This is a genomic window from Croceitalea dokdonensis DOKDO 023 (genome assembly GCF_001306415.1).
In the GTDB taxonomy this organism is placed as follows: Bacteria; Bacteroidota; Bacteroidia; order Flavobacteriales; family Flavobacteriaceae; genus Croceitalea; species Croceitalea dokdonensis.
Map to the genome: position 1 here is coordinate 402,748 of NZ_LDJX01000003.1, position 51,783 is coordinate 454,530.

Genomic DNA, 51,783 nt, shown 5'->3' on the forward strand with positions numbered 1-51,783 from the left:
CAAGGATATCCTGGAAAAAATATGGAAGGACTGGGAGGCTTTTGCAGCCTATGCCTTTAATAAGAGCCACTCTACTTGTTACGCATACATAGCCTACCAGACCGCCTACCTAAAAGCGCATTACCCGGCGGAATATATGGCGGCTGTATTGAGCAATAATATGAACGATATTAAACAGGTGACCTTCTTTATGGAGGAATGTAAGCGAATGGGGCTGGAAGTTCTGGGTCCAGACGTTAATGAATCTTACTACAAATTTGCGGTAAACAAAGATGGCGCCGTACGTTTTGGGATGGGCGCGGTAAAAGGCGTTGGGCGTTCTGCCGTGGAAACCATTGTGGAGAACCGTAAAAAAGATGGGCATTTCCATTCCGTTTTTGACCTGGCCAAGCGGGTAGACTTGCGGGCGGCCAACAAAAAGGCCTTTGAAAACCTTGCCGTGGCAGGCGGGTTCGATTCGTTTGGGGGCACGCATCGGGCCCAATACTTTCACCAAGAAGGCGATGGGGTCACATTTTTGGAGAAAGTGATCAAATCTGCCGCCAAATACCAAGAAAACAAAAATTCCTCCCAGATGGATATGTTCGGCGGAATGAGTGAGGCAGAGATACCGGAACCTGTGGTGCCGCCTTGTGAGGAATGGGGTACCATGGAAAAGTTACGCCGGGAAAAAGAAGTGGTGGGCATTTATATTTCCGGACATCCCCTGGACGATTTTAAAACAGAGATCAATGCTTTTTGCAATGCCAGTATTTCCCATCTTAACCATTTGGAAAAGTATGTGAACCGTGAACTTACCCTTGCCGGGGTCATTACGGATGTGCAACATCGTATTTCAAAAAACGGAAAAGGCTGGGCGGCATTTACCATGGAGGACTATACGGAATCCTTTGAATTCAGGATTTTTGGGGAAGAATACCTTAAGTTCCGGCATTTTCTAATGATCAATTCCTTTGTCCACCTTAGAATATATGTCCGTGAGGGTTGGGTAAGCAGGGATACCGGTAAAAAGGGGGAGCCACGCATGCAGTTCAATGGTTTTGCCCAGTTACAGGACGTGATGGAAAATAGTGCCAAAAAACTCACCATTAAATTGGATATTGACCGCTTACAAGAGCAGCGCATACATACCCTAAAAGAAACCTTGGCATCCCACAAGGGCAACCATCCACTTAATTTTGTGATTTATGAGATGGAGGAAGAAATAAAACTTAAGTTAAGCAGCCGAAAGCAAAAAGTACAGATTACCAGTGCATTGTTGCACCAGCTGGAAGAACAAGAGGTCCATTACAAATTAAACTAGTTTCTGCAAAGTATCCCCACCCAGATGCCAAAGAAGTTGCTGGAGAAGGTGGTACGGTTCTGGCATGATGCGCTCTGGGTTACGCTAAGTTTCTAAATTGTAAGGCATTCGCAAAGGGAAGGGTAAGGGCTTTGGAGGCATATACACTATAAGTTTAGGTTGGATAAGGCTATAAATTTGATTGATAACCACATAGCCAAAAGGTATTTTTACCAAGTAAGGAATGGGCAACATATTTGACTAAATTTGCAAACAGATAAAATATACATCATGGCATTAGAAATAACAGACGCAACTTTTGATGAAGTTGTATTAAAAAGTGACAAACCCGTTGTAGTGGATTTTTGGGCCGCTTGGTGCGGACCCTGTAGAATGGTAGGTCCCATTATTGACGAGGTGAGTGCAGAATATGAGGGCAAGGCCGTTGTCGGTAAGGTAGATGTGGACGCCAACCAAGAGTTTGCGGCCAAGTACGGAGTTAGGAACATCCCTACCGTTTTGGTATTCAAAGATGGCGAAATTGTAAGTCGCCAAGTAGGGGTATCCCCTAAAAACGTGTATACGGAAGCCATAGACGCTTTGTTATAAAAAAGCGGTCCGTTAAAGTTTTGGAAAAGACCTGGCAGTACCAGGTCTTTTTGCGTTATATTAGGAGCTGTTATGAACATCCGGGACCAATTAAATTCCTCAAAACTCTTTGCCAATTTGGAGTTGCTCGCCAAACAAGTGGTAGAGGGTTTTATTAGTGGCATCCATAAAAGTCCGTTCCATGGGTTTTCTGCGGAATTTGCGGAACATAAGATTTATAATACGGGCGAAAGCACCAAGCATATAGACTGGAAGCTTTTTGCCAAAACGGACAAATTGTACACCAAGCGCTATGAAGAGGAAACCAATCTGCGCTGCCATATGATATTGGACAACTCGGCCTCCATGTACTACCCAGAGGTGCAAAACCCGCGGTTAGACCATTTGAATAAGGTAAGTTTTGGTGTGCTGGCCATAGCGGCCATTATGCATGCCCTAAAAAAACAAAGAGACGCCGTTGGCCTAAGTATTTACTCGGATGATTATAACTTTTACAGTGGGGAGAAAAGTAGCCAGAGGCACTTTCAGATGTTATTGGACCAATTAAATGGGGTGGTCCGGGATAAAAATCCTTCAAAGGCCAGCAACACCTATGAGCACCTTCACCTGATTGCCGAAAAACTGCATCGCCGGAGCTTGGTCTTTTTATTCTCCGATATGCTACAGCCCCAAGTGGAGCAAGACCAACTTTTTGAAGCGTTACGACATTTGACGTATAACAAGCACGAGATTGTACTTTTTCATCTAACGGATGAGACCCACGAAGTAAATTTTGATTTTGACAACCGTCCCAAACGTTTTGTAGATGTAGAAACCGGCGAGCATATGGATTTGTATGCAGATAGCATACGAGAGGCCTACCAAATAGAGATAGGTGCCTACATGGATCAGTTAAAGTTAAAGTGCGCCCAATATAAAATCAAATACGTGGAGGCCAGGGTACAGGACGATTTTTCTACCGTACTGAACACCTTCTTTGTGGCAAGGCAAAAATTTAGCTGAAATTAAAAAATAGTTTGCTTGAACCAAAAAGCGGTGTATATTTGCAAGCGCTTTGCAAAAAGCATTTGAACAAGATTTGAATTCCGCTGTTGCGGAGGTCTTAAGCAAATTAAGGTAAAATCATTGGTCTGGTAGTTCAGTTGGTTAGAATACCTGCCTGTCACGCAGGGGGTCGCGGGTTCGAGTCCCGTCCAGACCGCAAAAAGCTCTCAAGAAATTGAGGGCTTTTTTATTTTGTTTGATGTCAAAATTTAACATTTGAAACCATATAAAAAAGGAGGAAATCGGTCCCTCTTTTATCCCTCAAAAAATGCACACCAGAATCGATGTAATTCACTGTTAAAGAAAATTTTACAAAGAAATTTTAACATTTGTTTTTCGTACCTTCTGGTGAGCATTTAAAACACTCACCTGTGTACGGCAAATTGAACATCCTTTTTTACCCTAAAAAATTAAAGTCTAATACCGATGGAAAGGCTATGATTTACGCTCGTGTTACCATTAATGGCAAGCGGAGTGAATTCAGTTTAGGTCGTCGTATTGATGAGTAACTTGATGATAAGGGGAAATCCTTCTGTTTCATAATTTAAATACATTGCCGCGATCAATGTAGGATAACCAGCAATATTCCAATGCCAATGCCAATGCAAAATTCAATATGTTGTAGTCATTGACGTAGGTAACTCCTGCTCTGCACTTTTAGCATGTCACGGAATCAAGTACCGGGTTTGCAACAACTTATTCATGTTTTATTGATGTGAAAGATTTGGCTTTTAGCCTACTTTCTTTAATCAATCTAAATATAAATAATTGATTTACAACTATTTAAATTGTTTCTAATTGCAATGGAACCTAATTTTGAACTATTAATCAAAAAAAGAAATTGCCATGTCTATTCGATTAGCTCAAAATTGCGTTAACTGCAACAACTTCAAAAATGACCATACCTGTGCACAGCACAATATAAAGGTCAACGAACGTCACACTTGTGACAGTTTTGATATGAAGAACAATTTGCGAAACAACATGTCATGTGGAACATGCCTTCGTTTCAAAGCCGCAAATTGTCCGCACCCGACCAAAGCATCTCCAGAGATGTCATGCTCTAGTTGGGCCCCAAGGGCAATTGCCTAGATACTTACTAAAAAGTAGTAAGGGAGCACTAGCTCCCTTTTTTTATTTCAAACCTTATTCTTGCTGATTATATTTAGAATTCATCTAAATAGTTTTTTTCGCTAGGTCTTCGATTGTATTTTTGAAGCACCTATGTCAGAAAATGTGGAAAGAATAGTTTTTTTTCGATTGAAGCGGGTCATTCTTACGGCTTTCCTGTTTATGCTTCTTGGTATATCCTTAGAATTGTATCTATTGGGCCATTATGAAGACGCACTGCAACTAATTCCTATTCTTTGTATTGGATTTTCCGTGGGACTTTTATTTGTTCTTATCCTTAAGGGAACAAAATTAGCGGAAGTACTGTTCAAACTGCTACTTGGCTTAACTGCACTTAGTGGGGTTTATGGTACTTTTTTACATCTGAATGCTAACTATGAGTTTGAGCAGGAGATGAGGCCCACAGAGACCACATGGAATCTTTTTATTGAAAGTCTATCTGGAGCTTTACCTGCTCTCGCCCCTTGCAGTATGCTTGTATTGGCATTACTGGGTTATTCATATCTATTATTACTTAAACAAAAAAAATGAGAAAGTTTACCAAATTAGTAGTCGCCTTCACTTTAATGGGTTTCACAGTAGGCGCCTGTAACGAAGCAAAGAAAAATCCCGATGGGGATTCGTCAGAACAAACAGAAATGGATTCTGATTCCAGTAACATGGAAGAAACCAAAGGCATGGAATCAACCACTGTTTTAAATGCCAACCTGGCCACAGAAGAAGATTTGAACGGTATTGGTTTATCATCAGAATTGGTTACAGCTATTTTAGAACAAAGACCATTTCTAGATATGGATGCTTTTAATTCCATTTTGGGTACTAAAACAAATAAATCTGAACTGTACACGAAGATTTTTGTTCCGTTGAACCTAAACACCACTGCAGAGGCCGATTTTAAAATGGTGCCTGGGGTAGGCGACCGTATGGCCCATGAATTTGAAGAATATCGACCCTATGAAAGCATTAAACAATTTCGAAGGGAAATTGGAAAATATGTGGACGAAGCGGAGGTAGCGCGTTATGAAAATTATGTTTTCGTACCTGTGGAACTAAATAGTGCATCCGAGGAAGATATTAAAGCATTGCCTGGCGTGGGAAATCGAATGGCACACGAATTTGAAGAATATCGCCCTTATGCCAATATGGAGCAGTTCAGGAAAGAAATTGGCAAGTATGTCGATGAAAAAGAACTTTCCCGATTGGAACGCTTTGTTTATTTAAAGGAATAGCGCTCTAAAGCTGAAATATTTCTATACCGAAATGTCCCGTTCTCGCGCATGTGCAATGGAATGGGATTTTTCTTGTGTATTCTTTTAGAGCTTTAATTGTAAGGTAGTGTAAAATGTTCTGGGCTCGGCAGGAATGATACCTGGCCCTGGATAACCTGTGGCTCTTCTGGTAAAATAGGAATTATCCAATAGGTTATTAATCCCGGCTTCCACTTTGAGCATTTTCCATGAATATGATAAAGAGAAATCCATAATGTCGTAGGCTGGAATGGTTCCTTCGATTCCACGTTGGTTATCGTTTACATCCTGCGGTGCGTTGGTAGCGTCTGTAAACTGTTCTGATAAAAACGTGTATTGCAAACTGCCCAAAAAATTACCATATCCAAGACTTAGGCCAGTCTTTAAATTAACATCAGGAATAAACTCTACCTGATTACCTTCTACATTGTTCTGGTCGGATTGGGTATATTCTGAATTGGTCAGTGCTAAATTCACAAAGAAATTCAGTTTTGCCTTTTCGAGACTTGGAAAAACTATTTCTTTGATGTTTACATCAGCAAAGGATTCTAGCCCGTAGATAAAGGCAGTTCCGATATTTCCTCGAAAACGCACCACCCTACCAGTTTCTATCTCTTCACCATTTCCATTTGTACGAGTCTCGTTTCTAAGTATTTCACCCAAACGATTGTCGTACAATAGACCAAAAGCACTGAAGTCATAGGTGAATGTATTCTTCAATCTACCCCGTACACCTATATCTGCAGTAAAGCCATCTTCATCTGAAATATTCGGGTCAATTTGAAATGAGGGATTTACCACTCGAATATCGCTAAAGGTCACCGATCGGTAATTCTGTGAGAAATTGCCATATACCTCTAGGGAGGTGGAGGGTTTGAATGAGGCTCCCAATCCTAGCAATAAAAAGTTACGTTCAAAAGCTCGATCATCTGGAATTTCTTCATTCAATAGGGGATTACCGGCCAAATCAAGCACAATGTTTCTGAAACTCCCTTCACTTTCGGTTTTGATGTATTCAAACCGGAATCCGGGTGTTAGAGAAAATGTCTTGGATAAATTAAAAATGTTCTCCCCGAAAAGGGCCAAATTCAGGTTAGGAAAATCAAATTGAGATTGGCGCTCGTAATTTGGAAATTCATCATCAGCGAAAGAAAAATCCGGTCCATTGGCATTACTTCCCGGGCCCTGCCGCTGATCGTTTGAGGTCTGATAATATTTGGTACCCAGTAACAATACTGCATCAGATTCCTTTATCTTGTAGCGATTCAATATTCGTGCTTCTGCTCCCCAGTTATAAAAATTGTCCACCAATAATTCCCTAGGCTCGTTTGGATCGTCTGGCTGTGATACTCGATTCGTTCTAAAACCCAATGCTTTTCTTGAGGCATCAAGAGAAAATAGATTTAAACTAAAATCGGTATTGTTGGAAAACTGATGTTCCAGGCGTAATGAGAACAACTTCCAATCCACATCGAACCAATTGCGCTCACGATTACTAAAATCAGGATTTTCCAGGAATTGCACGTCGGTGAGACCTCCAGGCTGTTTGGCCAAATAATTAAGAAGGGTAGTCTCAAACGCAAGACTGGTTTTGGCGGATAATTGGTATTCGAAGTGGCCGTAATAATTACGGCTATTGAATCTTGAATTTGGTCGAAATCCGTTCCCTTCCTTATAATTGAAATAGGTATAATAACTAAAATTACCAACGGTTCCAGAAAGGCTATTAAAACTGGTCTTTAAATCAAATGATCCTACCGTTTGCCTGGAGACCCATTCAATGGTTTTATTCGGATTTGGTTTCCTGAACTTAAAATTGACCAAGCCCCCAAATTGTGGTCCATATTGTAATGACGCCGCGCCACGAACAACCTGAATTTGGTCCAGGGCCTCTGCCGGTGGGGTATAATAACTTTCTGGGTAACCAAGGGCATCAGCACTAATGTCATAACCATTTTGACGTACATTGAAATTTGCCGTTCTATTAGGGTCCAATCCCCTGCCCCCAATGTTCAATTGGAGGCCTGCATCACCGTAATCAAAAATATTTAGGCCGGCGACTTGATTGTACAATTGCCGGGGATTGTTCGCTGCCAAGTTACCCGGAATATTGCCTACCAAAACGACTTCACTTTTCTTACCCGCATAGATTGCCGTTCCTTCGACGGTTTTTAATTTTTGAAGCGCAAAGACCTTTTCACGTTCTTGGGTAATGACCACCTCCGAAAGCTTATGGGCTGACAAAGGCTCTAATTGAAAACGAAGTTGGGTCGATGAAGAAATATCTATGGTCTGCTCCAAAACGCGATACTCAAAAGCAAAGACCACCACATCATAAGTGCCATCCGGGACATTTTCGAGAATAAATTCCCCGTTTTCATTCGTAACTGCCAAGGTTTGGGTCTGCCTAACGAAGACTTCGGCATCTGATATGGGAGTTCCTGACTCATTTATCACCAGCCCTTGGAAATTCTGCTGACCGTAGAGTGAGGCCGCTACTAACAACAAAAAAATCGAACTAAATACCTTTAATCTCATCTTTAAAAGGAATTATCCACTTTTTGTGGTGAAATGATTCTTTTTCACCAACTAGGTTTACGGTCGGGTCTATATAATCGGTACTACGTCGTCCATTAAGGGTGACTTGGCTTTCCACATATATTTCAATATTTTTATGTCCTTGACTTTCGAAATGTTTCTTTAGGTAATGGGCATATTCCAAGATAAAATCAGGTTGGAAACTCATTTGTTTTTCCTGAAAAGGAGTTAAAAAATCGGAATTATCCACATAAAACCAGGCTCCGGACTGTCCGTCAACTATTTTAAATTGGGCGTATCCAGCTTTTTCCATGAGCATGACCCGCCAAGAAAACCGGTACCCTTCTTCTGTCCAGAACAGTTCACCAGGATAGGTTAAATAACGCCATGGCAGCAGCAATTGAATCACAAAAAAAAGGGTAACCACCACATACACCAGTTTTTTGCGGAATCTAGGTTTCAGATTGAATTGAACACCATTATCAAACAGGGATTTATTTATTTTAAAGATGTTGGCCAAGAATTTCACTATTCGATGGTGTACCCCGCCACTGAAAAAGATAAGGGAAGAGACAATCATGATATAAGGAAACATCCCAATATTGAACAATATCCCAGTCATGATATGAAAAACCACCACAAAGAAAAAGGCGAACCAGCGGGTCGGTTTGAATAACAAGAAAAATGGTATGGTCAAGTCATATAAAGCCCCAAACCAACTGAATGCGTAATGTACCCATTGGTACCCCATCATTTCCCCAATCACCGGAATATGGGCTTTGGAAGGCAACCAAATTTTCAGGGGCAAAGCCTCTAGCAACCAATCTGAGTTCAACTTAGCTAAACCCGCATAGATATAAACCATTGCCAAGAGCAATTTTATCGCATCAACGTTCCATTTTGGAACAAACTGGAACCGTTTCTTGGCATTCCATTTGGCATCTAATGAAAAATAGGCGTTGGCAGGGATAAAAATGAGTAAGAAAGATAGAACGCTTACAAAATAGTAATGGTTAAGGTAGGTGGTCTTATCCATCAATTCAATGTAGGTAAACGAAAGAAAAAATATGATTATGGCCATTCGGTATTTGTAACCAATAGTGACCAAAATAGCGGCCAAACCACATAGTATAAAAAGCAGGTATGTCCAATCACCTATTGGCTTTACCCATTCAAAGCCATAATAGGAAAAATGGAATTTGGGTTCTAAATACAGACTTTCAATCCAACCGTTATACCAGAATCTAATCACACTCCAAACCATCATCAATCCAAACAAAATACGAAAGACCGCCAATGTGGCGGCCTCCGTTTTTTTAGAAAGATATGTTTGGACTATCTGCTTCATTTAGTCGCCATCTGCATCAACAAAATCGATGGCAATACTCATTGCGGAAACCATATCTACCTTGAACATCGCAACCGCTGCCTGAACTTCATCATAAGCAGAAAACATTGCTTCGGCCGGATTATTGGTTTCCAGTTCTGTTCGAAACGGCTCAAGGGCAACTATGGCCGACCTTGCGCTGTTGAGTTGGGTCTGAATATCGTCCCTGAGGTCTTCGCGCCCTAAAGCAACAAGGTAAGAAGCCAAACTTTCCCCAGAATCCTCAGTACCAAAAGCAACACCATTAAAAAAGTTTTCTACGGCAGTCAACCCATCTAAGAACAACTCATTCGAAAGTTGGGGATAATAAAAAGATTCAACCAAATTGGGTGCTTGGGTACGTGAGAAAACACCCAGTGGGATTCCCATTTTACCTGCACGAAGGAATTTTTCATAGTAAAAAATAAAATCATTGACAAAACGGTCAACGGAAGCAGTGGCTGAAGAACCATCGTTTTCGACAAAAGTGGCTCTATATCCATTTTGCCAAGCATTCCTCACGGTAGTTACCCGGGTTTCTATGTCATTGATTACATCTGAAATATAAGTTACATAACCATCACCTGTTGCTGCATTAGTAAAAACTGCAACCATATCGGTATCCGTATCCGCAATGCCATTTAGAAGATAATCAAGAGCAGGGAACCCCCTTGAGTCGCGATTTGAGGACAATTCAAAATTATAAGTCCCAGCAGTAATGTTACTTTCAATTAAGTCTACATCTGTTGGGTAGGTGTTAATAGTTAAGCGTAGACCATTATCCTCGGCTGGACCTATTTCAAACATAGAAATGTTCTGCCAACTTTTGTAAGCAGTTATCCAAGCTGTGCGCAATGCTACCAAGTTGGCTTCGCTTCTGTCATTTTCGAAGGTTCCAAAATCGGATTTCAAGGCCTCCAAATCAGTCAAAAAAGCGTTATAAGAAGGCAAAATGATATTGTCCGCCCAGTTGGCCAACATGGCTCCCCGTGCAAAAGTAGCCGAAGTTCCGTCATCATCGTCGGTCATTCCCACATCATCTGTTGGGGTTTCGGTATCATCGCCATCTGAGGAACAAGCCCAAATAAAAAGGACTGCAAAAATGGGGATTATCCAATAAAATTTTCTTTTCATAGCATAAACTTTAAAAATTGAAATAATATAAACGATAAAGGATGTAAGCCCAATAAGACCTACACCCTTTTATTTTTTAATTGTTTAGAATTCAAAGATAGTAAACATGTGATATGAAAATTTAGTCTACCTCGTCAGCGGTAAAACTAAACTTGGCTGCAATATCAGCAGCTACTGAATTTAAGTCTTCCACGGTTGCACCCCAAAAACCATTAGTTGGGTTATTGTAGATAGTATCTAAATAACCTTCCACTTCTGCTCTAGTGAAATAGAAGCTATTGTTTGTGCCAGGCTCCAATAAGAACTGTAAACTATAAATGAAACCATAAGCTTCTGACAAATCATGCAGCCTTGTTCCTGGACTTGACATCGTATCTTGACCTGCTTTTAAGTAATGGATAGCTCTTACCGCTACTACCATGGCTACTTTTTCCCTGATAATATCAGCTTGAGCATCACGCTCATTATAATCTTTATTTAAGATTGCTGTTCTACCTGCTTTAAAAGCATCGAATATAGCTTGGGCGGTACCGTCAAAGTTGGCCTCAACATTATCAACATATTTGTAAAGGAATTCATCATCACCTGAACTGAAGGTGCTAGGGTCACCTCCATCCAATAAGGCAGCTACAGGGTTGGCTCCATCAGCGGCCAGTCCAAAAAAGTAACCGTACGCCTCGTCCCAATCGTGCTCCAAATCGGTATATGTTTTACCATCGACCAAAGTACCAGCATCATTCGCTGCTTCGAATTGCTCCAGGTTGGCAGGTAAGGTATAGTTGCCCACAATTTGATCAGCAACAAAAGCACCGGTCAAACCTTTAATGAAGGCTTGGTCATATTCCAACCCTCGAGCATTTACATAGCGTGTTGAACTTCCATCAGGCAATTGCCCCGCAACACCCTCGGAAGCCACATTGTTCCAAGCTGGAAATACCTCGTTAACTTGCGCAGAAATAAAACCTTCAAAATCAGCAACCACCGTGGTAGATGCTATTGCAGGAACAAAATTCTTGAAAAAAAAGGAACCTGCTGTTTTATTACGTACTTGTTTATCAGAGGCATTTAAGTCTGCATCGCTGAAATTATCAGTACCTTCTTGGTGATCATAGGCTGCCAAAATATCGGCCTCGGTAGCTGTATTGTCCCTTAGTTTTCCTAAGATTTCCTTTGCCATTTTAAGACGGGTGGTTTGTCCGCTGAAACTAACGGTTGTTTCACCATTCCTCTCAAAGACGTAGGTGTCCGGAATTTCAACTCCGGTAGTACAAGGTGCACATGAAGTACCGCCACAATCAACACCAGTCTCATCGCCATTTTGAATGTTATCCGAACAGGTAGCCACCATATCGGGCATATCATTGTCATCATCTGAGCAAGCAACAAAAAAGCAGCCTATTATTACTGCTGCAATGAAAAGTTTAAGAATTCTCATACCTTTTTAAAATTTTGTTAAAATGAGAGGCAAAAGTAGAGGGAAGATTTCGAAGAAACAAGCATTATTTAAATTAATTCTAAATAAAAATAAGGCTTAACATTCCAAATATTTAGAACTGTTTTAAGAAGGTAATCTTACTTCCATCATAGTTATTCGGAAAAAGAATATTCGTTTGTTTTTTGCATGCTTATAATTTCAAGGACAGAAAACCGTCACTCAAAAAGAACTTTGTCGACAACAGCAATTATCTTTGGCAATCCAGTTATTTTCAACTTACGTTATTCCCGTAACCTATTACATTTATCTTCATATAATATTAGTCTAGTTGATTTAATAGCTTCGATAAAAAGAAACACAAATGTTGTACCCAAACAAAAAAGCCGAGATTTTTATATCTCGGCTTTCCCTTTAAGTACTCGAGGTGGGAATCGAACCCACACTCCCGAAAGAACTGGATTTTGAATCCAGCGCGTCTACCAGTTCCGCCACTCGAGCATTTCCGTTAAACGGATTGCAAAGCTAAAAAAATATTTCATTTCAAAAACTAAAATTCATAGAATTATCCTTTACCAAGCCAGATTAATTTTTAAATTTGCACCTCGCAAAAAATAACCTATCTAAAAGCCTAGGAGAGAATGCCGTACCAAGTTCCAGAACCCAAAATATTTGCCTGTACCCAAAGTACGGCCCTTGGTGAAAAAATAGCCAAGGCATATGGGGCCACCTTGGGCAAAATCCATTTTTCCAGATACAGTGATGGGGAGTTTCAACCTTCGTTTGAAGAATCCATCCGTGGTGCCAGAATCTTTATTATTGGATCCACCAACCCAAGCTCTGAGAATTTAATGGAGATGTTACTAATGTTGGACGCAGCCAAGCGCGCATCCGCAAGGCACATTACCGCGGTAATGCCTTATTTTGGCTGGGCAAGGCAAGATAGGAAGGATAAGCCAAGGGTTCCCATTGCGGCCAAGTTAATTGCCAAGATGTTAGAGACTGCCGGTGCCACTAGAATTATTACCATGGATTTGCATGCAGATCAAATTCAGGGCTTTTTTGAAAAGCCTGTAGATCATCTGTTTGCCTCCACCTTGTTCTTACCTTATTTAAAGGAATTGAACCTAAAGAACCTGTGCATTGCATCGCCAGATATGGGCGGCTCCAAAAGGGCATATGCCTATTCTAGAAGATTAATGTCCGATGTGGTCATCTGTTACAAACAGCGTGCTAAGGCAAATGTGATTTCGCATATGGAACTTATTGGCGAAGTGACCGGAAAGAACGTAGTCTTGGTGGATGATATGGTGGACACCGCCGGAACGCTCACAAAAGCCGCAGATTTGATGATGGAGCGCGGAGCGGAAAGTGTTAGGGCAATCACCACGCACGGATTGCTGTCTGGCAATGCTTATGAAAAAATTGAAAAATCCCAATTGAAGGAATTGATCATAACGGATTCTATTCCCATAGAGGTAAAGAGTGATAAAGTGAAGGTATTGAGCTGTGCCAACCTTTTTGCAGACGTAATGCATAGGGTACACCATAATACCTCCATATCGTCCAAGTTTTTAATGTAACGGCCCAAGGTTTGCAATCAGTTAACAAAAAGGAAAAGGAACGGCCAAAAAAGGAATAATTAATTTTTAATCTATATAATGAAGTCAATTACAATCAAAGGATCTAAAAGAGAAAGCGTGGGCAAGGTAGCTACCAAGGCCTTACGTAATGCTGGAAAGGTTCCTTGCGTACTGTACGGAGGGGATAATGCAATGCACTTTTCAGCTGATGAACTCGCGTTCAAACACTTAGTGTATACTCCCAACGCCTACACTGCGGTAATTGAGTTGGAAAACGGCGATACGTTTGATGCCGTTTTACAGGACATCCAATTTCACCCGGTAACGGATAGAATCCTTCATGTCGATTTTTACCAGTTGTTTGAGGACAAAGCGGTAACCATGAACATTCCCGTAAGATTGGAGGGGAATTCGCCAGGGGTAAGAAATGGTGGGCGTTTGCTCTTTAGAAAACGTAAACTAACGATTAAGGCATTGCCAAAATTGTTGCCGGATTTTATCACCATTGATATTTCAAAACTAAAAATTGGGGGTACCATTACCGTGGAGACCTTGCTAAATGATGATTATACCATCATGCATCCAGAAAGCACTGCAGTTGTTCAGGTAAAAGCCTCTAGAAATGCCGTCCTTGATGACGAGGAAGAAGGTGAAGAAGGAGAAGATGGCGCAGCAGAAGGTGCTGAAGCCCCAGCTTCCGAAGCTGCTGAATAAAGCATGCCCCGTCTAAGGGTGCGGAGCATCCAGAATCTATATGATTCTGGATGCTTTTGTATTTTTGCCAAAATCCATTGTACATGCCCTCTTGGTTTTCTAAGCTTTGGTCTGGCCCAAAAACGATTATAGAAGAAACTGATTCCATGAAAAAATTTCTAGTGGTAGGCTTGGGCAATATTGGCCCCAAATATGAGAATACCAGGCATAACATAGGTTTTAAAATTCTTGACAAGTTGGGCGTGGAAGAGGAGCTTACGTTTACAGATGCCAAGCTGGGTGCCATAACTACCTTTACCTATAAGGGGAAGACCGCCCTTTGCCTAAAACCGGCTACCTTTATGAATCTTAGTGGTAAGGCCGTTAGGTATTGGAAGGAAAAGGAAAATATTCCGTTGCAAAATATTTTGGTGATAACAGATGATATCAATCTCCCTTTTGGGACCATTAGGATAAAGGCAAAAGGGAGTGATGGTGGGCACAACGGATTAAAAGACGTCCAACATATGCTACAGACCACCAAATACCACAGGTTTAGATTTGGGGTTGGTGCGGATTTTGGTCAGGGACGTCAGGTAGATTATGTGCTTGGAGAATGGAACCAAGCGGAAAACAAGGCCCTTCCGGAACGCCTACAACAAGCAACGGCTGCCATAAGGTCATTCATGTTTGCTGGGCCAGCAAACACCATGAATCAATTTAACGGGACTTAAAGCACCTTAAAATCAAATACTCCGGAATCTGAGGTGTTGCCCTTTGCATCTAGGCTGATTATTTTCCAAAAATAAACCGTTCCGGGATTTACGTCTACCATAAATTCTTCCTCGTTTGATGCAAGGGTGGCTACCGTTACCGTAGGCGGATTGGTTTCCCCAAAATACAGCCGATACTCCGTAATATCATCTTCTACGTCTGCCCCCTGCCATCTTAACATGACGGTGTTCTCCGCACTTGCTTGGAGGGTGGTTCCTGACTCTGGGCTTAGTATTCTGGCAGGAAAAGGGGCGTAGGAAGTCTGGGCCCCGGCGTTGTAAAAAAGCCATACATCACTCGTTATAATCTCTTCTGTTTCCTCGTTTTGTGTCCTTACGGACCATGAAAAGGGAGTACCTTTTTCAATTTCCAGTGCTATGGCGGTTTGGGCGGTACTTATTTCCTGCGGAATATTGGTCACGAGGTTTAAGACGTTGAGCGTATAAATGTCCGTGTTGGCCGCAGCTTCCCACTCAAAGGTCACCCTGCTTTTGTTTTGGCCTACCTCCACACCAGTGGTACATTCAGAATTCTCTATCGGAAAAAGGAGATTGGCTTTGGAGGGCCCGGGCGGGGGGCCATCATCTTTGCCGCAGGAAAGCAGCACCAATAGACTCATTAAAAGTGCCAATTTTTTCATTGCTTCAACATTTTTAAGGTTTGGCCTTGGGCGTTGGTACCCAACTTCACAACATAAGTTCCGGAGGTCAAAAAGCTTGCATCCAGCCTTATTTCCCGGTTGGCCACAGGCAACCATTTCCTAAACAATAAGCTGCCGTCCATGGCAAAAATAGCCAGCTGAACCTTATCCTTTTGGGTATTGGTAAAAATGGAAAAACTATCGTTTACAGGATTTGGGTACAATACGGCGGTTTCTGTAACAAAAAAGACTTCTTCATAACTGCCTTGGCATTCCAATGGGGTGGTTACCCGTACTAGCTGGCTCCCCTGTCCTAGGGTTAACGTAATGTTGTTTTTGGTGGTCTGGGTTATCACACCGTTAATTTCAATGGTATAAAAAGAGGCCCCGTTAAGTTCCAGTTCCAATTCGTTGGTCTCCGTTAAAAGGGTGCTAAGCACACTTAGGCTTTCCGGTTCTGTAATATTGACCTCAAAACAACTTTCCCTAAATAAGACCGTGCCGTTCCCACCAGTGATGCATAGGCTATACGCTCCAGCGGCGAGCCTGTTAAAACTGGCCGCCTCGTTAAAGGGCATACTCACGTTGGTGTCCGGGCCTGTAAGGATGGCCGTGTAGTCTATAGAGGTGTCCATGGCACTGATGGTTATTTGGCCATCATCACTGGTTCTGCAACTTTCGCTTTGGATTTCCAAGTTAAAATTGTTAGTGGGAAAAAGGTTGAGGGCGCAGCCCGATGTATCTACCAGACTACCCTTGGGAGTTCCCAGACATAAATCGTCCCCATCATCAAAAACCCCATCTTCGTCCTCATCCGGTCTAAATACGCCCTCCACGCAAAACTCCAGTGAAAAAGACTTTAACTCACCTCCGTCCGATGCCAAGGTGTCTTCAATGCTCAGTATCCATTCCCCAATTATGGATTCCCCGTTGAACGATTCTAAGCTACCCAAGGGTTGTACGGTGCCGCTTATGGCAGGATTACCGCTGCAGGCAAATGGGTCGCCATCAGCATCAAAAACGGCATTTAGATTATTGGCAGAACCACAATTATTGGAAAGTAAGGTAACTACTGTACCAGAGGGGGATGTTAGCCGTATAATAAGGTCTTCCAGAAAGGTATGGTCTATTTCCAGACTAACATTAACGTCCGATAGTCTTAAATCCTCAACAAAGAACAAACTTGTAGAGATGGTACTAGGCACATCTGCCGGAATGCCGATGGATAAGGATCCGCTGCCATCAAATAACTTACAATTGATGTCCGCCGTGCTAAATGCAAAGGCTTCTGTAAATACGCCTGCTCCACAGTCATTTTTGGGCCTAACCCTCCAAAAATACGATGTGGAAGGAAGCAAATTTTCACTGGTAAACCTATTCCCGCTGACGGAGGCCGTGGTAACGATATCCGTAAACGTGTTGTCCGTGGCAATTTCAATATCATAGCCAGATGCGTTGATGTCCGGCACCCATTGAAATGATGGGTTTACCGCTGTGCCCGTGGCACCGTTTTCGGGAAACCGCAGCATCAAAGGGTCAAAACTTGTCCCAAAAATATGCAGGGTTATGGGCAGGGTTACGGTTTGGCCAGCCGCCGATGCCGTGAGGCTTATGGGGTATTCGCCAACCTCTAAAGTACTGGTATTGGTAAAGCTAATATTGATAGCGGTGCCCGATGTATTGGTAGCACTGGGATCAAAGGCTATACCAAGTCCAGCAGGGGCATCGGCAGCAAAAGTCACCGTCTCCGAAAAGGAAGCTAAGGTGTCATAAGTGGCCAAGAGCGCCGCATCATCACCTTGGCATACGGATAGCGAAACGTCTTCCAAAGCAAGGGAAAATGCTTGTTCCCCAATGGTGAAATTGGTGCTGTTCACCGCATAAAAAATAGTGTTATCGGCCTTGACCATGATACGGGCTTGGGCAGTAGCTATATTGGGCAGTTGTACTTTGGCCATCCCTGTATTGGGTACGTTGTCCGCTAATGTTGTCGTAAAGGTCTGGCCACCGTCTACAGAAAGCAGAATGCTTACCGTTGCAGTGTTTATGGGAGGTTGGTCCGTATTGGCAACGTCCCAAAGGATTTCTTCAACGCTTCCCCCGGAAAGGGTCATTGGGCTATTTTGCGATAGCACTACAAAAGGGCCTGCGGTATTGTTGACCCGGACGCGCAAACTGTCCGAGGCCACTTGGCCACCGCCAATGGCATTGTCGCGAACGGTCAGGGCAAAGTTTAAATCGCGTCTTACATTGGAAACCGTTTCCCATGCACTGCTTTCCGGAGGGTTGGTCTGGGTAAGTTCCCCGGCAATCACTCTAGATAGGCTTGGAAAATACCTCAAGGAGTCCGTGGAGGGTGGCAAGGACCTAAAGTTGGCCCCAGCAGGATTTTGGGGTCCAAACGTATTGGTGACCACCACACCATCATCAATTTGCTCCCAAGCATAGGTAAGTACATCGGCAGGGTCCGAGTCTGTGGCGGATCCTGAAAGCACAAATGCCGTTCCCACGGGAATGGTATAATCTAAAGCAGCTGTTATCTCGGGAGGGTTATTGGTCAAGGGTTCCGAAACGCCACAAGAAACGGTGCCTAAGTAGTCGGTAATCTGAACGATGCTGACATGATGAAAATAATCATCACCCACTGGGGCTACGTTGTTGTCCCTGACGATACCCGCATAGCCCATGATGGTGGTGCCACTCGCGGGTTCTACCTGTACCCCGGTTCCCTCTGACTCAAAAGACCAGGTATGGTTAGCACCAAACTGATGCCCCAGCTCATGTGCCACAAAATCCAGGTCAAAACGGTCTCCTTCTGGTTGCAGTGCGGACGCAAACGCACTTCCTTTACGGTTGTCAATACACACGGAGCCTATAAAACCTGCATTGCCATTGTCATTGTCTACATTAAATAAATGTCCCACATCATAATTTTCTTCGCCAATAATGGTGCTTAACGTGTTCTGTACCTGCGAATTCAGATTCCCGGTGTAGGGGTCCGTATCGGCATCGGTGAAAATGATCTGGTCGTTGTTGGGAACCAGTTCCAAGGTCACCGCAACATCGGTTTCAAAAACTTGGTTTATTCTGGTTAAACTGGCATTAATGGCGGCGAGGGCATCTGCCACTGTACCCCCATGGTAAGCCGTATAGCTTCCGCTGGCACTAATGGCAATCCTAAATTTTCTGAGATTTTGGTCGGTGACCAGCAAATTACCCGGAGCTGCTGGTGGTGCCAAGGTTTTTCCTTCTTCGGTGTGGCATTCAAAGCCCTTGCCAGTGGAACGTTCACTTCCTTTGTGCAGGCTGTAAATCGCAGCGCTGCCCTTTTCTTTGTCTATAAAAGCGCGTTTAGCCTGTAGATGGTCTACCAGCATTGCCTGTAAACCTTTATGGGACCAACTAAAGCGTACTGTTTTGGTCTTATTATGGTTCCATCCCACAAAAGATGTGATCTGCGGGTATTTGGCTGCCAACCGTGGATGGAAAACAGAACGCTCCTTAACATAAAATGTTTCAAAACCACCATGGGCCAATGGAAACTGCAAAGTACCTTCCTTTCCCGCTTTGGTTTGGGCCAAGGCTTTGGCAAAAAGGACCTCATTCAGTTCCAAATAAATGGAGCTATCGGATGGGTTGCCAGAGGTTTGCCTAGCACTATTGGATTTAGGCAACCAATACCCCTGTTGAGACCAAGCCGAAAACCCACTAAAAAGTATGGTTATTGATAAAACAAAATGTAATTTAGCTTTCATCGAACGTGGGGCGTCATATGGGCAAAAATAAGCCTTTTTTATTCTTTTAGTAGTTTGAAAACATTCAACGGAATCTCAAAATTTAAGTCGGCCGAGCCAACCATCATTACCATTGGTACCTTTGATGGCGTCCATATTGGACATCGCACTATTTTACAACGTCTCATAAACAATGCCAAAACCAAAGGGCTTAAATCTGCCGTGCTTACTTTTTTCCCGCATCCTAGAATGGTGCTACAGAAAGATACGGATATCAAGCTTTTGAACACCCTAGTGGAAAAAAAGGAATCCATGGAAGCGCTGGGCTTGGATTACCTTATTGTGCATCCGTTCACCAAGGAATTCTCCAGGTTATCTGCCTTAGAGTTTGTGCGGGACCTTTTGGTAGATCAATTACGGGTTAAAAAGGTGATCATAGGATACGATCATAGATTTGGCCGTAATAGAAACGCAAACATCAAAGACCTCATTGGCTTTGGACATACTTTTGGTTTTGAGGTGGAGGAAATACCCGCCCAAGAAATAGATGATGTGTCCGTGAGTTCCACTAAAATAAGAAGGGCGTTGTTATCAGGGGACGTACACACGGCAAATGGGTACTTGGGATATCATTATATGGTCAGTGGAACGGTAAGGAAGGGTAAAGGCTTAGGCCATCAGATGGGGTTTCCAACGGCAAATTTAGCAGTGGCAGAAGCCTATAAGTTAGTCCCGGAAAATGGGGTCTACGCGGTACACGCCTTTTTGCAGGGGACAAAAGTACATGGGATGATGAATATTGGCTATAACCCCACCGTAAACGGCACGGAAAAGAGTATTGAAGTGCATTTCTTTGATTTTGAGGGCGATTTATACGGCCAAAGCATTGAGGTGCGCTTCTTGAAAAAAATTCGTGATGAGAAAAAATTTGCCTCCGTGGTATTGCTTAAAGAACAACTACAAAGAGACCGGGAAACCTGCTTGGGGCTAATCACCTAACTCATGCAACATTTTTTGTTCAAAAGAATAGATAATGCGCAGCTCATCATCTTTAGGGTATGTTATGGTCTGCTTGTTTGTATGGAATGTTTTGGGGCCATAGCAACCGGTTGGGTGCATCGGGTATTTATCGCTCCTAAATTCACCTTTACTTTTATTGGCTTTGATTGGTTGCAGCCCTTACCGGGAAATGGAATGTACTTTTACTTTGCCTTAATGGGGATTTTGGGCATATTCATTACGGTGGGATATCGTTATCGTTTAGCTGCATTTGGCTTTGCTTTTATGTGGACCGGGGTGTACCTCATGCAAAAAACGGCATACAACAATCATTATTATCTGCTCATGCTCTTGGCGTTTATCATGGCCTTCTTTCCCGCAAACAGGAACTTGTCCTTGGACGCCAAGTTAAACCCTGCCATTAAGACGGATTTGATGCCAAACTATATTCGCTGGATCATTATTTTACAACTGTTCATTGTCTATACCTACGCTGCTGTGGCCAAATTATATGGGGACTGGTTTGATCTCACGGTGATAGAGGTTTTAATGCAGGGCAAAAAAGAATTGCCAGTACTAGGGGAGGTATTGCAGCAAAGATGGACACATTGGATCATTGCCGGATTTGGAATTGTTTTTGACCTGCTGGTGGTACCTGCCTTGCTTTGGAAACCTACTAGAAAAATTGCCTTTCTCCTAGGCATCTTCTTTCATCTCTTTAATAGCATAGTTTTCCAAATTGGGATTTTTCCTTACCTGTCGTTGGCCTTCTGCTTGTTCTTTTTTGAGCCACAGACCCTTAGGAAACTATTCTTTAGAGGAAAGGGGGTTAAGGTTCCAGAGGCAATTTGGGTTCCTGCACATAGCAATTTATTGTTGGTGGTTTTGGGAGTATATTTTACGGTTCAGCTAGTGCTGCCCCTGCGTCATTTGGCAATTAAAGGAGACGTACTTTGGACGGAAGAAGGGCACCGCTTAAGCTGGCGCATGATGCTACGTAGCCGGCAGGGTTTGGCAGAATTTACTGTTGTTGATAAGGCTACCCAAGAGAAACATCAGGTAGACCTTGGTCAGTATCTAAGTAAAAAACAGCAACGTAAGGTAGGTTGTTATCCAGATTATATTTGGCAATTTGCCCAACACCTTAAAAAAGAGTACCAAGCCAAAGGAAAGGACGTTGGTGTATATGTATCTGCCAAGGTAAAGGTAAACAAGGGTCCGTGGGGGGCATTTATAGACCCAAGGGTAGACTTGACGGCTGTACCCTGGCAACACTTTACGCACCACGAATGGATTTTGCCACAAGAAAACCAATAAAACCACCTGGCTTAGCGCGCAAAAAATTAAATTTGCCCAGCAAATAAACAGCTATGTTACAATTACAGGTCTTACGTGAGCAGAAAGAAGCTATTATCAAGGCACTTGGGAAAAGGAATTTGGATGCCAAACCACTTTTGGAGGCTATCATCGACTTAGATGAAAAGCGAAGGGCAACACAAACAGAACTGGACAATACGTTGGCAGAGGCTAATAAGATTTCCAAGGAAATTGGGAACCTGTTTAAGGCAGGAAAAGCATCCGATGCCAATGCGCTCAAAACCAAAAGTGCCGGTCTAAAAGAGACGGGCAAAACTTTGGGCGAAGCCCTGAACCGAATCGCCGCCGAATTGGACGAGCTACTCTACCAAGTACCCAATATTCCGCATGAGTCCGTCCCAAAGGGAAATTCTGATGAGGATAACGAAGAGATATACAGTGAGGGGGAAATTCCTAAACTAGTGGAAAACGCCATGCCACACTGGGAGCTGGCCAAACGGTTTGATATTATAGATTTTGAACTTGGCGTAAAGATTACCGGTGCCGGGTTTCCCGTCTACAAAGGCAAAGGTGCACGGCTACAACGCGCGCTGATCTCATATTTTTTGGATAAAAATACGGCAGCCGGATACACAGAAATGCAAGTGCCCCATTTGGTGAATGATGCATCGGGTTACGGGACGGGACAATTGCCGGATAAGGAAGGCCAGATGTACCACGTACAAGCAGATGAGCTATACCTTATTCCCACGGCGGAAGTTCCCGTGACCAACCTATTTAGGGATGAAATCGTTAAAAATGAGGATTTTCCCATAAAATATACCGCCTATACCCCTTGTTTTAGGCGTGAGGCAGGGAGTTATGGCGCCCACGTACGCGGATTAAACCGTTTGCACCAGTTTGATAAAGTAGAGATTGTGCGGGTGGAGCATCCAGACCGCTCATATGAAGCCTTGGAGGCTATGGTAGCGCATGTAAAGGAAGTTTTAAGGGAATTAAAATTACCGTTTAGAATACTTAGGCTTTGTGGTGGGGATTTGGGCTTTACGGCAGCCCTGACCTATGATTTTGAGGTTTTTTCCACCGCTCAGAACAGATGGCTGGAGGTGAGTTCCGTATCCAATTTTGAAACCTATCAGGCCAATCGCTTAAAATTGCGTTTTAAAGATGGGAACGGTAAAAATCAATTAGCACATACCTTAAATGGCAGTGCGTTGGCCCTGCCGCGTATTTTAGCGGGCATTTTAGAAAACTACCAAACAAAGAATGGCATACAGATACCGGAGGTTTTAGTGCCATACTGTGGGTTTGATAGCATAGGGTAAACTTTTTCAGAAGGACTTAACAACTTAGGTTTTAATTCTGCCTTATCTTTAACCTATGCGATTGGTCCTACTTCTTATCAGCGGCTTTTTTCTTTCCTTGACAGCATTTGCCCAGGATGATTTCTTGGCCAAACAATATTTTGACGATGGGGAGTTTACAAAGGCCGTGGGCTTCTATGAGAAACTTGTGGAAAGAAATCCCAGAAGAACGGACTATGCAGAAGGATTGATCGGCTGCTACCAACAGCTGGAACGCTACGGGGATGCAGAAGCCTTTCTGCTCAAAAAAATTGAGGACAAGTACGCATTTCCCATATTTTATGTGGAATTGGGCTACAACTATAAGCTCCAAAACCAGGAAGAGGAGGCGCAACGCTATTTTCAACAGGCCGTGGCCAAAATAGAGGAGAACCCTAATTTTGGTTATGGGATAGGTAACCGCTTCCAAAAGTACGCCCTGTTGAGTGAGGCCATTGCGGCTTACACCAAGGCCATGGAGCTAAATCCGGACCTTAACTACAACTATCAGCTTGCAAGGATTTATGGGGAACAGGGCAATATAGCGCAAATGTACCAGGCGTACCTCCAGCTCATCTATGAGGGCAAAGCCTCAAGGAATAATGTGCTTAGAAATATAGACGACTTTATATCAGAGGACCCAAGCAACCCAAACAATGGTATCCTAAAACGCGCCCTATTGCAAAATGCCCAGAAGAACCCAGATGTGGTCTGGAATGAACTCTTGAGTTGGTTGTTTGTAAAACAAAAACAGTTTAAAAGCGCATTTTTGCAAGAAAAAGCCATTTATAAAAGAAACGAGGCCAGCTCCTTAGACCGGTTAAACACGCTCGGGAATTTGGCCAATGAAAACAACGACGTGACCACGGCAGCGGAAATCTTTGGATTCATTGAGGAAAATGCGGTGGATGAGGTAACTAAGCTAAATGCTCAGCTTAATCTTATTGATATCCAACTGTTGCAAACAGATGGGAAAACTTTGGATGCGGTACAAAAACGTTTTGACAGGTTAATGGCCAATTATGGATATCAAAACAGGACATTGCAACTCCAGATTGCCTATTCAAATTTTCTTGCCTTTAAGCGCAATGAAGCGGAGCCGGCAATAGCCATGCTCAAAAAAAGTCTGGAACAGCCTCTGGGCAAGTATGGTCAGGCCTATATTAAATTGGCCCTAGGAGATATTTTGGTGTTTGATCAACGTTTTAATGAGGCCCTAATCTATTTTTCCCAAATCCAGAAAAGTCTAAAGAATGACGTGCTTGGGCAAGAAGCAAGGTTCAAGGTGGCCCAGACCAGCTTTTATAAGGGGGATTTTGATTGGGCACTTACCCAATTAAAGGTCCTAAGGGCGTCTACCTCACAACTCATTGCCAATGATGCCATGCAGCTGAGCCTATTGATTTCCGATAACTCCCTTGAAGATTCTACCCAAACCGCCCTAAAAAAATATGCTAGGGCAGATTTATTGGCCTATCAGAACAAAACGGGTGAAGCCATTTTGGCCTTGGAAGACATCTTACAAAACCACAAGGGCGAAAAAATAGAGGATGAGGCCTTGTTAAAGCAAGCAGCGCTCCATGTATCACAAAACAACTACGAGGCAGCTAAATTTAACTATCAAAAAATAATTGAATTTTTTAGTTCGGATATTTTGGCCGATGACGCCCATTTTGCATTGGCAGAACTGTTGGAGCAACAATTTAACGAGCCGGAAAAAGCCAAAAAACTGTATGAAAAGATTATTTATAACTACCAAGACAGCTATTATTTTCCGCAGGCAAGAAAAAATTTCAGGCGTTTACGAGGTGATTTAGTGAATTAAGTTTAATATTGAAACCAAGGTTCCCTCAACAAACTGTAAAGTACAATTTCTGATATAGATGATTATATACAATGTTACCATCAATATTGACGGGCAAGTACATGACAATTGGCTAGATTGGATGAAAAACGAGCATATCCCGGAAATGTTGGCCACTAAAAAATTCACGGAAGCCAAGATGTGCAAAGTTCTGGTAGAGGAAGAAATGGGAGGGCATACCTATTCCGTGCAGTACCGTGCCAAGGACAAGGCCACCTTGGAAGCATATTACAAGGAAGACGCGGAACTCATGAGGGCAAAGGGGCATAAGCGTTTTGCAAATTCCTTTGTGGCTTTTAGAACAGAATTGGAAATTATAAGCGAGCAATAAGTGAGGACAACACAGAAAATATTTTCATACGGCTCTCTTCGGGAAAAAGAGGTGCAACTAGCAATTTTAAAACGAAAACTCAAAGGGAGGTCAGATTCGCTAATTGGCTACGTTAAGCACGAAAAAGTGTTTATGGATAAATATCCTACCATTGAGTTTACCGGCAAGGAGACAGATAAGGTTAAGGGTATTTTATATGAGGTCTCCAATTTGGACCTTCACCATATTGATCTTTACGAGTCGCTGGCCTATGCTAGAAAACAAGTGGTATTGGTCTCAGGGGCCAATGCTTGGGTTTATATTCCCAATCTGGGTTAAAAGATACATGGCATATGGGCTCTAAATCAAGAAAGTATAGCTCAAAAGGCCCAAGGCCAGAGGTGCGTAAAAGCCCTCCCGCCAATGGTAAGGTAAGGGCCAAAAAACACTTGGGCCAACACTTTTTAAAAGATGAGGCAATCGCCCAAAAGATTGCTGGAACCTTATCGTTAAAAGGATATGGACGGGTAATTGAGATAGGTCCGGGAACTGGGGTGCTTACCAAATACCTGTTGCTACGGGGTGCAGACCTTATCGCTATGGATATTGATGCGGAATCCATTGTTTACCTCAATCATACATTTCCTTTGGAACATCCCAAAGTACTGGAAAAGGGAGGTACGCTTACAGTCTTGGAGGCAGACTTTTTATCCCACGATTTGGGGCAGCTTTTTGGGGATGCCCCATTTGCGATAACGGGAAATTTCCCCTACAATATTTCTACACAAATTGTCTTTAAAATGCTGGAATGGCGAGAACAGATACCAGAATTTTCTGGTATGTTCCAGAAAGAAGTTGCCCAACGTATTTGTGAAAGGGAAGGGAGTAAGTCCTACGGTATCCTTTCCGTATTGGTACAGGCTTTTTATGAGGCGGAATATTTGTTTACCGTACACCCACAGGTTTTTGATCCACCACCAAAAGTACAGTCTGGGGTGTTGCGCCTAACCCGTAAACCCAATTATCAATTGGATTGCGATGAAAAATTACTCTTTAGGGTGGTAAAAGCCGCGTTTAACCAGCGCAGAAAGACCCTTAGAAATAGCCTTAAAGTCTTTAATCTTTCCCATAATCTAAGAGAAGACACTATATTTGATTCACGCCCGGAACAAATAGGGGTGGCAGATTTTATAGCCCTGACGAAGAAGATTGCAGATGACGCCCTTTAAACTTACAGACCAACTTGTCGCAGACATTCAATCACTGATAGCACATCAGGAAGATGGGCAACTCCGCACCATGTTAAAGGAGTTCCATTACGCAGATGTTGCGGAAATCGTTAATGAGTTGGACACGGAAGAGGCCACCTACCTCATTAAATTACTGGATAGCGAAAAAACCTCGGATATTTTAACCGAGTTGGATGAGGACGTTCGTGAGGAAATCCTAAACAACCTATCACCAAAGGAAATTGCCGGGGAAATAGGGGAGTTGGACACGGATGATGCCGCAGATATTATCGGGGAGCTTCCAAAGGAAATCATCAAAGAGGTGATTTCCGAGATTGAGGATAAGGACCACGCCAAGGATATTGTAGATTTATTGCGCTATGATGAGGATTCCGCAGGAGGTTTAATGGCAAAAGAGTTGGTCAAGGTCAATGAAAACTGGACTGTCACCAAATGCGTGCGCCAAATGCGTATCCAAGCGGAAAACGTTACTAGGGTGCATAGTATCTACGTAGTGGATGATGAGGAGAAACTTAAAGGAAGATTGTCTTTAAAGGACTTGCTTACCGTATCCACGGAAACCCATATTAGTGAAATCTATATTCCAAAAGTAGATTATGTTAATGTAAATGAAAAGCCGGAAGAAGTGGCCAAGATCATGTCTAAATATGATTTGGAGGCCATTCCCGTAGTGGATGAGATCAATAGGTTGGTAGGCCGCATCACCATTGATGATATTGTAGATGTTATCCGGGAAGAGGCGGACAAGGACTACCAAATGGCCGCTGGTATTTCACAGGATGTGGAGGCGGATGATAGTATTTGGGAACTTACCAGGGCTAGACTACCTTGGCTAATTTTGGGCCTTTTTGGTGGCGGTGCCGCCGCCATGATCATGGGCGGTTTTGAAGAAATGTTCAGTAAATACACCGTACTATTCTTATTTACCCCCTTAATTGCCGCAATGGCCGGTAATGTTGGGGTGCAATCCAGTGCCATTATCGTGCAAGGGTTGGCCAATGATGATATTAAAGGCAGTGTAGGAAGTAGGTTGATCAAGGAAATGTTACTGGCATTATTAAACGGCATCATTTTGGCCGCATTGCTATTACTGTTCACATGGGTCTGGAAAGGGAGCTTTAATACGGCACTGGCCATTTCTGTCTCCCTCATTGCCGTAATCGTGGTAGCAGGGTTTATAGGGACCTTTACACCCTTGTTCCTACATAAAAGGGGAATAGATCCAGCCATTGCCACCGGACCATTTATAACCACAAGTAATGATATTTTTGGTATTCTTATTTATTTCTGGATCGCCAAATTAATTTTAGGGATTTAGGGCATTACCATAACCTTGTTATGGTCGGGCTTTACGCGCTACACGGTAGCTTGCTCCAATCCCTAATGCAAAACAAACCGTATGAAAGCCATCAATTTAAAGCAAAAACACCAACTGTTCAGTAAACAGTGGCATCCGCACCAAATAGCCACTGTGGACAATATGCATGTTATTTTGGCAAAAATCCAAGGGGACTTTGTATGGCATGCCCACGAGCAGGAAGATGAACTGTTCCAGGTATTAAAGGGTACGCTTTACATGAAATTTAGGGATCGGACAGAAGTAGTGCAAGAGGGTGAGATTATTGTGGTGCCAAAAGGGGTGGAGCATTGCCCATCCACAAAAAATGGAGAGGAGGTGCATTTGTTGCTGTTTGAGAAGTTGAGCACCGCCCACACCGGAACGGTGGTACATGAGATGACCCAAACCCATTATCCAAAGATTTAGGACAACCCATGGCGATTTTTAAAATTTTGTCAAATTTTAAAAAGCAAATGATCGTGTTTTAGGCACTAAAATGTATACCTGCCTTTTGGCAGACAGTCCTAGAATTAATATTTAAGCGTAAAAGAAAGTTCTCAATACCGTTGTACGTTCTTAAAAATTACATGAATTGAAATTTTGTAGTTAACCTAGCTCAAAAATGGACAACGGGTAAATGTATAAGCCCTACACCATTTTGTAACAACTAGAATGTACTATGCTCCAAAGTATCAATATAAATTATTTTCCTTCCCTTGCCTCTTGGGCTTGCCCACAGGTTATTCTTAAAACTAAGGAAGACATGGGGCGCAGTGAAAACGGGAAAGCATATAAAAATAAATAGTAGGGACCAAAGAATTTAAAACAGTTAAATGCGAAGTGCCTAAGGTGCAAAGCCTAAAGCATACATCGTAAATTATAAACTAAAAAAATACCTATGAAAATCCTTCACCTAGATGCCAACCATCCGTTACTGATGCAAGAATTTGCCAAGTTAGGCTTTATCAACCATGAAGACTACCAATCTTCCAAGGAAGAGGTTGAGGCCAAAATAGCGGACTATGAGGGTATCATTATCAGAAGCCGTTTCACTATTGACCGTGATTTTTTGGACAAGGCCATCAACCTTAAATTTATAGGTCGCGTTGGGGCAGGATTGGAAAATATAGACGTACGGTATGCCCAAGAAAATGGTGTTTTTTTAGCCGCTGCACCAGAGGGTAATAGAAATGCGGTGGGTGAGCACACCCTTGGCATGTTGTTAAGTTTGTTCAATAAGCTCAACAAAGGGCATCAGGAAATTCGTAAAGGAATATGGGACCGTGAAGGCAATAGGGGAGAGGAACTGGATGGGAAAACGGTGGGGATTATAGGTTACGGCAATATGGGCAAGGCTTTTGCAAAAAAATTACGTGGTTTTGATGTAGAGGTCATTTGTTATGACATCCTTGGGGGTGTTGGTGATGACAATGCCAGACAGGTAGGTATTTTGGAACTTCAACAAAAATCCGATGTCATTAGTCTACACGTACCCCAGACCCAAATGACCATAGGAATGGTGAATACTGAGTTTATCCATGCATTCCAAAAACCATTTTGGTTGCTAAATACCGCTAGGGGAAAATGCGTGGTCACCAAAGATTTGGTTGGCGCCCTAAAATCTGAAAAAATACTGGGAGCGGGTTTGGATGTCCTGGAATATGAGAAAAAATCATTTGATTTTGGAGACTTCTTTAGCCACAAACCCAAACCTTTTAAATACCTTAGAAAAGCCAAGAATGTTATTCTATGTCCACATGTGGCCGGCTGGACCAAGGAAAGCCATCAAAAATTGGCACAGACCATTGTGGACAAGGTAAAAGCGAAGTTTTGCTAGAGTATGGTTAGTTGCTACGACCACAACACATGGTGATGGCTGTAAACCTTATGGGCTGGAAAAATTATGAACATCCCCAAGAACGGAGGTCCGCACCGCTCCATAAAGGGTAACACTAATTAGAAACCCTGTGGGGAATCATACTCATGTTACCTTATTCTTCTACCTTAACGCATCTTTTTGCTAGGAACTACCCTAAAACAACGTAGGATATGGTCAAAAGCTAAATACCATTAAAAAAGAAGCTATACCGTATCTATTGCAGGTTGTATTATTTCAAGAAAATAACTGCCCAAGCATAGGTTTGTTCCCGTGCTGTCCCGTGAAGGATAAGGTCGTCCACTTTCCGGCCTGGGTCCAATAAAAAAAACCGAGGCTGTTGGGCCTCGGTTCATACTTAATGTCAAAATGGTACTAATTGGATAAGGTGGTTTCCCCCTCATTTGGGTTATATAGATATCTAAAGGTATAGAACCTAAAATCATTGTTTGCTATTTCAGGGGTTACCTCCGTTGGTGCATCTTTGTAATAACTAAGGATTTCCATTTTTGCAAATTTGCCATCATGGGTTCTTACTACCAATATCCTACCAGGGATTGGCGTGACTAAATTTAGACCACGATTATAATTATACCATCCATTATCGCTTCCAGTAGGTATTGCATAGGTATTGGGTGCATCTTGTGCAAAGGATAGACCTGCCGAACTGGTAATGCTTTCAAATGTTTCATTAACAATGGTTGCCCCACCATTTCCATTTCGATCTGGTTCATCATTCGTTCCTGTTGGTTCACCTCCATTTACAATAATAATAAGGCCTCTAAAGGCGATATCCCATTCGGTGTCACTATCCGTAACAGCTCCTGTGGCAAAGCTAAACTTAGTAAATTCACCTGATATTTCTCCTTGTCCAAAACCACCTACCTGGGGTGCTGGGATATTACTTGCGATACTGCTTTCGACAGCCTCTAGTTCGGGTTCGTCTTCATTGTCGCTACATGCAATAAATGTAAATAGCACGCTTAACAGTCCAAATAATTTAATTGTAGTTCTCATACTTGACTTAATAATAGTTATAATTAAAATTGAAAATTGATTCTAGCAAAAAATAAGCGCCCGGGGTTAATGAGCAGTTCTTGATCCATCCCGGCCAAGGGATTGTTCCCCGTAAAGTTCAAGAGATTATTGGCGCCCAATTGAACTTCATAATGTTTAAAAAAGGTCTTGCCAAAAGAAAGGTTGACCAAGGCAAAACCGTCTACAAAGGCGTTGTCCAAGGTGTCTATAATATCGTTTCCATTTCTGTCCGTAAGGCCAAACCTACTTCTATAGACCACCCGTAGGTTGGCATTGGCGTCCCAAGCGGGTATTTCATAAAAGGTTTTAAAATTAAGGGTGTGCCTAGAGCGGTTTTCCAGCCCAAAATAATCATCACTGGTTAAGCGTACCGTTTGTAAGGTCTCATTATTTCTGGCAAAGACCTCTCCGTTTGCAATGGCTTCTTCTTTTTGTTTGTCAAAAGCATATAGTAATTGATAGCCCGCGGATATGCGTAGGTTTTCCAGTACCCTATACTTAAAGTCAACCTCCATGCCCTGGGTGTAGACACTTTCCCTATTAATGTAGCCAAACACATTTTGGCCATTGGTGCGGGAGGCAAGAATTCTGGTATCTATTAGGTTTTGAAAATCATTTCTAAAAAAATTGACATCAGAGGAAAACTTCCCTTTTTTGTAGGTAACCCCTAAATTGTATCCTATGGAACTCTCAGCGTCCAAAGGGTCTCCCAATTGGTCCTGGGCCACCACTAGGTTGGCTATCTCGCCATTGTCCAATAACCGTTGCATGGCCGCTGATTCCACTTCTTTGCCAAAAACGGCGTACCCGCCCCCAGCGGCGTTGGTAAAGTCAAGGAACAATTGCCTAAAATCAGGCGCTTTAAATCCATTTCCCACAGAACCACGAATGGCAAAATTACTGGTTATATCGTACCGTGCAGATAATTTGGGGCTCAACTGGGAATTATATACGCTGTGGTTATCAAACCTTGCCCCTAGAATCAGGTTAAGTTTTTCTGTAGGTTTAAAATCGTACTGGGCAAAAACATATTGCGAATCAAAGCTGACCCGTTCCGCAAAAAGAGATCGGTCTAAATTCTCAAAGTTGTAGCCTGCCCCCAAGGTTAGCGTGCCCGTACCGGAAAAGTTGTGGTTGAATCTGAGCTCTGGCCTTATTAAGGTCTGGTCAAAATCATTGTCCAATAAAATCTCGTTATTAATAGGGTCTAAGGTCTGCTCATTGGTCTGGTAATTGGTATAGTAGAGCTCGTATTCCAACTTGGATGTATCGGACAACTTGTGGTCAATGCGCAGATGGGCGTTGCTGTCCTGTTCTTCACTGGTGCCACTGGGCACATCAAATTCTTGGGTAAAGAACCTAGCAGAGCCAAAAAAGCGCCATTGTTCCGATACGTCCAAAAACACCCTTCCATTAAAGGTATAGTTAAAAAAGGGGTTTACGGTTTGTCCTTCTTGGGTAGGGGCCAGATCAAAACCGTCGGTACTCAGGCGGTCTGCAAATAGGCTGTATCCAATTTTTCCTTTTCGCTGGCTTATGCTTACCGTAGTGTTTTGGTTATTAAAAGTTTCTGAACGATGCCCTACCTGGCCGCTGATATCCTCTGTTTTTGGTTTTTCCGTGATGATGTTGATGACCCCTCCTAGCGCCTCGGAGCCAAAGAGACTGGAAGAGGGACCTTTGACGATTTCTATTTGCTTGATATTGCCTATGGCAAAGCGACTAAGGTCTAAATTACCGGCACTCCTACCTACAACGGGAACCCCATCAATCAAAACCAGAACATAGTCCGATGCAATGCCTTGTATCTGCACACCCTCACCTCCACCAATGGTGGCATCAGGGGTCATGACAATGCCCGTCTGTTCATTTAATATATCATCCAAACGGGTAACCCCGCTGCGTTGCAATTGCTTTTTAGGAATTAAGGTAACAGGCAGGGGAAGGGAGGACAGCTGTCTTACGGTCCGGGTTGCAGTCACTACCACTTCATCCAGATTTTCCGTTAAGATGGAATCTTTTGGCTTTTTGGTCTGCCCTATCAAAGGGGCCATACCTAAGAAAAAAAGTAAAAAATAATAACAAATATTATTTTTATTTAGATTCATTCTTGTTTAAATTTGTCGCAAATATATGTTTATTTTAATTCAATCTAAATAAGCTTTAAAAATAATACTGTTAAAAACGGTCATTCACTAATACCAACAACAATGAAAGAAAAAATTTTAGTTACAGCTTTAGCCATAGCGTTCACGGGTGCTTTACACGCCCAAAGTAAGAAAGACCAAGACCGTGAGGCAATTAAAGAAATGTGCGGTTGTTTTGAGGTCACCTTTAACTTTGCTGAGACCTTTAGTTATAGTCAGGATTCCCTTTACAAACCTTCAAAGAATAAGGTGGATACGGCCTTGGAATGGGCCCAATTGGTCACGGACGCGGAAGATGAGGTGGTCATACAGCACATCTTGCAAGTAGGGAACCCCGCCAAACCTGCCATTGTAAAGCATTGGAGGCAAGATTGGTTATTTGAAAATACAGATCTGTACCTGTATAACGGGGACAACAATTGGACGTTCCACAAAAAAGATGCTGATGAAGTGGCCGGTCAATGGACCCAAAAAGTCTATCAGGTAGATGATAGTCCCAGGTATGAGGGTACCGCTAGCTGGGTGCATGTAGACGGTAAAAGTTATTGGGAGAATACTGCACCTGCCCCTTTGCCCAGACGTGAATACACTACCCGTGCAGATTATAACCTTACCATGCGTGGCAACCGCCACGAAATCACGCCAGAAGGCTGGGTGCACGATCAAGACAATGATAAGATAGTCCGCAAGGCTGGGGCGGATGATTTGCTGCTGGCCAAGGAAAAAGGCTACAATACCTATGTAAAAGTGCCAGATGCACGTTGTAAGGCCGCTGCAGATTGGTGGGTTGCCAATCAAGACAAATGGGCTGATGTCCGTGCCACTTGGGACGATGTTTTTTCAAGGGACATGGACTTAACATTAAAGGAAAAGGTGGATAACAAAGTATTGTACAAGCATTTGTTTGATGATGCCGTAGTGGGTAAGAAAGCTATATCCAATGTCATAGAATCTTTTGTGGCCAAAACAGAAAACACGGGGGTTAAAACCAAATAGTCCATGTTGCGCAATTTTATTTTTTTAGTGTTTTTCATGGGGACATGGGTCTTGTGTTCCCAGGAGAATATTTTTTTGCAACGCGCCTTTTGGCAAGCCAATCCAACAATTGCCCAAGTGGAGGCTGCGATTGCAGAGGGGAATGACATTACTGAGCTCAACGGTAATTTGTTTGATGGAGCTTGCTACGCTTTATTGGAAAATGTGGACAATACAACTATCCAACACATTTTAAGTAAAAAGGGCAATGGGGTCGATAAAATGACCCACGATGGCAGAACCTACATGTTTTGGGCCGCTTACCGGGGCAACTTGGATATGATGGAATGGCTGGTACAGCGTGGAGCAAAATGCGACATTGAAGATGCCCATGGCAACAACATCATCAACTTTGCTGCCAATGCAGGGCAAAGGGATACTGCCCTGTACGACTTTTTGTTGGGGCATGGTGCGGATATCAACTCCACCACCCGGAGTGGGGCAAATGCGTTGTTGCTGGTTTCTTCCTCGGCTACGGACTTTAACATCCTTACCTATTTCAACAAAAAAGGACTTTCCATGCAGAGCGTTGATGCTGCAGGAAACGGCATTTTTCAATATGCGGCCAAGGGGGGTAATATCAGCTTTTTAAAGGATTTGGTAGCTAAAGGCGTTGCAACCAATACATACAATGCCAAAGGTGAAAATGCCCTTTTTATGGCGGCACGCGGTACAAGAAGCAAGCAAAATCATAAAGCGGTATTTGACTATTTGATGGGATTAGGTCTAGAGCCTGATATTGTGAGCACCGATGGTAGCACTCTTTTACACTACCTATCTGGCAAAAACAAAGATGTGGCGCTGTACAAAGACTTGATTAATAGTGGTTTAAAAGCCGATTTGGCGAACAAAGAAGGAACAACCCCATTGATGATGGCCGCACGCAGCAATGACCTGGCCATTGTGTCATTATTGGCTTCCCATACCAAAAATATCAACCTTCAGGATAAAAAAGGCCAGTCTGCCTTGACCATGGCGGTTGCTAGAAATGAACCAGCGGTGGTGGACTTTTTGTTGTCCAAAGACGCGGACCATACCGTAGTAGACACCAAAGGAAACACCTTGGCGTATTATTTGGTACAAAGTTATGATCCAAAAAAACCCGAACCTTTCGAGGAAAAGCTAGCTAGCCTAACAAAGGCAGGAGTACAGTTGCAAATGCCACAGCATAATGGCAATTCCTTATTGCACGTAGCGGCGAAAGATAACAATCTATCCTTGCTCAAGCGGCTGGCGACCTTTAACATGGACATTAACCAAAAAAACGATGAGGGCAACACAGTCTTGCATCTGGCTGCAATGTCAACGGGCAATACAGAGGTGTTAGAATACCTCATCTCCCAAGGAGCGGATGTGGCTGTAAAAACTGAATTTCAAGAAACGGTCTATGACCTGGCAAAAGAGAACGAACTGCTGCAAGGTAAGGCCACGGAACTGGATTTTTTAAAATCGGAATAAAGTACAATGAATAAATCTTATATGAACAGGTTGTTAAAAGGAACCCTTACTATATTTTCCCTAGCGCTACTTGCCTTTTCCCAAGCCCCGGAGACCGTGAATTACAAATGTATGATCCAGCTCACCAATTACGAGGGTGAGGGAGCCTATGTGGTAGTCTCCATTTTGGATGGCGATGGAACGTACCAAGAAACCCTATACGTTCAAGGGGACGATGCAGAATGGTACCGCGATATTGAGCAATGGTGGAAGAACCTTTATGGGGTAAGACGTCCAGAACTTGATGGTATTGTGGGTGAAACTGTTGCCGGAGGCCAACGGAAAATGACCGTTTTAAAAATACCTGCGGATAAAATTGATGCGGGGTACCAACTGCGATTTGAGTCTGCCGTGGAAGACCAAGAATACTATGCCCAGGATATACAGTTTCCATTGACTACAGAAAATTTAAAGCAAAAAATGGAAGGGGCTGGTTTTATACGTTACATAAGAATGATTCCACAAGCCCAATAATGCATGACCATCTCTATTTGGAGATATAGTCACTTAGCATTGGCCCTGATTTCAGGGCTTTTTTTGGTTTTGGCATCACTAACGGGCATCGTATTGGCTTTTGAGCCCATGCAATCTGCCGTAAAACCGTATCAGCCCAAAAACCTAGCCGAGGTTTCCCTAGCCACTACCCTAAAAGCGTTGGAAGTAGAATATGATGAGGTGCTTACCCTAGAAGTGGATGCCAATGGTTTTTTATTGGCCAATGTGGTCACCTTCTCTGGAGATAGCAATCAAATCTACGTTCATCCTGTAACTGGTAAGCAATTGGGTGTTCCGGAAGTGCAACATCCCATTTTTAAGTTTGCGACCAATCTGCACCGTTCCCTTTTTCTAAAAAGCGTAGGTCGGTTTTTTGTTGGCGTAGTGTCATTTTTACTATGTTTTATTGCCATAACCGGACTGTTTTTAATCGTTAAACGCCAAGGAGGTTGGCATAAGCTCTTTTCCAAGGTACAAAAGGATTATTTGGAACTGCGATACCACGTAGTTCTGGGAAGATGGTTTTTAATCCCCATTATCATCATTGCGGCCTCTGGGGCTTATCTATCCGCGGAACGGTTTTCGCTTTTGCCCAATGCGCGCCTAACACATGATATTACGGTGTCAACTGAAGATGGTGATATGGGTACAAAACCCTATGAATTGGATATTTTTAAGCAGGTATTCCTGAACGAGGTCCGTTCCGTAAGTTTTCCGTTTTCTGATTTTCCCGAAGACCATTTTGAAATTGCTTTGGCAGATAAAGAACTATTGGTTCACCAATATACAGGGCGAATAGTAAGTGAACAGCCTTACCCTTTTACTTTTTTGGCCAACGAATTTAGTTTGGCACTACATACTGGAAAAGGGTCTATTGTTTGGTCCTTGGTCTTGCTCTTGGCCAGTATGGCCCTGCTGTTCTTTATCTACTCTGGTTTGGTGATGTGGCGCAGACGTGTAAGGAACGGCAAGGTAGCTAGGATTCAAAACCATAAGGATGACTGTAGCCATATTATATTGGTGGGTTCGGAAACCGGAACCACCTATGCTTTTGCGGAATGTTTGGAGCAAGCACTTACCCATGCGGGAAAGACAGTCTTTGTTTCACAGTTGAATGATTATACCAGCTATGCCAAGGCAGAACAGTTGATTGTCCTAACAGCCACATATGGGGATGGTGAGGCACCCACTAATGCAAGGCACTTTGCCCAACTTTTAAAGACAAACCCGCCGCATCATAACATTCATTACAGTATAGTTGGTTTTGGCTCATTGCGCTATCCCAATTACTGTAAATTTGCCGCAGAGCTGGATAACATGCTTCAGGCACATCCTAAATTTGAGCCTGTTTTACCGCTATATAAGGTGAACAACCAATCTACGGAAGCGTTTCAGGATTGGTCTAGAAAGTGGGCGGTGGCCACAAATACGGCACTTGTCCTGCCAGTGTTCAAACAAAAAAAAGTAAGCCTAACATCCGTAAATCTAAGGGTGGTATCCATTACCGATATAAATCTGGACGATACCTTTATACTTAGGCTTAGACCATCAAAAACACCAAAATTTTGTTCGGGTGACCTTTGTGGTTTTACCCCTAAAGAGGACGGTATGATGCGCTGGTACTCCCTTGCAAAGTACCAAGGAGACATTTTGTTAAGCATCAAAAAACACCAGAAAGGAAAATGCTCCCCTTTTCTAAGTAGCTTAAAGCCCGGGGATATGGTGCAAGGTAATATCAAAAAAAACCCACATTTCCATGTGCCCAAAAAAGTATCCGAATTGGTTTGTATTGGGAACGGTACCGGAATTGCCCCCTTCTTGGGAATGTTTGATGAAAACCAAAAAAACATCCCTGCCAGCCTCTATTGGGGAGGTAGGAATGAGGAATCATTAGCATTATACGCACCCTATTTAAGTGCATCGCAGGCATCTGGGAAATTGGTACACTTACGTACCGGTTTCTCCCGTGTTGCTACTACCAAAACCTATGTACAACACGTATTGCTCCAAGACGCGGAACCATTGGCAAAAAAGTTGGAAAGTGGTGCGGTATTCTTAATCTGCGGAAGCTTGACCATGCAGAACGAGGTGTTGGACGTTTTGGAAGACATTAGCCAAAGGCAACTGCAGCAGCCGCTAAGTGAGTTTGAGCAAAGAGGACAGTTAAAAATGGATTGTTACTAAAAACGAAAACAATAAAAAAGGCTTTTACAAAGCGCATTTCGGGTCTTTCTGTCATGGTATTGCGCTGGAAGTTGCCGTAGTTTTAAAAACTAGCGCAGGTTCCGTTGCAGCCAAAAACACCACGTATGCTTGTTTTGTAAAAGCCTTTTAAATAATAGCTGAAAGGTAAATCCCTATTATTGGGGAGGTTGCCTACGGTTGCGCTCTAGATGCCTGTTCATCTTTTTCCATTGCGCGTATTGCTGGGCATTTAAAACCTCTTTTAATTTCTCTTGGCGCGCTATTTTGCTGTCAAGGCGTGCCTTTTGTCTGGCAAATTGTGCCTCTGCGCGATTTGTACTCTGGTCATTTTCCAACCGCATTTGTTTAAGCTCCTCATGTTCTGCCTGTCTTGCCTCTATATCCTCAGTATTGATTCTTAGAACCTCACTTTGTTGTTCTGCGGTCAAATCTAAGGCTAGGGTCATTTTTTTGGTCTGTAATGTAGCCAATTGCGCAGGGGTTAGGTCCTTGGCCATTCCCCTTTTATTGCCTCTTGGCCCGCCGTGCTGTGCCATGGCAATGCTGCCCGTCATAAATACGGCCATTCCTAATAAAATTACTTTTTTTATCATGTGATATTGTTTTGATTTGCCTTTAGGACAGCTTATTGCGGTAAAGGTTTAACCAAGGCTACTTTTTTGTGATACACTTAACAGTGCCACAGATAAGGAACGGGTTATTTTACCTCTTTTACCTCACTTTGGCCTGTATGTTTCTCTGCATCTTCAAACTCTGTTTCGGCTACGTTAGCTGTAAGAATTTCTTGTTGCAGGTTAACTTCTTTTTCAAAATTGTAATAAAAAACAGCTGCCGCTAAAAAACAAGCAAAGTAGACTAAACTCTTGATTTTGTAGGATTTCATAATCGATAAATTTGGGACTACAAAGATAGGAAAGAAGAAAAGGGGGATTTGGAATTTGTTGCGAAACCTAGGAATTTGGTTGTGAAATCCCATTTCTGTAAAATAAAAGGGACAAACCAAAGTTTGTCCCTTTTTGTCATAGCGATGAATGGTATGTTTTATCCGTTTAATGGGGCTTGGTTAAACCAGTACTTCCGGTGCGTCCCCATGGTTTGCGAATCTCTGAAAGGACCTACTTTGGGTCCAGAATCATATCAATACGCTCCATGGCATCCTGTAAATGGTACTTGCTCATTGTGTCAGACGTTCTGGCGATACCATTCTTTATGGTAGTCTTCAGGTTTCTAAGTTCTGCCCTTGCCACGGAACGAATATCGGATTGGCTGGTGTTCACGGCGGTAGATTTCCTGTAACCCCCAAAATCTGGTAGTTTGCGCTGGTTTTCCGCCGTCATTAAATACCCAAGCCTATCAATGTGTGCTTTTTGTAGGTTTCTTCGATAAGTATCAATGGCCTTACCGCTTCTGGTTTCTGACCAGATACCGCGTCTCAAATCCCGCATCATGTCAACCAACTTATAGGCATCGTTACCGTTTATGGTCTCATTTTCTATCATACGTGCCATTTTCCCTAGGCTAAGTATAGTGTTCAGCGTCCGTTCTTGCATAGCTCTGACACGCTCTACGGAACCGGAGTACTGAATGCGTTCAAAGATAGCTTCGTCCAACATCCATTCGGGCGTTTCAAATAGCTGTTCCTGTAAAAAGTCCAAACAGTTTTTTTGATGTTCCTTACTAACATGGGTGTAAACAGCGCCTTCTTGGTCCGCTGTTTTATGGTGCTCGTATACACCGCCCAAATTATTGGCTACGTGGCCCATGTATCTCCTAAACTGGCTTACCACTTGGCCATACATGGTTTCTAAATCATCGTAGTTCTCACCTTCTTTAGTGGTCCATTCCATTAGATTGGGCACAATACGCTTTAAATTGGCAATACCGTACTCACTTGCTTTTATGGCATCATCGCCCAAATCTTCTGTTTGGGAGCTGGGATCATGGATATCACCTACTTGTTGGTGCCCAAACCGGTACATAGGGTCCCCAGCATGCTCTAAAATCCATGAGTTTAGGATAGGCTTTTCATCTTCCGCCGTGGCATCCAAAATAGGCCTATAGCCCCATTTAATCGCATACTTGTCGTACACACCTATATCTGGCATCAAGGCTACGCCCTCATCCCCTGGTTGTGCCACATAGTTAAAACGGGCATAGTCCATAATGGATGGCGCAGTTCCATATTTTTTGGTAAAGCTTGCAGAGCGCAGGGAATCCACAGGATAGGCAACACTGCTGCCCATGTTGTGTGGCAGTCCCAAGGTATGTCCTACTTCATGGGACGATACAAAACGAATTAACCTTCCCATGACCTCGTCATCAAACTCTGTAGCGCGGGCATCCGGGTTGATAGCGGCGGTCTGCACAAAGAACCAATTTCTAAGCAAACTCATAACATTATGGTACCAATTGATATCGGACTCCAAAATTTCACCACTTCTAGGATCGCTCACATGTGGTCCATTGGCGTTGGGAATTGGGGAAGCCAGATAACGCACCACGGAATACCTCACGTCTTCTGGTGACCATTCTGGGTCTTCTTCTGGGGTAGGTGGTTCTTTGGCAATAATGGCATTTTTAAAACCAGCGGCCTCAAAGGCTACTTGCCAATCTTCTATTCCTTGTTTTATGTAGGGCAGCCACTTTTTTGGTGTGGCTCGGTCCACGTAATATACAATGGGCTTTTTTGGTTCTACCAGTTCACCGGCCTTAAATTTTGCAATGTCCTCATCTTTTACCTCTAATCTCCATCTGTCCAAATACGTCAAGGTTTTGCTTTTCTGGGCATCCAAACCGTAATCTACTTGGCCCCGGGCAAACCAACCTACGCGCTCATCAAAATAACGTCTTTTCATAGGTTCTTTGGGCAATAGAATCATGGAGTTGTTGATTTCTATGGATATGGAACCTAAACTTTGGTTGCTTGGGGCGCTTTTGGCAACGTATGTTTTTACATGCCGTGCCTCAATATTAAGCGGATAACTTTTAATACTCTCAATATAGCTGCGATCACTGTCCAAACGGCTCACCTTATACCTGGTTCGGTAGAAGCTTGGCATTCCCAGGGCGTTGACGTCTTTTGTGAACAATGGGTCCACCTCAATCACTGTAGCGGGATGTAGCGAGTCTTTTGTATTCAAGGCTTTAATGGGAAAAGCATATAGTACAGGTTCAAAATTGCTATTGACCACCGCCTCATGGATGGGCAAGGAATCTGCCGCTACATTACCGTAAGAAATAACGCGCAATAGCACCTTTTTAGGCTTCTTCTCCCAGCGTAAAACTTGGGTGTTGATTTTTCCACCCCCAAAACCAATTCCGGTAGCGGTTTTAGAAATTCTACTTACCATCAACATTTCCCGGTTAAAAAGGGAGTCTGGTATTTCATAGAAATGCTGGTTGTCTACTTGATGCACCTTAAATAATCCATCATCTGTTTTGGCATCTTTGGTGATTACCTTTGCATATGGTTGGGGTTCTCCCTTCTTTGGTTTGGAAGCGGGTTTTTCCGTCTGTTGTTTCTTCTTTTTCTTAAATAGTTGTGCCTCACTTTGCTGGATACCTCCTATTAGGAAGAAAAAACATAGTGCTTTGGTCCATAAATTCATTTTCATTGAGCTGTAATTTGGTTTTGTGTAATCTCCCAAAGAACCTAAAAAATGATTGAATTAACTGTTAAAATCCTATTAACAGTTTCCTTTTTTTAGATTTTGGGCTTTTTGGGCATTTCCTGAATTTTCCTACTACCTGCAATTGTTGCCACTCTTTTTTTTTAGGTTTTTTTGGTTTTAAAAATCTGTTAAATAGCCATTGGTTCCTGTAACATTTTAAATGATGAATAGTCTTATCAGCATCAATCATCAATCATCAAATCAATTAAAAAATGAACAAGTTATTAGTTATTTATGGGTGCTTCTGTTTAGGCGGGACCCCAAGTTTAGTGGAACAATGGAACCAAGAGGTGCTAGATTCCCCAACGGCCAACAAGATGGTAAAAGACGGAATGCAAGCCTTGCCTCAATTGGAAATGAACCATGGGCAAGAGTGGGGAGCAAGTGATTACTTGCAACCTGTCTCTAGCCTGCCCCTAAGCAGTGGTGATATTCAGTTTGAGGAATTGGACGCTCCCGTAGACCTAGGTTTTGACACAAGTAGATACCTTCCAGACGGATTTAATCCGTTTATCAAGGGTTTTGATATGCGTACGGTAGAATTTGAAGCAGCCGAAGAATTGCCCCTTCTAGGTTTTGATTCAAAGGCATATTTGCCCGATGGTTTTAATGCTTATGCCAATACCGTATCCATTTCTACGATTCAATTTATGGAGTTGGAGGAAGAAGATGCGTTTAATAGCGCTGGTTTGCAGCATTATCTACCGGAGGGTTTTGATCCGCATTCCGTATATTTTGATATAAGTACGTTACATTTTATAGACGGACAGGAATCAGGGGAACTGGGCATAGAGGTTAAAAATTATCTACCAGTAGATTTTAATCCGTATGAGGAAAAGAAAGTATCCATACCTACCATTCATTTCATGGAACTGCCAGGGAAGGATGAATATTTAGGTTTTGATACCCGTCTATACCTTTCCAAAGATTTTGACCCCTACAAAGGGTTGAACTAGTGAAGTGTTTTCATTTTATCATTTTTTGAGTTAGTCAGTGAAAAGACCCTTGTCTGTAGCAAGGGTCTTTTACATTAAACTGGGGTCTTTTGGAGGGTTTAACAGAAAAATAACAACATATTCGATGAAGTGTTGTTGGCAAAAATTAGGCCCTTTTTATGGTAAACCATTACGGAGTGGTTTTGGGAATTATCATTTTGATAAAGTTGCTTGCTTAGTATTATGGAGTTGATAGTCTGGTGTTGTTTTGAGGTTGTTAACAAACTCCAAACACATACTATATAAGGGTTTTTGCAGTTCTATCTTTGTAACCTCAAATCAAGAAAGAATGAAAATTAGAAAATATATTGCCGTTTTATTTATCGCTGCCATGTTCTTGCCGCTCTTTAGCGCTAAGGCAGAAAAGGAAGTAAAGGACAATCAGTTTAATATCCAAGATGTGGTTTTTGAAGAACAAGACGATGTATTGGAATTGGACTTTGATACCACAGGACATTTGCCCAGCGGGTTTGATCCTTATGCTAATGAAGTCTCCATACAAACCATACAGTTTATGGAAGAAGATGAAGTGGAGTTGGATTTTGATACCACAACGTATCTTCCGGAAAATTTTGACGCCTACAATAAGTAAGCGTTAGATGTTATCTTTGAGTTAGTTAGTTTAGGAAAACCCGATGGAAACATCGGGTTTTTTTATGGTATTTCATCGAAAATTAATGCGGATGATAGAGACCTGACAACAGTTTTATTTATTTTGGACAACAGAATGGTTCTGGTTTACAACAAACACGTTTAAAAAAGTAAGAAAAAGCCTAATTTTAACGTAGGTTGTTGACTCCAGGAAAAACAGAGGATATGAAAAAAGTAAGCTTTCTTTTATTATTTGTCTCAATGGCTACGAGTCTTATCGCTCAAAATGAAGTGAGCCAGCGTGAGGTCATCGCTTTGTTGGAACTTAAGGCAAAAACCAAAGGGCATTTGTGGACGCAGCAGTGGGACCAGTCCAAACCAATTAGCACATGGCATGGGGTAACCGTTAAGGATGGTAAAGTGGTTGCGTTGGATTTATCCGATAACAACCTACAGGGCAAACTCCCAATCACCATAGGAAACTTAAGGCATTTACAGGTGTTGGATTTGTCAGGAAACCAAATAGAAGGTAAGATTCCGGCATTGTTCAGGAAATTCCAAGACCTCAAGGAAGTGAATCTAGAGGATAACAAACTAGCAGGAAACATACCAAACACAATTAACAAATTGCAAAACCTGCAAGAGTTAAAATTGAGCAATAACCAGCTGCAAGGTAGTGTACCAAACAATATCAACACATTAAAAAAACTGACAACGCTGGCATTGGCCAATAACGATTTACAAGGGGCCTTGCCAGAAGGAATGGAAAAACTCACAAAACTAAAACGTCTTTATTTATCCAATACAAAGCTTACCAACCTTTCTGCCTTAAAAGGGCTGGCAAGCCAACAACTTATATTGACGGATTTTGAGATAGACAACGGGAAATTGGTGCCTTTGGATTTTTCCAAAGTTCCTGAAGGGTTGTCCAAGCTAAAATTTGAGGATTTTGACGATATGTAATTGGCTTTCTATGCAGAAAGGCTTTGGATTATGCAACGCATTCTTGGTAATTAAATAAAAGTCCTTTTTAGGGCTTTTATCGTTTAAAACAGAAACGGCACAACATATTTAAAAACCAGAATCAATAATCCAACCGCTATTAGGTTTAGAATTATCCCGACCCTCGCCATTTGAGGCACTTTCACAAATCCACTGGCAAATACAATCGCGTTTGGCGGTGTGGCCATGGGCAACATAAACGCACAACTACTGGCCATGGTCACCGGTATCAATAGATATAAGATAGGAATATCAAGGCCAATGGCAATACCTGCGATTACTGGGGCCAAAACAGCCACTAGAGCTACATTGCTCATTAATTCCGTCATAAAGAGCATCAAAAGGATAAGCAGTGACGCGGTGAGCAGAATACTGATGTCGCTATGGGCAATAAGGTTGGCTACAAGGTCCACAATTCCGCTTACGGACATCCCTTTTGCCAGTGCTAATCCACCTCCAAATAGTATTAAAATTCCCCAGGCCAGTTTAGAGGTATCTTGCCACTTGAGAATAAAATCCCCACGTTTGATGTTGTAGGGAACCGCAAACAAACTAATGGCCGCAAAAATACTGATCATGGTGTCCGATAGCCCTAGATTTGGAAAAATGGAGTTGATCAAGGTCCTAAACACCCAAAGAAATACGGTAATGCCAAAAATGGCCAAAACCATTTTCTCTTTGCCGGAGGTGGGCCCTAGCTCATTGAGTTCCACTTGTATGACCTCTTTGGAAGCATTAAAAGTTAAGTCCCTAACTGGGAACATCCATCGCGTAAGCACAAAATAGGTAATGCTGATCATGGCCATGGAAAATGGAAGCCCCAAGGACATCCATTTTAGAAAGGAAATTTGAATATCATATTCGTTTTCAAGTAACCCGATCAATACGGAGTTGGGTGGGGTACCAATTACCGTTGCAATACCGCCGGCATTGGCAGAAAAGGCAATGCCCAGCATAACGCTCAGTGAAAAATTTTGATCGTTTTTGGTAAAACCGTCTGCGTCATTAACCAGTAAATTTATGACAGAAAGTGCAATGGGCAACATCACAACGGTACTGGCCGTATTACTGATCCACATGCTCAAGGATGCCGTGGCGATCATAAATCCCAGCACTACCTTGTTAGGGGTGGTTCCCGTAAGGCGAATGATATTGAGCGCAATGCGTTTGTGCAAGTTTACTTTCTCCAGGGCAAGGGCCATGACAAACCCACCAAAAAATAAAAATACTATAGGACTTCCGTAGTTGGCTCCAACCTCGGCAATGGGCAGGATGTTCAACAGGGGAAAAAGTAAGAGTGGCAAAAGTGCAGTGACAGAAATGGATACGGCCTCCGTGATCCACCAGATGAGCATCCAAGCGGCTACGGCAAGCACCGCATCACCCTGTTCGGAAATTAACCTAATAGGCAGTATATTGAGCACTAGGAATACCAATGGACCTAAAACCAGTCCCAATTTTTTGCTTCCTTCCATGAATTTCCGAAGCTAGGATAATTTAAAACAAAAAGAAAATCCGCTATCTAATCTTTCTTTTTTGCAAACAGGCCGTCATCCCTTTTTTCAACCATAAACACACCTAATTTAGTTAGATTTTTGGTGCTTTTATCCCATTTTTTACCACTAAGGCCAGCTTGTTGCTTTAGTTCTGCCAGAGGTATTTCTTCTACGTTTTTAAGCAGTTCCATAATGGTTTTTTCTTCCTCCGTAAGTTCAATCTGCTTCTTTTCTGGTCTCATCTGTGGAAAGAACAATACCTCTTGGATACTTGAATTATTGGTCATTAACATGACCAATCTGTCAATGCCAATACCTATACCAGAGGTAGGGGGCATACCGTATTCCAAGGCGCGTAAAAAATCCTGATCTATGAACATGGCCTCGTCATCGCCATTTTCAGACAGTCTTAATTGTTCCTCAAAACGTTCCCGCTGATCAATAGGGTCGTTTAGCTCAGAATAACAGTTGGCCAGTTCCTTTCCATTGACCATGAGTTCAAAACGTTCTGTAAGCCCTGGTTTGCTCCGGTGGGCCTTGGTCAGCGGGCTCATTTCCTTTGGGTAGTCCATGATAAAGGTGGGCTGTATATAATGGTGCTCACATTTTTCCCCAAAAATCTCATCAATCAGCTTACCAACACCCATGGTGTCATCAACTTCAATACCTAATTTTTTTGCTGTTTCCCGTAGCTCATTTTCGTCCATCTTGGAAACATCATATCCCGTGTGTTCTTCTATGGCATCTAAGATAGGAACCCTGGCATAGGGTGCTTTAAATTCAATTTCGTTGTCCCCAACTTGCAATTTGCTAGTACCGTTGGCATCTATGGCAACTTTTTCCAGTAATTGCTCAGTGGTATCCATCATCCAGTGATAATCCTTGTAAGCCACATAGAGTTCCATAACGGTAAACTCCGGATTGTGCGTCCTGTCCATTCCTTCATTCCTAAAATCTTTGGAAAACTCATAGACACCATCAAAGCCGCCAACTATAAGCCGTTTAAGGTAAAGCTCATTGGCAATTCTTAGGTACAAGGGGATATTTAGGGCATTGTGGTGCGTTAAAAATGGCCTAGCCGCGGCACCACCGGGAATGGGCTGTAAAATAGGCGTTTCCACTTCCAAATACCCGCGTTCATTATAGAAGTCCCGTATGCTATTGGTAATCATGGTCCTTTTGATAAAGGTTTCTTTCACTTTTGGGTTCACCACCAAGTCTACATAGCGTTGGCGGTAACGCAGCTCTGGGTCGTTAAATTGGTCATAAACGTTTCCTTCTGCATCCTTTTTGGGAAGTGGTAGGGGCCGTAATGCTTTGCTTAACAGTGAAAAGTTTTTTACCATTACTGTTTTTTCCCCAACTTGTGTGGTAAATAATTCGCCTTCCACACCAATAATGTCCCCAATGTCCAATAGTTTTTTATACACCTCATTGTAAAGCGATTTGTCCTCACCCGTGCATATTTCATCACGATTAAAATATACCTGAATCCTACCTTCGCTATCTTGTAGTTCTGCAAAGGATGCCTTACCCTGAATACGCCTAGACATTAACCTACCGGAAATTACCACCTTCTTGCCCTCTTGAAAATCACGTTTAATGCTCTTGGAGCTGGCATCCACTGGGTACAACGCTGCCGGATACGGGTCTATGCCCATTTCACGAAGCTTATTCAATTTTTCCCTACGTACGATTTCCTGTTCCGATAATTGCTGCATGCCTAAGAAATTAAAGCGCAAAATTAAGGTTTTGCGATCTAAACATAAGCATACCTTTACGTTCAGTTTTTAGAATATCGGGGGAGATAGCCCCTATTTTTAAGTATGGCCACCATATCCTTCTCTAAACTTTTAAGGGGACGTTCCACAATGCGGTTCACTTCCTGCCCGTCTTTGAGAAATACTAAGGTAGGAACTTTAGTCACCTTCCACCCTTTCTCCTCTCCGTTGGGTCCTTTTTTATAGTTTCCGGGTCTTTTGTCAAGTGCTATTATTTCTAGTAGGTCCATGGGATAATCGGCTTGCTCCAAAATTTTTAGGATTCTTGGAACCTCCCTTTTGCTATCTCCGCACCAAGTACCCAAAAATAACTTGAGCTCATAATGCTTTATGTTCTTTTTGATGTATGGCAAAGTGGCGGTGTCCACTTCATAAGATTCATAAGAACTCTGGTACCAGGTGTTATAAGAACCCCTTGTTAAGTCTTTTACGCTAATCTTGCCCAATAAAAATGCAGTTCCCTGCTGGGGAATCACCTCTTTTTGACTGTTTTGTGATTGGGCAGTGTGCATGGTAATAAGAGTGCTCAGCAATAAAAAGGAATGTTTCATGATTTACGGATTTTGATTCCAAAAATCATTTAAATGCCCAGTGAAAGGGGTTTTTAGCAGGTTGAAAAACGGACTAGACCCGGGGTGGAAATTGTTTGGATGTTAAAGGTGCCTTTCATTTTTTACCCGTTTATAACCTAGTGCTTAATGCTAGAACGCAAATGGCAACTACATGGTAATATCCTTTCGGGAAGAAACTCCTAGCTTTTTGTAGATATTGTTGATGTGTGTCTTTACCGTGCTTAGGCTGATAAAAAGTTCTGCTGCAATCTCCTTATTGGTCTGGCCTCGTCTAATGGCTTTATAGACCTTAATCTCTTGGGGTGACAGGCTATCCGTATTAAAGGGGTGTTGGTTTTTTTTGTTTTGTTTGGACACATAAAAAAACAGGACGATGACCACAAATAGAAAAACGGTAATCGCTCCAAAAACGGGTGCGGAAATGAAGGCAGTACCACTATTGCCAGCGCTGTTGTCCGTGCGGTCCCTGTGGAGTTCATTTGCGTATTTTTGGGTAAAACTAGCATTAGGGTATTGCTGTTGCAACCCTTGTTCCAAGTCTGTATAAAAAGTGGTTGCCTCTAGGTTTTTTCTATAAAAATCACTGGTTTCATTGGCGGGGTCGGATAAAAAGGCAAATACTTGTAGTGCCAATAAGGGTTCAGAACTTTCATTGGCAAAATCCTGAAGTTTTTTAAACCATTGCCGCATTAAAAATGCTTGATTGGCCCCAGAGGTAACATCCATAAAATCCAATATCATTTCTTCTTTAAGTGATTCAAATTCCAACAATAACGGGGAAGCGGGGTTTTTGGAAACTATAGAACAAAAAGCTTGGTTATTTTGCAGCAACGGAATCTCTAGGGTGTCTTTTGCATTGGCAATGAACATGAGACGTTGCGTCCTTGGGCAATGGGTTAAAAAATGATTGCCCCCATTCGCACTCTCGGCACAATGGTCCATATGCACGGCATAAATGCGGTTGGCTTTAGACAGCGAACCGCCCTCAAAAACAAACTGTCCAAGGCTGTCAACCACAGTTTTTTGAATGATTTGATGGGTGTATGCCCTTGAGGTCTTTCTGTAGTCTTCCAACAGGGAGAGGTAGACCGGTTTCCCAGATTTGGACGGTGAAAGGGAGCCTTTGAATTGATACTGTGCGCATAGATTTCCACAGATTAGCAACAGTAGTAAGGCAAACCGACCTAGCATGGTCTAAAAATACTGTATTTTCTGTAACAAATAGTGTTCCCTTTAGACCAATAGGGTACATCAATCAATCATCCAGATTACATGAGTTTTTTACGCGTTTTATTGGCCATTATCTTTCCACCGCTTTCCGTAATAGGTAAGGGGTGTGGTTCTTTTTTAATTGTGCTCCTCCTAACATTTTGTGGTTGGGTGCCCGGCGTAATTGCCGCGCTGGTTATTCTAAACAATCCAAATTAGTCTTGGTATCTTTGCCCTATGAACAAAAAGGTGGTATTTCAAGATTTAGGGCTAAGGGATTACAAGGAGACCTGGGATTACCAGGAGCTTCTTTTTAAAGAAATAGTTGACGCCAAAATTAAGAACAGAAGGGAAGCCACACAGTTGGAAACCGCCAATCATTTTCTGTTCGTAGAACATCCGCATGTATACACTTTGGGTAAAAGCGGGGATATAAAAAACCTTTTGGTGGACCAAGCCCAATTAGCTGCCAAAGGAGCTACTTTTTATAAGATAAACCGGGGTGGAGACATCACATATCATGGTCCCGGCCAAGTAGTAGGTTACCCCATTTTGGATCTGGACAATTTCTTTACAGACATTCACAAATACCTCAGATTCTTGGAGGAAATGGTTATCCTAACCCTAGCGGAGTATGGGTTAAAAGCGATGCGCTCCACAGGGGAAACCGGGGTTTGGTTAGATGTGGGGACGCCTTTTGCGCGTAAAATTTGTGCAATGGGAGTGCGTGCCAGTAGATGGGTGACCATGCACGGGTTTGCCCTAAACGTAAACGCGGATTTAGGGTATTTTGACATGATGATACCCTGTGGTATCAAGGATAAGGCGGTTACCAGCTTAAATGCGGAGTTGGGCCTTGCCCAAATAGATATGGATGAGGTGAAGCAGAAGTTGCTCCGCCATTTTGAAATCCTTTTTGAGGCCGAAATGGTGAAGGAAAAAATCTAGAATTTGTCCTACGAAAGCCACCCATTTTAGGCCGCTCCAATAACCTGGGCTAGAACAGAAAAGAGTATAGGGAAAAGCAAAAAAATAAAAAAGCTGAACAATCATGAGACTGTTCAGCTTTTTGTTAATATATCATACTTACGTTACCTTAAAAGTGGTATAAAGGTAAGTGCAAGTATTCTATGGTCTACTTAATGATAATCTGCTTGCTGTCAGACCAGTCATCACCATCGACTTTTAGGATGTAGGTTCCGGCAGACAAATAATCCAGCGGATAATCTATCACATCACGTCCTCTAGACACTTCATAGGTTTTAACGTCATTCACCATTCTACTGCTGGTATCAAACAAGGATACGGTAACAGTTTCTAGCTCAGATGGGAAAACCGCTTGTAAACTCACCGCATTCAAGTCAGTATTGGTATTAATACTTCCTGTATCCGTATTGAGGACAAGGGTTACCTTATCGCCTGAGACTGCGGGAACTGGGAAAACCTTTGTAATGGACATTGGTATTCCGCCAACCTTTGGCGTGCTTGTGCAATTAGGTTCTAGTTCCAACAAAAACTCCGCACTGCCTTCGCAACCGTCAGGGTTCACCCATGAAATGGTATAGATTCCAAAATCATCGGCATTCAATCCATATCTAGAGACACTATTTTGGTATGGTGCCTGCGCATCACTGCGCACAGAGGTTCCCCCATTAGCATTAACAAAGGTAAACGTCCAACCAGTATAATCGTTGTCAACATCTGGGTTGGTTTCCTCCCCTGGTCTCACTACCCTGAGAATCAAATCATAGCCCAAACACGCTGTACTGCTATTGCCTGTGATGTAGGTTCCGTCTGGATCTCTTGGCCTAACCTTGTATTGTAGGACCATAGGACAGGATACTTTGATACCGGCATCTAGTGTGTGGTTTGATGTGGCTTCCACCTCAAAACAATCCGTAACACCGGCAGTGTTGGCATCGGAGTCCATACTATCATTGGCACCAGTATTGGCAGTAGTAAATTCAAATCCTTCTGGTACATCGGAAAATTGAATGTAATAAGAACCGCTATTGGGGCAAATTTCAAAATTATAGTATCCAGGTTCACCAGTGACCGGGTTGGTGCTTGTTACCGTGATGTCCACCAATACTCCATCCGTGGCTCCTTTGTCAGAGCATTGGAATATTTGAACGGTTACACCGTCTACACCAGATTCTCCCGTATCTTGGATTCCGTTTTCGTTTTCATCGCTAAAGACAAAATCTCCAAGGGTAATCTTTTGATCAACGGTGACCAATATGGTTTCCTCTGCTTGGCAACCATTTTCGTCCGTAAGTACAACGGTATATGGTGTTGTTGTTATAGGCGATACCCAAATACTATTGGTCGTTTCACCATTGGACCAAGAAACGATTCCATCGCCAGTAGCTGTCAACTCAATTTCCTCCCCTTCACAGATGGTCACATCGGAAGATACATTAAGTTCAGGTGTTGGATGTTCGTTGATGGTCAACGTTGCCATGTAGGCACAACCATTGGCATCCTCCACTTGCAGCACCACAGGGCTGTCCGCCGCGGTATAGGTCTGGTTGTTAAAGTCCC

Annotated in this window: 44 protein-coding genes and 2 tRNA genes (1 of these 46 only partly in view); 29 read left to right on the forward strand and 17 right to left on the reverse strand. The window is 42.7% G+C overall.

Annotated features, from left to right (window positions below; translation table 11 throughout):
• From dnaE to I595_RS17580, 7 genes are all read left to right on the forward strand, one after another.
• On the forward strand, positions 1-1,303 hold the final stretch of the coding sequence (gene dnaE, locus I595_RS08875; RefSeq protein ID WP_054559054.1) for a DNA polymerase III subunit alpha. It extends 3,092 nt beyond the left edge of the window; only the last 1,303 of its 4,395 coding nucleotides appear in the window; its start codon lies off the left edge, out of view; the stop codon is at positions 1,301-1,303.
• A 270-nt stretch (positions 1,304-1,573) separates the two neighbouring features.
• On the forward strand, positions 1,574-1,891 hold the full coding sequence (gene trxA, locus I595_RS08880) for a thioredoxin (RefSeq protein WP_054559055.1): 318 nt from the start codon (positions 1,574-1,576) through the stop codon (positions 1,889-1,891).
• 72 nt (positions 1,892-1,963) lie between these two features.
• On the forward strand, positions 1,964-2,893 hold the full coding sequence (locus I595_RS08885) for a DUF58 domain-containing protein (protein ID WP_054559056.1): 930 nt from the start codon (positions 1,964-1,966) through the stop codon (positions 2,891-2,893).
• A gap of 125 nt (positions 2,894-3,018) precedes the next feature.
• Positions 3,019-3,092, forward strand: a tRNA-Asp gene (locus tag I595_RS08890).
• A gap of 214 nt (positions 3,093-3,306) precedes the next feature.
• Entirely contained in the window at positions 3,307-3,444 is a 138-nt protein-coding gene (locus tag I595_RS17740; protein ID WP_157449704.1) for an Arm DNA-binding domain-containing protein, read from the forward strand.
• A gap of 727 nt (positions 3,445-4,171) precedes the next feature.
• Entirely contained in the window at positions 4,172-4,597 is a 426-nt protein-coding gene (locus I595_RS08895) for a hypothetical protein (RefSeq protein ID WP_157449705.1), read from the forward strand.
• A complete protein-coding gene (locus tag I595_RS17580; protein WP_054559058.1) occupies positions 4,594-5,295 on the forward strand; it encodes a helix-hairpin-helix domain-containing protein in 702 nt (233 codons plus the stop codon). Before I595_RS08895 ends, I595_RS17580 begins: the two co-directional genes overlap by 4 nt.
• Positions 5,296-5,379: 84 nt before the next feature.
• Here the strand turns inward: I595_RS17580 and I595_RS08905 are convergent, their stop codons facing one another.
• The 5 genes from I595_RS08905 to I595_RS08925 form a co-directional block, all read right to left on the reverse strand.
• Complete coding sequence (locus I595_RS08905) at positions 5,380-7,851, reverse strand: TonB-dependent receptor (RefSeq protein ID WP_054559059.1); 2,472 nt, start codon at positions 7,849-7,851, stop codon at positions 5,380-5,382.
• On the reverse strand, positions 7,832-9,199 hold the full coding sequence (locus I595_RS08910; protein ID WP_054559060.1) for an HTTM domain-containing protein: 1,368 nt from the start codon (positions 9,197-9,199) through the stop codon (positions 7,832-7,834). Before I595_RS08910 ends, I595_RS08905 begins: the two co-directional genes overlap by 20 nt.
• Positions 9,200-10,351 carry an imelysin family protein gene (locus I595_RS08915; RefSeq protein ID WP_054559061.1) on the reverse strand — a complete coding sequence of 384 codons (1,152 nt, stop codon included), beginning with the start codon at positions 10,349-10,351 and terminating at the stop codon, positions 9,200-9,202.
• Positions 10,352-10,472: 121 nt separating this feature from the next.
• The gene (locus I595_RS08920) at positions 10,473-11,786 is read right to left on the reverse strand and encodes a DUF4856 domain-containing protein (RefSeq protein ID WP_054559062.1); all 1,314 of its coding nucleotides are present in this window, start codon (positions 11,784-11,786) and stop codon (positions 10,473-10,475) included.
• A 416-nt stretch (positions 11,787-12,202) separates the two neighbouring features.
• Positions 12,203-12,284: transfer RNA gene (locus I595_RS08925), tRNA-Leu, on the reverse strand.
• A 140-nt stretch (positions 12,285-12,424) separates the two neighbouring features.
• Between I595_RS08925 and I595_RS08930 the strand changes: the two genes are divergently transcribed.
• The 3 genes from I595_RS08930 to pth all read left to right on the forward strand — a co-directional run bounded on the left by I595_RS08930 (position 12,425) and on the right by pth (position 14,793).
• The gene (locus tag I595_RS08930) at positions 12,425-13,366 is read left to right on the forward strand and encodes a ribose-phosphate pyrophosphokinase (RefSeq protein ID WP_054559063.1); all 942 of its coding nucleotides are present in this window, start codon (positions 12,425-12,427) and stop codon (positions 13,364-13,366) included.
• 78 nt (positions 13,367-13,444) lie between these two features.
• Positions 13,445-14,080, forward strand: a complete 636-nt coding sequence (locus tag I595_RS08935; protein WP_054559064.1) for a 50S ribosomal protein L25/general stress protein Ctc — start codon at positions 13,445-13,447, stop codon at positions 14,078-14,080.
• Positions 14,081-14,163: 83 nt separating this feature from the next.
• Positions 14,164-14,793 carry an aminoacyl-tRNA hydrolase gene (gene pth / locus I595_RS08940; protein WP_054559065.1) on the forward strand — a complete coding sequence of 210 codons (630 nt, stop codon included), beginning with the start codon at positions 14,164-14,166 and terminating at the stop codon, positions 14,791-14,793.
• Here pth and I595_RS08945 read toward each other — a convergent pair.
• Positions 14,790-15,473 (reverse strand): fibronectin type III domain-containing protein, encoded by a 684-nt coding sequence (locus I595_RS08945; protein WP_054559066.1) that lies wholly within the window; start codon positions 15,471-15,473, stop codon positions 14,790-14,792. The genes pth and I595_RS08945 overlap by 4 nt on opposite strands.
• Positions 15,470-19,228 carry a reprolysin-like metallopeptidase gene (locus I595_RS08950; protein ID WP_054559067.1) on the reverse strand — a complete coding sequence of 1,253 codons (3,759 nt, stop codon included), beginning with the start codon at positions 19,226-19,228 and terminating at the stop codon, positions 15,470-15,472. The genes I595_RS08945 and I595_RS08950 overlap by 4 nt, the downstream gene beginning before the upstream one ends.
• Positions 19,229-19,282: 54 nt before the next feature.
• Between I595_RS08950 and I595_RS08955 the strand changes: the two genes are divergently transcribed.
• The 10 genes from I595_RS08955 to I595_RS09000 all read left to right on the forward strand — a co-directional run bounded on the left by I595_RS08955 (position 19,283) and on the right by I595_RS09000 (position 29,466).
• Positions 19,283-20,206 (forward strand): bifunctional riboflavin kinase/FAD synthetase, encoded by a 924-nt coding sequence (locus I595_RS08955; RefSeq protein ID WP_054559068.1) that lies wholly within the window; start codon positions 19,283-19,285, stop codon positions 20,204-20,206.
• Between the two features lie 3 nt (positions 20,207-20,209).
• Entirely contained in the window at positions 20,210-21,523 is a 1,314-nt protein-coding gene (locus I595_RS08960) for an HTTM domain-containing protein (protein WP_054559069.1), read from the forward strand.
• 53 nt (positions 21,524-21,576) lie between these two features.
• Entirely contained in the window at positions 21,577-22,848 is a 1,272-nt protein-coding gene (gene serS / locus I595_RS08965) for a serine--tRNA ligase (protein WP_054559070.1), read from the forward strand.
• Between the two features lie 55 nt (positions 22,849-22,903).
• Positions 22,904-24,691: a tetratricopeptide repeat protein gene (locus I595_RS08970; protein WP_054559071.1), complete on the forward strand. Its 1,788-nt coding sequence runs from the start codon at positions 22,904-22,906 to the stop codon at positions 24,689-24,691.
• 58 nt (positions 24,692-24,749) lie between these two features.
• Positions 24,750-25,061, forward strand: a complete 312-nt coding sequence (locus tag I595_RS08975) for a DUF4286 family protein (protein WP_054559072.1) — start codon at positions 24,750-24,752, stop codon at positions 25,059-25,061.
• Positions 25,062-25,379: a gamma-glutamylcyclotransferase family protein gene (locus I595_RS08980; RefSeq protein ID WP_054559073.1), complete on the forward strand. Its 318-nt coding sequence runs from the start codon at positions 25,062-25,064 to the stop codon at positions 25,377-25,379.
• Positions 25,380-25,393: 14 nt separating this feature from the next.
• Positions 25,394-26,269 carry a 16S rRNA (adenine(1518)-N(6)/adenine(1519)-N(6))-dimethyltransferase RsmA gene (gene rsmA, locus I595_RS08985; RefSeq protein WP_054559074.1) on the forward strand — a complete coding sequence of 292 codons (876 nt, stop codon included), beginning with the start codon at positions 25,394-25,396 and terminating at the stop codon, positions 26,267-26,269.
• Positions 26,256-27,608, forward strand: a complete 1,353-nt coding sequence (mgtE, locus tag I595_RS08990) for a magnesium transporter (RefSeq protein WP_054559075.1) — start codon at positions 26,256-26,258, stop codon at positions 27,606-27,608. Before rsmA ends, mgtE begins: the two co-directional genes overlap by 14 nt.
• An 81-nt stretch (positions 27,609-27,689) precedes the next feature.
• Positions 27,690-28,055 carry a cupin domain-containing protein gene (locus tag I595_RS08995; RefSeq protein WP_054559076.1) on the forward strand — a complete coding sequence of 122 codons (366 nt, stop codon included), beginning with the start codon at positions 27,690-27,692 and terminating at the stop codon, positions 28,053-28,055.
• Positions 28,056-28,527: 472 nt separating this feature from the next.
• Entirely contained in the window at positions 28,528-29,466 is a 939-nt protein-coding gene (locus I595_RS09000) for a 2-hydroxyacid dehydrogenase (protein ID WP_054559077.1), read from the forward strand.
• A 414-nt stretch (positions 29,467-29,880) separates the two neighbouring features.
• Here the strand turns inward: I595_RS09000 and I595_RS09005 are convergent, their stop codons facing one another.
• The gene (locus I595_RS09005; protein ID WP_054559078.1) at positions 29,881-30,522 is read right to left on the reverse strand and encodes an HmuY family protein; all 642 of its coding nucleotides are present in this window, start codon (positions 30,520-30,522) and stop codon (positions 29,881-29,883) included.
• 23 nt (positions 30,523-30,545) lie between these two features.
• A complete protein-coding gene (locus I595_RS09010) occupies positions 30,546-32,651 on the reverse strand; it encodes a TonB-dependent receptor plug domain-containing protein (RefSeq protein ID WP_054559079.1) in 2,106 nt (701 codons plus the stop codon).
• A 102-nt stretch (positions 32,652-32,753) separates the two neighbouring features.
• Here I595_RS09010 and I595_RS09015 point away from each other — a divergent pair, with 102 nt between their 5' ends.
• Genes I595_RS09015 through I595_RS09030 form a run of 4 tightly spaced genes read left to right on the forward strand, consistent with a single transcriptional unit; the run spans position 32,754 to position 37,901 of the window.
• Positions 32,754-33,686, forward strand: a complete 933-nt coding sequence (locus I595_RS09015) for a DUF6607 family protein (RefSeq protein ID WP_054559080.1) — start codon at positions 32,754-32,756, stop codon at positions 33,684-33,686.
• Between the two features lie 3 nt (positions 33,687-33,689).
• Positions 33,690-35,183, forward strand: coding sequence for an ankyrin repeat domain-containing protein (locus I595_RS09020; protein ID WP_054559081.1), 1,494 nt, complete (start codon positions 33,690-33,692; stop codon positions 35,181-35,183).
• A gap of 6 nt (positions 35,184-35,189) precedes the next feature.
• Positions 35,190-35,696 carry a DUF2271 domain-containing protein gene (locus I595_RS09025; RefSeq protein WP_245628254.1) on the forward strand — a complete coding sequence of 169 codons (507 nt, stop codon included), beginning with the start codon at positions 35,190-35,192 and terminating at the stop codon, positions 35,694-35,696.
• A 3-nt stretch (positions 35,697-35,699) separates the two neighbouring features.
• The gene (locus I595_RS09030; protein WP_083467549.1) at positions 35,700-37,901 is read left to right on the forward strand and encodes a PepSY domain-containing protein; all 2,202 of its coding nucleotides are present in this window, start codon (positions 35,700-35,702) and stop codon (positions 37,899-37,901) included.
• 176 nt (positions 37,902-38,077) lie between these two features.
• Here I595_RS09030 and I595_RS09035 read toward each other — a convergent pair whose 3' ends face one another.
• The 3 genes from I595_RS09035 to I595_RS09045 all read right to left on the reverse strand — a co-directional run bounded on the left by I595_RS09035 (position 38,078) and on the right by I595_RS09045 (position 41,536).
• On the reverse strand, positions 38,078-38,515 hold the full coding sequence (locus I595_RS09035; protein ID WP_157449706.1) for a hypothetical protein: 438 nt from the start codon (positions 38,513-38,515) through the stop codon (positions 38,078-38,080).
• Between the two features lie 104 nt (positions 38,516-38,619).
• The gene (locus I595_RS09040) at positions 38,620-38,805 is read right to left on the reverse strand and encodes a hypothetical protein (protein WP_054559084.1); all 186 of its coding nucleotides are present in this window, start codon (positions 38,803-38,805) and stop codon (positions 38,620-38,622) included.
• Positions 38,806-39,037: 232 nt separating this feature from the next.
• Complete coding sequence (locus I595_RS09045) at positions 39,038-41,536, reverse strand: zinc-dependent metalloprotease (protein WP_054559085.1); 2,499 nt, start codon at positions 41,534-41,536, stop codon at positions 39,038-39,040.
• Between the two features lie 269 nt (positions 41,537-41,805).
• Here I595_RS09045 and I595_RS09055 point away from each other — a divergent pair, with 269 nt between their 5' ends.
• The 3 genes from I595_RS09055 (at position 41,806) to I595_RS09065 (ending at position 44,142) form a co-directional block, all read left to right on the forward strand.
• Complete coding sequence (locus I595_RS09055) at positions 41,806-42,549, forward strand: hypothetical protein (protein WP_157449707.1); 744 nt, start codon at positions 41,806-41,808, stop codon at positions 42,547-42,549.
• A gap of 328 nt (positions 42,550-42,877) precedes the next feature.
• Positions 42,878-43,180: a hypothetical protein gene (locus I595_RS09060; protein ID WP_054559088.1), complete on the forward strand. Its 303-nt coding sequence runs from the start codon at positions 42,878-42,880 to the stop codon at positions 43,178-43,180.
• A gap of 224 nt (positions 43,181-43,404) precedes the next feature.
• On the forward strand, positions 43,405-44,142 hold the full coding sequence (locus I595_RS09065; protein WP_054559089.1) for a leucine-rich repeat domain-containing protein: 738 nt from the start codon (positions 43,405-43,407) through the stop codon (positions 44,140-44,142).
• Positions 44,143-44,225: 83 nt separating this feature from the next.
• Here I595_RS09065 and I595_RS09070 read toward each other — a convergent pair whose 3' ends face one another.
• The 4 genes from I595_RS09070 to I595_RS17795 form a co-directional block, all read right to left on the reverse strand.
• The gene (locus tag I595_RS09070) at positions 44,226-45,656 is read right to left on the reverse strand and encodes an SLC13 family permease (RefSeq protein ID WP_054559090.1); all 1,431 of its coding nucleotides are present in this window, start codon (positions 45,654-45,656) and stop codon (positions 44,226-44,228) included.
• A gap of 47 nt (positions 45,657-45,703) precedes the next feature.
• Positions 45,704-47,398 (reverse strand): lysine--tRNA ligase, encoded by a 1,695-nt coding sequence (gene lysS / locus I595_RS09075; protein WP_054559091.1) that lies wholly within the window; start codon positions 47,396-47,398, stop codon positions 45,704-45,706.
• Between the two features lie 62 nt (positions 47,399-47,460).
• A complete protein-coding gene (locus I595_RS09080) occupies positions 47,461-48,009 on the reverse strand; it encodes a thioredoxin family protein (RefSeq protein ID WP_054559092.1) in 549 nt (182 codons plus the stop codon).
• 168 nt (positions 48,010-48,177) lie between these two features.
• Positions 48,178-49,221, reverse strand: a complete 1,044-nt coding sequence (locus tag I595_RS17795) for a helix-turn-helix domain-containing protein (RefSeq protein WP_054559093.1) — start codon at positions 49,219-49,221, stop codon at positions 48,178-48,180.
• Positions 49,222-49,302: 81 nt separating this feature from the next.
• Between I595_RS17795 and I595_RS17130 the strand changes: the two genes are divergently transcribed.
• On the forward strand, positions 49,303-49,458 hold the full coding sequence (locus tag I595_RS17130; protein ID WP_083467550.1) for a YqaE/Pmp3 family membrane protein: 156 nt from the start codon (positions 49,303-49,305) through the stop codon (positions 49,456-49,458).
• Positions 49,459-49,476: 18 nt separating this feature from the next.
• Positions 49,477-50,187: a lipoyl(octanoyl) transferase LipB gene (gene lipB, locus I595_RS09090; protein WP_054559094.1), complete on the forward strand. Its 711-nt coding sequence runs from the start codon at positions 49,477-49,479 to the stop codon at positions 50,185-50,187.
• Positions 50,188-50,374: 187 nt separating this feature from the next.
• On the opposite strand, the gene I595_RS09095 is transcribed toward lipB, so the two are convergent.
• On the reverse strand, positions 50,375-51,783 hold a 1,409-nt coding region (locus tag I595_RS09095; RefSeq protein WP_157449708.1), incomplete at its 5' end, for an SdrD B-like domain-containing protein.

Coding starts and splice junctions, on each gene's coding strand:
- trxA (WP_054559055.1), top strand. CDS start 1,574: ATGGCATTAGAAATAACAGACGCAACTTTTGATGAAGTTGTATTAAAA.
- I595_RS08885 (WP_054559056.1), top strand. CDS start 1,964: ATGAACATCCGGGACCAATTAAATTCCTCAAAACTCTTTGCCAATTTG.
- I595_RS17580 (WP_054559058.1), top strand. CDS start 4,594: ATGAGAAAGTTTACCAAATTAGTAGTCGCCTTCACTTTAATGGGTTTC.
- I595_RS08905 (WP_054559059.1), bottom strand. CDS start 7,851: ATGAGATTAAAGGTATTTAGTTCGATTTTTTTGTTGTTAGTAGCGGCC.
- I595_RS08910 (WP_054559060.1), bottom strand. CDS start 9,199: ATGAAGCAGATAGTCCAAACATATCTTTCTAAAAAAACGGAGGCCGCC.
- I595_RS08915 (WP_054559061.1), bottom strand. CDS start 10,351: ATGAAAAGAAAATTTTATTGGATAATCCCCATTTTTGCAGTCCTTTTT.
- I595_RS08920 (WP_054559062.1), bottom strand. CDS start 11,786: ATGAGAATTCTTAAACTTTTCATTGCAGCAGTAATAATAGGCTGCTTT.
- I595_RS08930 (WP_054559063.1), top strand. CDS start 12,425: ATGCCGTACCAAGTTCCAGAACCCAAAATATTTGCCTGTACCCAAAGT.
- I595_RS08935 (WP_054559064.1), top strand. CDS start 13,445: ATGAAGTCAATTACAATCAAAGGATCTAAAAGAGAAAGCGTGGGCAAG.
- pth (WP_054559065.1), top strand. CDS start 14,164: ATGCCCTCTTGGTTTTCTAAGCTTTGGTCTGGCCCAAAAACGATTATA.
- I595_RS08945 (WP_054559066.1), bottom strand. CDS start 15,473: ATGAAAAAATTGGCACTTTTAATGAGTCTATTGGTGCTGCTTTCCTGC.
- I595_RS08950 (WP_054559067.1), bottom strand. CDS start 19,228: ATGAAAGCTAAATTACATTTTGTTTTATCAATAACCATACTTTTTAGT.
- I595_RS08960 (WP_054559069.1), top strand. CDS start 20,210: ATGCAACATTTTTTGTTCAAAAGAATAGATAATGCGCAGCTCATCATC.
- serS (WP_054559070.1), top strand. CDS start 21,577: ATGTTACAATTACAGGTCTTACGTGAGCAGAAAGAAGCTATTATCAAG.
- I595_RS08970 (WP_054559071.1), top strand. CDS start 22,904: ATGCGATTGGTCCTACTTCTTATCAGCGGCTTTTTTCTTTCCTTGACA.
- I595_RS08975 (WP_054559072.1), top strand. CDS start 24,750: ATGATTATATACAATGTTACCATCAATATTGACGGGCAAGTACATGAC.
- rsmA (WP_054559074.1), top strand. CDS start 25,394: ATGGGCTCTAAATCAAGAAAGTATAGCTCAAAAGGCCCAAGGCCAGAG.
- mgtE (WP_054559075.1), top strand. CDS start 26,256: ATGACGCCCTTTAAACTTACAGACCAACTTGTCGCAGACATTCAATCA.
- I595_RS08995 (WP_054559076.1), top strand. CDS start 27,690: ATGAAAGCCATCAATTTAAAGCAAAAACACCAACTGTTCAGTAAACAG.
- I595_RS09000 (WP_054559077.1), top strand. CDS start 28,528: ATGAAAATCCTTCACCTAGATGCCAACCATCCGTTACTGATGCAAGAA.
- I595_RS09005 (WP_054559078.1), bottom strand. CDS start 30,522: ATGAGAACTACAATTAAATTATTTGGACTGTTAAGCGTGCTATTTACA.
- I595_RS09010 (WP_054559079.1), bottom strand. CDS start 32,651: ATGAATCTAAATAAAAATAATATTTGTTATTATTTTTTACTTTTTTTC.
- I595_RS09015 (WP_054559080.1), top strand. CDS start 32,754: ATGAAAGAAAAAATTTTAGTTACAGCTTTAGCCATAGCGTTCACGGGT.
- I595_RS09020 (WP_054559081.1), top strand. CDS start 33,690: ATGTTGCGCAATTTTATTTTTTTAGTGTTTTTCATGGGGACATGGGTC.
- I595_RS09025 (WP_245628254.1), top strand. CDS start 35,190: ATGAATAAATCTTATATGAACAGGTTGTTAAAAGGAACCCTTACTATA.
- I595_RS09030 (WP_083467549.1), top strand. CDS start 35,700: ATGACCATCTCTATTTGGAGATATAGTCACTTAGCATTGGCCCTGATT.
- I595_RS09035 (WP_157449706.1), bottom strand. CDS start 38,515: ATGATAAAAAAAGTAATTTTATTAGGAATGGCCGTATTTATGACGGGC.
- I595_RS09040 (WP_054559084.1), bottom strand. CDS start 38,805: ATGAAATCCTACAAAATCAAGAGTTTAGTCTACTTTGCTTGTTTTTTA.
- I595_RS09045 (WP_054559085.1), bottom strand. CDS start 41,536: ATGAAAATGAATTTATGGACCAAAGCACTATGTTTTTTCTTCCTAATA.
- I595_RS09055 (WP_157449707.1), top strand. CDS start 41,806: ATGAACAAGTTATTAGTTATTTATGGGTGCTTCTGTTTAGGCGGGACC.
- I595_RS09060 (WP_054559088.1), top strand. CDS start 42,878: ATGAAAATTAGAAAATATATTGCCGTTTTATTTATCGCTGCCATGTTC.
- I595_RS09065 (WP_054559089.1), top strand. CDS start 43,405: ATGAAAAAAGTAAGCTTTCTTTTATTATTTGTCTCAATGGCTACGAGT.
- I595_RS09070 (WP_054559090.1), bottom strand. CDS start 45,656: ATGGAAGGAAGCAAAAAATTGGGACTGGTTTTAGGTCCATTGGTATTC.
- lysS (WP_054559091.1), bottom strand. CDS start 47,398: ATGCAGCAATTATCGGAACAGGAAATCGTACGTAGGGAAAAATTGAAT.
- I595_RS09080 (WP_054559092.1), bottom strand. CDS start 48,009: ATGAAACATTCCTTTTTATTGCTGAGCACTCTTATTACCATGCACACT.
- I595_RS17795 (WP_054559093.1), bottom strand. CDS start 49,221: ATGCTAGGTCGGTTTGCCTTACTACTGTTGCTAATCTGTGGAAATCTA.
- I595_RS17130 (WP_083467550.1), top strand. CDS start 49,303: ATGAGTTTTTTACGCGTTTTATTGGCCATTATCTTTCCACCGCTTTCC.
- lipB (WP_054559094.1), top strand. CDS start 49,477: ATGAACAAAAAGGTGGTATTTCAAGATTTAGGGCTAAGGGATTACAAG.